Source organism: Allobosea sp., from assembly GCF_048595345.1.
Classification (GTDB): Bacteria; Pseudomonadota; Alphaproteobacteria; order Rhizobiales; family Beijerinckiaceae; genus Allobosea.
The window spans coordinates 1-56647 of sequence record NZ_JBMDWH010000137.1 but is presented as its reverse complement, the minus strand read 5'-3'; the positions used below and the strand labels follow the sequence as shown (position 1 = coordinate 56647).

The window sequence follows — 56647 nt, the reverse complement described above, 5'->3', positions numbered from 1 at the left end:
CGCCTGCGCGACAGGCGCCGCGCGCTCTTCGCCCAAGAGGAGGCCTCGACCGGGCTCGCGCTCTGGAGGATGGCCTGCGCCGGCGGCGCGCAGGCCTGTGGCCGCGCCATCGGGCAGATCGCGCCCGGCTGCCGCGCCGATCTGGTCACGCTCGATCTCGACCATCCGTCCCTGGTCGGCCGCGACGGCGCCGATGCGCTCGACAGCGCGATCTTCGCCGCCAATGCTCTTCCCCTGCGGGATGTGCTTGTCGGCGGGCGCATGCTCGTCGAAAACGGGCGCCACCACGCCCGCGAGGGGGTGCGAACCCGCTTCGCTGCGGTGATGCGCCGCCTGCTCGCGGCCTGAAGGGGAAGCCGATGGAGCCGGAGCTTGAGAGGGTGAAGCTCGACGGCACCGGGCCGGTCTACGACCAGATCCGCCGGGCGATCCGCGATCTGATCGTAGGCGGCGCCTGGCCGCCCGGCACGCCCGTGCCGCCCGAGCACGCCTTGATGGAGCAGCTCGGCGCCTCGCGGATGACCGTGCATCGCGCCTTGGTGCAACTGGCGCGCGAAGGGCTGATCACGCGCCGGCGCCGCTCGGGAACCGTCGTCGCGAGCCCGCCCGCCAGCCACGCCATGTTCGATATCCTCTCCATTCCCGAAGAGGTGGCGAAGCTCGGGCAGGCCTATGGCTACGAGGTACTGGAGCGGACGGACGGCCGGCCGAGCCCGGAGCTGACGGAGCGCTTCGGCCTGCGCCGTTCGGAAAAGGTGGTTCATCTCGTCACGCTCCACCGCGCCGACGGGCGCCCTCACGTGCTCGAGGAGCGCATCATCCACCTCGCCGCCGTGCCCGCCGCCGCGACCGAGCGCTTCGCACAGACGCCCCCCGGCGACTGGCTGCTGAAAAACAGCCTGTGGTCCCAAGCGGAACACGCGCTGAGCGCGGTCGGCGCGACGCCCGAACAGGCTGAGCTGCTGGAAATCGAGTCCGGCGCGCCCTGCCTCCTGGTGGAGAGGCGTACCTGGGCCCAGGACCGCGCCGTGACGGCGGTGCAACTGCTCTACCCCGGCCCCCGCCACCGCTTCGTCGGCCGCTTCGGACCTTATGGGCCGGCCTGACCGGCACGCGGGCGGCGCGGCACCTGGCGCATTATGGCATAGCTTCCGGCCGGTCGGCATAGAAAAAGGGCCCGCCGTCTCCGGCGAGCCCTCTGTCCGTCCAAACCGCGAGCGGATCAGCAGGAATAGGTGATGCGGCGACCGTATTCGTCGCGGCCATAGCAGTATTGCGGGGTGGCCGCGCCGCCGATGATGGCGCCGCTGGCGCCGCCGATGGCCGCACCGGCGAGAGCGCCGCCAGCCCGGCCCGTCGCCGCGCCGCCGATGACGGCACCGGCACCGGCGCCGATCAGGGCGCCCGTGCCGGCATTCTGTTCACGCGGGGTGCAGGCGCCGATGGCGGCACCGCAGGCGACGATGAGCATGAGCTTCTTCATGGAATTCTCCTCCGCGGATCGCGTTCTGTGTCGAGGCGAACAACAGGAGTGAGGGGCAAAGGTTCCGCGCGCGTCCGATCTCGCCGACCATCTGCTACGGAAGTCGGCTCGGCCGTGCGTTCAGACGGCCGGGCTAAGCAGTGCCGGCAAGAAGCGGGATGCGAAAGAGCGTCTCCCGAGCGCGGACAATCCGTCTCGACATGAGATCGGGTGGGAACCTTCCGTGAAGTGGCGGAGTTGGTGCCGTGAATTCGATCGGGCTTCGCCTTCCACCAACGGCTCCCCGGTCGCAGCCCACAAGCGAGAGGAGACGGCACATGTCGATGACCAGCGTTTCGACGAGTGGCAACCCGCTCATCGCCGGCGCCCGCGTCGCCGGGACCGATGTCTACAACACCGCCGGCGATCATCTCGGCGAGATCTATGACGTCATGCTCGACAAGCAGTCCGGCAAGGTCGCCTATGCGATCATGTCCTTCGGCGGCTTTCTCGGCCTCGGCGAGAAATATCATCCCATTCCGTGGAGCGTCCTGGATTACGACCCGCAGCGCGGCGGCTACGTCGTTCCGCTGACCAAGGAAAAGCTCGAGGCGGCCCCGATGTATGACAGCGAGGGCGAGCCCGACTGGGAAGACAAGGCTTACGGCAAGAGGGTTCACGACTATTACGGCACCATGCCGTACTGGATGATGTAACCAGCCGCCAGTTGCTTGTCGCGGCGGTTGCTATCCCCCCAGCCGAACCGTCGTGGCGGCGGGTTGCGGGCCGAAAGGCCCGCATCTTCCGTTTCAGGGTCGCGAAAACCCTCGCTGTCGCCGCTTTGGCGCGGCGATCAATGTGACTGCCTCCCGGCTCCCTAAAACGACTGCGCGACGTTGCGGAACCTTGTCGAGACTGCCGCGTCTATTCCGCAGATATCGAGCCGACGCAGCTTCGGCGCCGAACACTGTCTCGCAGCCATCGCCTTCTCGCTCAGGAGTACGGAATGCTCATCCGCTACGGATATCGGATCGAACTGGTTTGCGCTCAGGATCTGCCGCTGATCACATTGCTCGATGTCCATCCCTCTCGGCGTCACGATCTGACGTCGCCCGACGAGATGCGCGTGACGGGACTGATGGATCCTGGCCGGCAGATCGCCGTTAGCCAGCATCTCGACGGTTTCGGCAATATCTGCCGCCGCATCGTCGCGCCGGCGGGTGGCGTGCGCCTCGAATCGGAGGGCGTGATCCATGATTCCGGCGAGCCCGACCGTCAGAGCCCCGATGCCGCGGAAGTTCCGCCGTCGCGTCTGCCGGACGATGTCTTGCCCTTCCTGCTCGGCAGCCGCTATTGCGAGACCGACAAGCTGAGCGGGCAGGCGTGGAGCCTGTTCGGCGGCACCACCCCCGGCTGGTCGCGCGTTCAGGCGATCGTGGACTTCGTCCACAACCACCTGACGTTCGGGTATCACTTCGCCCGGTCGACCCGCACCGCCGCGGAGGCTTTCGAGGAGCGCGTCGGCGTCTGCCGCGACTTCGCTCACCTGGCGGTGGCGCTTTGTCGCTGCATGAATATTCCGGCGCGATACTGCAACGGCTATCTCGGCGATATCGGCGTCCCGCGCGATCCGGCGCCGATGGATTTCAACGCCTGGTTCGAGGTGTATCTCGGCGGGCGCTGGCATACTTTCGATGCCCGCCACAACGAGGCGCGGATCGGCCGGGTCGTCATCTGCCGTGGGCGAGATGCGACCGACGCGGCGATGATCAGCTCGTTCGGCACGCACACGCTGCAGCATTTCGAGGTCATGACCGAGGAAATCGAGGAAGAGCCCCTGCCGCTGATGCCGGTGACGCGGGCCTCGTTCCTGGCGCGTCCCTCCCTCTGATCTTGCGAGAACCGTGGCGCGCACCATCTCGTCCTTCACCATGCGTCACACCGTCATCGCCAATGCCCGCGCCGGCACCGTTCTCGAAGCGGGCGCCGACGCCTTCCGGAAAAGACTGGAAGCGGCGTTCGCGGCCTGCGGCTCCCAGGCCGAGATCCGGCTCGTGCCGCCGCGCGATCTCGACGATGCGCTGTCGCTCGCCATCGAGGCGGACGACGCCGTGCCGGTCATTGCGGGCGGGGACGGGACCATCAACCGCGTGCTGCCGGTGCTGATCCAGGCTGGCAAGCCGGTCGGCATCCTGCCCATGGGCACGGTCAACGTGCTGGGCCGCGATCTTGGCCTCTACGGCACGCTGGAAGAGCAGGTGAAGGCCCTGTGCGGCGGCGCGCCTGTCGAGATGGATGTCGGCCGGGTCAACGACCGGATGTTCCATTCCATTTCCGGCATGGGCTTCTTCAGCCTCATGGCTCGCGAGCGCGAACAGGCCCGCCGACGCTTTCCCTTCAGCCGGGCCGTGGCCTTCGCCTTCGCCGCCACCCGTTCGATCCTGTTCACTCGGCCGATCGCGGTCGATCTGCTGGTCGGCAACGAACACGTCATGGTCCAGGCCGACGCCGTGCTGGTCACGGTCAATCAGTTCGACGGCCCTGATTGGCGCCGGGGCGCGCTGGATGGCGGCTTGTTCGAAGTGCATGTCCTCAATGCCGGCGGTCTTTATTCGCGCGCGAAGGCGGCGCTCTCGATCGCCTCAGGCAGCTGGCGCACAGCCAAGAACCTCGTCTCCTTCACCGGCAGCGCCGTCACGTTGACCCGCCGCGACAAGCGCCGTGGCCATGTGACCTTCGACGGCGAGGTCGAGCGGCGCAGCGGCACCCAATCCTACAGCCTCCTGCCGCGCGCCCTGAAAGTGATCGCGGCGCGACCCGCGGGGGCAGAATGACCGAGCTCCGCTCCGAGCGCCCCGGCGCCGTCACTCCCGCGCGCCCGACGCTGGCGAGCCGCAGCCCTTCCATTCTGCAGCCCAGGCTGCTGCTGCCGGTCGCAGCCGGGCTCGCTTTCCTCGCCCTCGCCGCGTTGATCTCGACAGGCCATGATTTTGGGCTCGACCGCACTTTGATCCTGATGCTGCGCCAGCCGGGGGACCCTTCCACCCCGCTCGGGCCGGCCTGGTTCCAGGAAGCGGTGCGCGACATGACCTCCTTCGGCAGCTTCACCGGCCTGTTCTTCATGACGCTGGCGGCGGCGCTGGCGCTCTGGCTCGGCGGGCATCGCCCGCTTGCGCTTGGGCTGGTGGCCAGCGTGCTCGCCGCGCTGCTGGCCAGCACCATCCTCAAGATGGCGATCGGCCGCGACCGGCCCGATATCGTCGCGCATGAGGCGCTGACCTTCACGGCGAGCTTTCCGAGCGGGCACGCTTTCCTCTCGGCCGTGACGATGCTCTCCATCGCCGGCTTCGTCGGCCTCGCCTCGAAGCGCTCCGAGATGGCGCGGCTCTGTCTGGTGCTCGCCTGGGTGATGGTGGTGCTGATCGGGCTCAGCCGCATCTATCTCGGCGTCCACTGGCCGACCGACGTGCTCGGCGGATGGCTGCTGGGCCTCGCCTGGGCCAGCCTCGTCACCGCCTGGATCGGCCGCTGGGCGGCAGCAGCCGAACCGGCCTGAACCGAATCATCTGCCCCGAGGATGCCGTCGCATCCCGCCGGGCCTGCGATCAGCGCATCGGCACCGTCGCATTGACGCCCAGCGAGGGCGTGCGGCCGAGCAGGCGCGCCGCCGCCAGCTTGAAGGCGACGAGCACGCTGCTGGACGGTCCGTCCCAGATTTCCGCTTCCAGCGGCGTCAGGGCGAGGATGGTCGCATCGGGGTCCTCGTTGCCCCCGGTGAACCAGGCATCGGCCACCGGCGTCCAGATTCGCCGCAGCCATTCCCGGTCGTTCTCCTCGCTCGCCGCGCAGCTGAGCGCGGCATAGAAGTTGCGATCCTCCTGGCTGATCGCCACCGACACGCCAGGCGAGCGCAACGCCGCGCCGATGATGCCGGTGTGGCGATGCGAAATGTAGAGCAGCCGGTGATGCTCACGGTCGACATGGCCGGCCATCGGCCGCGTCTTCACGCCCTCGGGAGTCGCCAGCGACACCATCGCGACCGGGTGGTCCGCCAGCGCGGTCCAGATCCGCTCCTGAAGTTCGTTTTCGGGCATGGCGCGCTCCCTCGTGCCCGGCATCATGCCATGCCGTCTCGCTTGCACCAATGCTGCCCGCGCGCGCCCCTCGCGCATCGGCGGAACCTCTGCACCCCTTGCGCGTTTGTGCGGCGCCGCGGCGCATCCAGCCGCCTTTATCGAGGTTCGTCCATGCCCGCTTCCCGCAATCTCCTGGTTCTGCTCGTCGTCGTGCTGGTCGCGGCTCTGGCGGTGACCGGTTACTCCCTCTACCAGGAGCGCAAGAAGCCGGAAGGCGTCGAGATCTCCGTCGGCAACAAGGGCATCTCGATCGAGAAGAAGTGACCTCTCCGGCGTCCTGCGATCAGCGGGACGCCGCGTCCCTCCCGGATAATGGCCAGCGCGGTGCAAAACCGCTAACAACGGGCCGGCAGATTGCTTGGGAGAGAAACTGATGAACGCCCCCTTCAAGAACCTCATCGCCGGCGAATGGGCGGGCGGAGCCAATGCCTCCCGCAACATCAATCCCTCGAACACCAACGATGTCGTCGGCGAATATGCGCAGGGCAGCGTCGAGGATCTGAACGCCGCCGTCGCCGCCGCCAAGGCGGCCTTTCCGGCCTGGAGCCGCACGACGCCGCAGGAGCGCTACGACATCCTGAAAAAGGCCTCGGACGAGATCCTCGCCCGCAAGGAGGAACTCGGCCGCCTGCTCTCGCGCGAAGAGGGCAAGACGCTGGCCGAGGGCATCGGCGAAGCCGGCCGCGCCGGCCAGGTCTTCGCATTCTTCGCCGGTGAGTGCCTGCGCCTCGGCGGCGAGATGGTGCCCTCGGTGCGCCCGGGCGTCGGTGTCGAGATCACCCGCGATCCGATCGGCATCGTCGGCATGATCACGCCCTGGAACTTCCCGATCGCGATCCCGGCCTGGAAGATCGCTCCCGCGCTGGCCTGGGGCAATTGCGTCGTCATCAAACCGGCCGACCTCGTGCCCGGCTCGGCCTGGGCGCTGGTCGACATCATCCAGCGCGCCGGCCTGCCCAAGGGCGTGCTGAACCTCGTCATGGGCCGCGGCTCGGTCGTCGGCCAGGCGCTGCTGGAGCACAAGGACGTCACGGCGATCTCCTTCACCGGCTCGGTCGCGACCGGCCGCAAGGTCGCGGCGGCCTGCATCGCCTCAAACCCGATGAAGAAGGTCCAGCTCGAAATGGGCGGCAAGAACCCGCTCGTCGTGCTCGACGATGCGGACCTCAAGACGGCGGTCGAAGTCGCCGTGAACGGCGCTTTCTTCTCCACCGGCCAGCGCTGCACGGCCTCCTCGCGCCTGATCGTCCAGGCCGGCATCCACGACCGCTTCGTCGAGGCCTGCATCGAGCGCCTCAAGGGCGTGGTCGTCGATGACGCGCTGAAAGCCGGCACGCATATCGGCCCTGTCGTCGATCAGAACCAGCTCGACCAGGATCTGAAATACATCCAGATCGCCAAGGACGAGGGAGGCAAGCTCGTCTTCGGCGGCGAGCTCTTGAAGCGCGAGACCCCCGGCTTCTATCTCCAGCCGGCGCTCTTCACCGAGACGACCAACGCCATGCGCATCTCGCGCGAGGAGGTCTTCGGCCCGGTCGCCAACATCGTCCGCGTCAAGGACTATGACGAGGCGCTGGCCGTCGCGAACGACACCGAGTTCGGCCTGTCCTCCGGCATCTGCACCACCTCGCTGAAATACGCTACGCACTTCAAGCGCAACAGCGAGGCCGGCATGGTGATGGTGAACCTGCCGACCGCCGGCGTCGACTATCATGTCCCCTTCGGCGGCCGGAAGGGCTCCAGCTACGGCCCGCGCGAGCAGGGCGCCTACGCCAAGGAGTTCTACACCACGGTCAAGACGGCCTATACGCTGGCCTGAACACCCCTCTCCGGCACGACAATTGCCACGGCTCCGGATGTCATCCGGAGCCGTTTTCATGTCGCCTGCCCGCTATCGCCGCCGCACCATCCTCGCCGGTCTTGCCGGCACCCTGATCGCCGCGCCGGTGCTCGCCCAGTCGCGCCTCAAGGTCGCCGCCTTGTTCGCCGGCCGCATCGACGATCGCGGCTTCATGCAGGCAGGCTATGAGGGGCTGAAGCTTGCCGAGCAGCGGCTCGGCGCCCGGGCCATCGTGCAGCAGGGCGTCGCCCCCAAGCCCGAAGACCTCACCGCTGCCCTGCGGATGCTCGCCGCCGAGGGCCCCGATCTCGTCATCGCCCATGGCGGGCAGAACAACGCCGCCGCCAAGGCGGTGGCGGCGGAATTTCCCGCCATCCGCTTCGTCGTCACGCAAGGCAACGTCACTGGCCCGAACCTCGCCAGCTACGAGGTGCTGCAGGAGCATTCGGCCTTCCTCGCCGGCATGCTCGCGGCTTTGACGAGCCCCACCGGCGTCGTCGGCCACATGTCCGGCATCCGCGTCACGCCGGGGCTGAAGGGTCGCGCCGCCTATGCAGCCGGCGTCGCTCAGGCCGATCCCAAGGTGACGCTGCTGACGAATTTCTCGGGCAACCAGGACGACAACGCCCTCTCCGGCCGCATCGCCAGAGCGATGATCGCCAGGGATGCGCGGGTGATCTTTACCATGCTGAATGCCGGCCGCGCCGGAGCCATCGACGCCTGCCGCGAGCTGGGCGCCAGGCAGATCGGCAATGTCGGCGACTGGACGGCGATCGCGCCGGACGTCTTCATCGGCTCGGCCTTTGCCGATTCCGGCCGGGCTCTCTACGACGCGGTCGCCGATCACGCGGCCGGCCGCCTCGCGGTCGGGCAGGTCAAGCATCTCGGGCTGGAAACGCCGGAGGCGGTACGGCTCGTCATGGCACCCAGCGTGCCGCCGGAGATCCGCAGCCGGATCGAGGCCGCAGGGCAGGCGATCGTCGCCGGCTCGCTGAAGGTGCCGGTGGAGTGGAGCGGAGCGGAATTCGAGACGCCGGCCTGACAGCCGGGAGCCTCGCTCAGGCGAGGTGCCGCCTGAGCACAAGCCCAACGAGCCCCGTCGCCAGCGTGATCGCACCGAGCGTCGCGATCACGGGTGTGAGGCCGAACGCGGCGAAGAGCGTGGGCGCGGCGAGGTAGCCGGCGAGCGAGCCGCCGAAGACCGCGCACATCTGCAGCCGGTAGACCTGCGCGATCCGCTGCGGCGGGAAATCATGCTGGATGATGTGCAGCAAGGCGAGGTTCTCGAACGGCCCGTTGACGGCTGCGAGCGCTGCGCAGGCCATCAGCGCTGCGATATTGGGCGCGAAGGGCATCAGCAGGACGCCCAGCCCGAAGGTGAGCTTGGATATGACGAGCCAGAGCAGCGGCCGGCGCGGGGTGAAGCCCGCCAGCACGAGGTTGGCCGCGAGATTGCCGGCGCCATAGGCGCTCATCATCAGGCCGTAGGCGGTGAGTGGATTGGGGCTGTTCGCGCGCAGATACAGCGCCATGCCGAGCAGCACGCCCATCGACCACGTCACGTTGCCGATGAAATCCGCAGCGAGACCGAAATGCATCAGGCGGTGGTGCCGCACGGCCCGCCCCCCGCCGATCACAGCATCGATGGCCGAGGCCCAGCCCTTGCGCTGCTCGGGCGCGGGCCCCTCGATGTCTCGCAGAGCCGCCTTGACGCCAAAGGCCGAGAGCAGGAACGCGCCGGCCGTGATCGCGAAGAACTGGCCGATGGGCACGAGCCCGTTCACCAGCGCGATCAGGCTGGGTCCGAGAATGCGCGCCATCCGCCGCGTCGCGTCGAAGAGCCCGTTCACCGCATGACGGACCGCCGTGCCGGGGGCAAGCACCGGCAGCGTCGCTTGCAGCGCAGGGTCGTAGACCGAGGTGGCGAGCGCCACGAGGCCGGCGATGACCGCCAGCAACGGCAGCGACATGAAGCCGAAGCCGCTCGCTGCCGCCAGCAGAAGCAACAGCGAGGCCCTGAAAAGACTGGCCCCGACCATCGTGGTGCCGTGCCGCCAGCGATCGGTCAGCACGCCGGCGAACAGGCTCCCAGCCAGCAGCGCACCGGATTGCAGCGCCGAAACATAGCCCGCATCGCCACCGATCAGCCCCGAAGCGATCCAGATCACCGCCACCATGTAGAATTCGGCGCCGGTGGCAGAGAGCAGCTGGGCGCCCCAGAGAAGGCCGATGCGGGAATCGCGCAGAGGCGTCAGGATGAACATGCCCGCCGCTCCGGCTCTCTCACCCCACCGGGATCACATCGACCGCCACGGCGATCTTCTGCGAGCCGGGGCCGATCAGCACGCCGTCGAGCGGGGAGACGTCGGCATAGTCGCGGCCGATGGCGGTGACGATGTGGTCGTCGCCGACGATCAGGTCGTTGGTGGGGTCGAGCCCGATCCAGCCGATTTCCGGGCCGCACCAGATCATCGCCCAGGCATGGCTGGCATCGGCGCCCTCCAGGCGCTTCTGCCCCGGCGGCGGGATGGTGCGGATATAGCCGCTGACATAGGCCGCCGGCAGGCCCAGCCCCCGCAGCCCCGCGATCATGATATGCGCGAAGTCCTGGCAGACGCCGTGGCGCGCGGCGAAGGCCTCCGCCAGCGGCGTCGAAACCTCGGTGGCGTCGGGGTCGTAGGTGAACTCGCGGCGGATGCGGCTCATCAGCTCGCAGGCCGCTTCCAGCACCGGCCGGCCGGTCGGAAAGCTTTCGCGCGCATAGGCGAGGACGGGCGCGACGGCGGGCACCAGCCGGCTGGGATAGAGGTGATGCGCCGGCGAGGATGGCTCGAGGCTGGCCGAAGCCAGTGCCAGCGCCGCGACCTCCTCCCAGCTCCGGGTCAGGCCCGGATGAGGCGGCGGCGCCCGCTCGACGGTGATGCGGGCGCGCATCTCCACCCGCAATTCGCGATGCGGCCGGGTGACCGAGATCATCGTCATGCGGTTGCCGAAGAAGCACAGCCCGTCGCTGCGCTCGGCGGGGCGCGGCGTGATCAGGATCTCGCCATTCTCGACGCGCTGGCCGGGCTCGTCGCGCGGCAGCAGCCGCAGGATGCAGCGCGCGAAGGGCACCATCCGGCTGTAGCCGTAGGTGGTGACGTGGCGGACATCGTAGATCACGCGATCCCCGTCAGCCTGGAGCCTTCCGGCCCGCCATTCTGGAGGAAATAGCGGTCCGCGATGGCGGAGGAGAGCGCCATGAGCATCTGCTCGAAGAGCTGGATGCGGGCGCGGTCGAGTCGGCCAGCCTCGGCGGTGCGGCAGTCCGCCGCCAGCCGCAGCGCCAGCCGGCGCGGCTCCTCCAGCATGCCGTCCTCGTTGAGCGACGGCAGTTCGCGGATTTCGGCGTCCAGCCGCTCGATCTGGAAGGCGAAGGAGCGCGGATTATAGGGGTCGAGCATCACCAGATCGAGCACCGGCAGCAGGCTGGCGCCGAGCAGATAGCGCGAGCGATAGGTGATCTGCGAATCGGTCAGGTCGAGCAGGGCGTCGAGCGCCTCGCTCGGCGCATCGGCTTCGGCGAATTGCCGGGCGAAGCGGCAGGTAGCGATGCCGCGCTCGATGCGCCGGCCGATATCGAGGAAGCGCCAGCCCGGCCCGCGCACCATGTTCTCCTGGCTGAGGCCGGAAAAGGCGGCGAGGGTCTTCAGCGCCCGGTCGGCCAGCTCGAAGGATTCGCCTTCCGGCGGCCTGCGGCCATCCGCCGGAGCCAGCTGGCGCTGGAGATCGCCGAAGAGACGCCAGGCATCGATCGAGAGGCGCTCGCGAATGACCGATGCCGTGCGCCGCGCTTCCCGCAGCGAGGCGGCAGCCGAGCCTGGATCCTCGAGGCTGTGCAGCGCGCCATGGGCCTGCTCGGCCGGTGTCAGCCCCTTGCCGGCAGAGGTCGCGCCCCAGGAAACGAGCAGTTCGGCGAGCTGACGCTGCGCCCGCGCCCGGCCGGGGGCAGGCGCATCGGCATCGGTCACGCGGCCGAGCAGGGCCCGCACCAGGCGCAAGGTCGCCTCGCCGCGCTCCAGATAGCGCCCCAGCCAGAACAGATTATCCGCCGCCCGGCTCGGCAGCGTGCCGGTGATCCGACGGATGCCGATGCTGTCTGCCGCCGGCAGCAGCGTCACCGGCTCGACGGGCGTCTGCGAGGCCACCCAGACGTCGCTGGAGCGGACGCCGTTGCGCATGCTGACGGCGCGGGCGTCGGGTTCGTCGGAGATGCGGCAGAAGCCGCCGGGCATCACCTTCCAGCCCTCGGGGGTGGCGGCCGCAAAGACGCGCAGGGTCATCGGATGCGGCTTCAGCCGGCCCTCCTCGTAGACCGGCATGGTCGAGAGCCGCACCACCTCCTGCCCGACGAAGGTCGGGCCGGCCGCGGCGATGCGCCGGCACAGCGCCTCGCGCTCGGCTGGCGGCAATTCGCCGGCGACGATCGGCGCCGGGTCGACGCCCCGGTCGGAGCGGAAAGCGGGCAGGATGCTCATCTCGTCCAGCCGGTCGAGAACGGTGTCGCGCTCCGCCTTCTGGCCGCACCACCAGGTCGCGATATTGGGCAGGATCAGCTGCGCGCCGAGCAGCTTTTCCGCCAGGGCCGGCAGGAAGCCCATGAGGGCGCGGGTCTCGACGACGCCGGAGCCCAGCCCGTTGGCGATATGGACCTGGCCGGCGCGCACCGCCTGCACCAGCCCCGCGACGCCCAGCTGGGAGCGGGCGTTCAGCTCCAGAGGGTCGGCGAAATCGCCATCGATGCGCCGCCAGATCACATCCGCGCGCTTGAGGCCGGCGATGGTGCGCACATGCACCCGCTCCTCGCGCATCGTCAGATCCGCGCCCTCGACGAGCAGGAAGCCGAGATAGCGGGCGAGATAGGCCTGCTCGAAATAGCTCTCGTTGAGCGGCCCGGGCGTCAGCAGGCAGATTCGCGGATCGATCCGCTTGGAGCGCTCGACCAGCCCCGCCCTGAATCCCTGGAAGAAGGCGGCCAGCCGCTCGATGTTCATCGACCGGAACATGTCCGGGAAGGCGCGGGTCATCGCCAGCCGGTTTTCCAGCGCATAGCCGGTGCCGGAGGGCGCCTGGGCCCGGTCCTGCAGCACCCACCAGCGCCCGTCCGGCCCGCGCCCGAGATCGACGGCATAGAGCTGCAGCGCCGCAGCGCCCGGCGCCCCGTGCAAAGGCCGCAGATAGTCGGGGCTGCCGGTGATCGCGGCGGCCGGCAGCAGCCCGTTGGCGACGAGCTCGCCGGGGCCGTAGATGTCGTCGAGCAGGGTCTGGAGCAGGCCCGCCCGCTGAACCACGCCGGCGGCGATCGTCGCCCATTCCGCCCCCGAGATGACGAGGGGGACATGGCTCAGCGGCCAGGCGCGTTCGCCGGCGCTGGGGTCGCGCGCATCGACGTCGCCATGGACGCGATAGGACACGCCGGTGTCGTGGACATGCCTGTCGGCGACGCCGAAGCGCTGCGCCAACTGCGCCTGCGAGAGCCCGCACCATTCGTCGAGGAAGGGCTCCCAATGCGGGCGCACCGTTCCGTTCGCGTCGATGAACTCGTCATGGGCTCCGGGCAGCGGGCGATAGTCGGCCAGCAGCGCGGCGCGCCGCTCCGCCTTCGTGCGTCCAGAGCGGATACGCCCCTGCACCGCCATGTGATCGGTAGCCCCAGCCTTGCGCGCGGCCTCCACCCTGCTCGGACGGAAAGCGGTAAGCCGCGCCTCGTTTCAGCCCCCGCGCCTGAGATCCAGTGTGAACGGGAACTCGGCGCTGCGTTCCTCTGGCGGAATCGCCAGAGAGCCGGGACTATGACCGATCGCCTCGAAACGTGCGAGCCGTCTGGCCTCCGCTTCGTAAGAATTCACCGGCGGTGTTTCGTAATTGCGACCGCCTGGATGCGCGACATGGTAGACGCAGCCGCCCAGCGAGCGGCCGACCCAACTGTCGACGATGTCGAAGGTCAGCGGCGCGTGGACCGGGATGGTGGGATGCAGCCCCGCCGCCGGCTGCCACGCTTTGAAGCGCACCGCCGCCACGGCCTCGCCCTTCACCCCGACATCGGTCATCGGCAGGCGACGCCCGTTGCAGGTGATGATGTGGCGCCCGGGTACGAAGCCGGTCGCCTTGACCTGCAGACGCTCCACCGAGCTGTCGACATAGCGCACCGTGCCGCCGATCGCGCCTTCCTCGCCCAACACATGCCAGGGCTCCAGCGCCTGCCGGATCTCCAGCTCGACGCCGCCATGGGCGACCTTGCCGAAGAAGGGGAAGCGGAACTCGGCCTGCGCCTCGAACCAGACCGGATCGAAAGCGTAGCCGGCGCGCTGCAGATCGGCGAGCACATCGCGGAAATCCTGCCAGACCAGTTCGGGCAGCATGAAGCGGTCATGCAGCGCGGTGCCCCAGCGCACCAGCGCACCCTCCTGCGGCTGGCGCCAGAACCAGGCGATCAGCGCCCGCAGCAGGAGTTGCTGCGCCAGCGACATCCGCGAATCCGGCGGCATCTCGAAGCCGCGGAATTCCAGCAGGCCGAGCCGCCCCGTCGGCCCGTCCGGCGAATAGAGCTTGTCGATGCAGATCTCGGTGCGGTGGGTGTTGCCCGAGACGTCGACCAGCAGGTTTCGGAACAGCCGATCGACCAGCCAGAGCGGGATCGTGCCCTGGCCCGGCCCCGGCACCTGCGCCAGCGCGATCTCCAGCTCGTAAAGCGCATCCTGCCGCGCCTCGTCGATGCGCGGCGCCTGGCTGGTCGGCCCGATGAAGAGACCCGAGAACAGATAGGACAGCGAGGGATGCCGGTTCCAGTAGAGCACGATGCTCTTCAAGAGGTCGGGCCGGCGCAGGAAGGGCGAATCCGCCGGGGTGACGCCGCCCAGCACGACATGGTTGCCGCCGCCCGTGCCGGTATGGCGCCCGTCCACCATGAACTTCTCGGCGCAGAGCCGCGACAGCCGCGCCTCCTCATACACCCCCTGCGTGATCGCGACGGCCTGGCGCCAATCCGAGGCCGGATGGATGTTGACCTCGATGACGCCAGGGTCGGGCGTGACCTTGATCACGTCGATGCGCGGGTCGAAGGGCGGCGCATAACCTTCGATATGCACGGGCAGGCCGAGTTCCTCCGCCGCCGCCTCGATCGACGCCACCAGATCGAGATAATCCTCGACGCGCTCGACCGGCGGAATGAAGATGCACGGCACGTTGTCGCGGATTTCGAGGCTGACCGCGGTGCGAACGTGGTCGCCGCCGATCTCCTGCTCGACGCGCTCCTGCCGGCCGGACGCCCGTTCGTTCTCCTTCCCGAAGGTTCGCTGCGGCGCGGCGGGCCGGCCGTCCGCACTCGCTGCCGCCGCGGCCGGCGCCGGGCGGTCCTCCGCTCCGGCGCCACCAGAGCGGCTCCGGGGCGGGTTCGCCGTCGGCAGCGGATCGCGGGCCTCCAGCGGGTCCTGCGGATGGACATGCGGATAGAGCGCCGGCGCGATCACCGGCAGGGATCCGAGCGGCAGCCGGTAGCCCAGTGCCGAATCGCCCGGAACGAGGAAGAGCCGCCCGCGCCGCAGCCGCCATTTTTCCGAGCGCCAGCGCCGGTCGCTCGCCGCAGCCTGCCAGCGCTGAACCGGAATGACGTAGCCGCGCGGCGCGCCGAGACCGAGCTGGAACACCTGCGCCATGCGGGCCCTCTCTTCGGGATCCGCCAGGCGCGGATCGAGCGGGTCGACATTCTCCGGAAGCTGGGCCTCCTTCAGCAGCCAGTAGCCGCTGTCCTCATAGGCCGGCAGCACGTAATCGGGCTCGATGCCGAGCTGGCGCGCCAGCGCCTCCGCCAAGTCCTCGACATCGGCCATCGAGGCGCGGGCTTCCAGCTCGCGGTCGACGCCCGTCTGCGCCCCCGGCTCGCGCGCGATGAGATCCGGGTTGCGCCAGATCGGCTGGCCGTCGCGGCGCCAGTACAAAGCGAAGGCCCAGCGCGGCAGGCTTTCGCCCGGATACCACTTGCCCTGGCCGTAATGCAGCATGCCGCCGGGCGCGAAGCGCTCGCGCAGCCGGCGGATCAGCGTGTCGGCGCGCTGGCGCTTGGTCGGGCCGACGGCGGCGGTGTTCCATTCCTCGCCGATCTGGTCGTCGATCGAGACGAAGGTCGGCTCGCCGCCCATGGTCAGCCGCACGTCCTGCGCCTTCAGATCCGCCTCGACCTGCTCGCCCAGCGCGTCGAGCCCCTGCCAGGATTCGTCCGAGAACGGCAGGGTGATGCGCGGCACCTCATGCACGCGCTCGACGCTCATATGGAAATCGAAGGTCGTCTCCGCATAGCTCGCCACGCCCGAGACCGGCGCGGCGGAGCGATAATGCGCCGTCGCCGCCAGCGGCAGGTGCCCCTCGCCGGTGAGCAGGCCGGAGGTCGGGTCGAGCCCGATCCAGCCGGCGCCGGGGATATAGACCTCCGCCCAGGCGTGGAGGTCGGTAAAGTCCTTGTCGGTGCCGCGCGGCCCCTCGATCGGGTCGATATCGGCCTTCATCTGGATCAGGTAGCCGGAGACGAAACGGGCCGCGAGGCCGAGCCGGCGCAGGATCTGCACGAGGAGCCAGCTGGTGTCCCGGCAGGAGCCGGAGCGGATCTGGAGCGTGTGTTCCGGCTCCTGCACGCCCGGCTCCATGCGGATGCCATAGGCGATCATCTGCTGGAGCCGGGCGTTCAGGTCGACGACGAAATTGACCGTGTTGACCGGCTCGGTTGGCAGCCCGGCCATGAAATCGTCCAAGAGCGGCCCCGCCGGCTCGGTGACGAGATAGGGCGCAAGCTCTTCCTTCAGCTGCGGATCGTAGTCGAACGGGAAGGTCTCGGCCTCGGTCTCGACGAAGAAGTCGAAGGGGTTGATGATCGACAGCTCGGTGACGACGTCCACCTCGATCCGGAATTCGCTCACCGCCTCGGGAAAGACGAAGCGCGCCAGCCAGTTGCCCGCCGGGTCCTGCTGCCAGTTCACGAAATGCTGTGCCGGCGTCACCTTGAGCGAATAGGCGTTGATCGCCGCCCGGCAATGCGGCGCTGGCCGAAGCCGGATGATCTGCGGGCCGAGCGTGACCGGGCGGTCGTAACGGTAATGCGTGACGTGGTTCAGCGCTGCGATGATGGCCAAGGCGTCGGCACCTGTCTCTGCGGCAAGGCCGGAACGGCCCGGCGCCGCGAAGGTTAGCTGGCCGTGGACTCAGCGCAAGGGTGGTCATGACCGCTGGCGCGCCAGCCGGCTGGGTCGATGCCTATCTGGTGTGCACAATCCCCCGATCTGCTCTCACGCTGGGCTCCGTCCGACTGGACAGCCGACGCGAAGTCAGCGCAGATTTCGACGAAAGCCGTTCCGGATGGGACGGCCAGAAAACCTCAGACGGGGATGACAATGCGTCACTTTGCCAAGCTCATGGCCGTATCGGCCTTTACCGCCTTGATGGCGACCACCGCCACCTCGGTCATGGCCCAGACCCCGAAGGACACGGTGGTGATGGCCAAGCAGATCGACGACATCATCTCGCTCGATCCGGCCGAGGCCTTCGAGTTTTCGGGCGTCGAGGTCGGCGCCAATGTCTATGACAAGTTGATCGGCGTCGATCTGGCCAATGGCAACAAGCTCGTCGGCGAACTCGCCCAGAGCTGGACCGTCAGCCCCGACCAGCTGACCTACACCTTCAAGCTGCGCCCCGGCGTCAAGTTCCACTCCGGCAATGCGCTGACCGCGGCCGATGTGGTCTATTCGATCCAGCGCGCCGTCACCCTGAACAAGTCGCCCGGCTTCATCCTCACCCAGTTCGGCCTCAACAAGGATACCGTGCTGGACAAGGTGAAGGCGCCCGACGAGTCGACGGTCGTCATCACCGTCTCGCAGCCCTTCGCGCCGACCTTCTTCCTCAACTGCCTCACCTCGGGCGTCGCGGCCGTGGTCGACTCCAAGCTGGTCAAGGCCAATGAGAAGAACGGCGACTGGGGCAATGAGTGGCTGAAGCTCAACTCCGCCGGCTCGGGCGCCTACAAGGTCCGCGCCTACCGCCCGAACGAGCAATATGCGCTCGACGCCAATGAGAGCTGGTACAAGGGCGCGCCGAAGAACAAACGCGTCGTCGTGCGCCATGTCGCCGAGCCGGCCTCGCAGCGCCTGCTTCTCGAGAAGGGCGACATCGACATGGCCCGCAACCTCTCCAAGGACCAGCTCGACGGCGTAAAGGCCAACAAGGACATCGAGATCGTCCAGGGCGACAAGGGCTACATTCTCTATCTCGGCCTGAACCAGAAGAATCCGAACCTCGCCAAGCCCGAGGTGCGCGAGGCGCTGAAATATCTGGTCGATTACGCCGCGATCGAGAAGAACATCGTCGAGGGCACCTATAAGGGCCACCAGGCCTTCCTGCCGAAGGGCTTCCTCGGCGCGATCGACGACCAGCCCTACAAATTCGACCTCGCCAAGGCCAAGGACCTCCTGGCCAAGGCTGGCTTGCCGAACGGCTTCTCCGTCACCATGGACACCCGCTCGGTGAGCCCGATCACCGATATCGCTCAGGCGATCCAGGCCACCTGGGCCCAGGCCGGCGTCAAGCTGGAGATCATTCCCGGCGACGGCAAGCAGACCCTGACCAAGTACCGCGCCCGCACCCACGACATCTATATCGGCCAGTGGGGGCCGGACTATCTCGACCCGCACACCAATGCCGAGACCTTCGCGATCAACGAGAACAACGGCGAGGATGCCAAGTCCAAGACGCTGGCCTGGCGCAATGCCTGGGACATCCCGGAGATGACCAAGAAGACGCAGGCGAACGTGCTGGAGTCGGACGCCGCCAAGCGCGCCGCCGTCTATGGCGAGCTCCAGCGCGAGCATCAGAAGGTCTCGCCCGTCGTCATCATGTTCCAGCAGGTCGAAGTCACGGCCGAACGCAAGAACGTGAAGGGCTGGGTCATCGGGCCGAGCTCCGACACCAACCTCTACGCCCCGATCACCAAGGGCTGATCACGGGCCTCGCCTCCGCTGCCTCGGGGGGGGGAGGCGCCGCCGGCGCTCCACCCGTGCGGCCGCCCCCGGCCCCCGGCGAACGCCGGCGCGGCAGGAGCCGGCGGGCCACATGGCCCGGCAAGCCGCAAGGCCGCGCACCGCCGGCGGACGGCGTTTCTTCAATCGGTTGGTAGCATGGCAGCAGCGTCGACGAGTTGGGTGGGGCAGGGCGCCCGGTGGGGGCGGCTGGCCGGACGCGAGCTGACGACCGTCGCGATCACCATCTTCGGCCTGCTGCTGGTCACCTTTTTCATCGCCCGCGTCATGCCGATCGATCCCGTGCTCGCCGTGGTGGGCGATCGCGCTCCGGCCGATGTCTATGAGAAGGCGCGGCTCGACCTCGGCCTCGACAAGCCGCTCTGGATGCAGTTCGCGATCTATATCGGCAAGGTCTTCACCGGCGATCTCGGCCGCTCGGTGCTGACCTCCAACCTCGTCATCGACGATCTGCGCACCGTCTTCCCCGCCACGCTCGAGCTGGCGACGCTCGGCACGCTGATCGGCGTGATCATCGGTGTGCCCTTCGGCGTGTTTGCCGCGACGCATCAGGGCCGCTGGCCGGACCAGCTCGCCCGAATCGTCGGCCTGTTCGGCTATTCCATCCCTGTCTTCTGGCTCGGCCTGATGGGGCTGCTGCTGTTCTATGCCAAGCTCGGCTGGGTGGCTGGGCCGGGGCGCGTCGGCGTCGCCTATCAGGATCTGTTCGACCCGATCACCGGCATCGTGCTGATCGATGCGGCGCTGCAGGGCGAATGGGACGCCTTCCGCGATGCCTTCTCGCATCTCGTCCTGCCGGCCTCGGTGCTCGGCATCCTGTCGGTGGCCTATATCAGCCGCATGACCCGCAGCTTCATGATCAACGAGCTGCAGCAGCAATATGTCATCGCCGCGAGGGTGAAGGGCGTCTCCGAATTCCGCGTCGTCTGGGGCCACGCCTTGCGCAATGCGGTGGTTCCGCTGGTGACGGTGATCGCGCTGTCCTACATGCACCTGCTCGAAGGCTCGGTGCTGACCGAGACGATCTTCGCCTGGCCCGGCCTCGGTCGCTATCTGACGAATTCGCTGCTGAACGCCGACATGAACGCCGTTCTCGGCGGCACGCTTCTGGTCGGCGCCGTCTTCATCGGCATCAACCTGCTATCCGATATCATCGGCCGCCTGGCCGATCCGCGCGCGCGCTGAGGGAGGCGAGCATGACCGACACCTCCCTGAAGAGCGGCGGCTGGCATGACTGGCTGATCACCAGCGAGCCGCTCTCGCGCCGGCAGGCCCGGCTCGGCCAGCTCTACCGGCAATGGCTGGCCTTGCGGCGCAATCCGGCGGCGCTGGCGGGCCTCGCCATCGTGGTGGCGCTGCTGCTCATCGCCGCCTTCGCCCCGCTGATCGCGCCCTATGATCCGCTGGCGCAATCGCTCGGCGACCGGCTGAGGCCCCCCTCCGGCCTCAACTGGTTCGGCACCGATGCGCTCGGCCGCGACATCTTCAGCCGCGTCGTCTACGGCACCCGCGTCACGCTGGTCATCGTTCTCCTGGTCGTGATCACGGTCGGCCCCATCGGCCTGCTGATCGGCTGCGCCGCCGGCTATCTCGGCGGTTGGGTCGACACCGTGCTGATGCGCATCACCGACGTCTTCCTGGCCTTCCCGCGCCTCGTGCTGGCGCTGGCCTTCGTCGCCGCGCTCGGGCCGGGGCTGGAGAACGCCGTCATCGCGATCGCCTTCACCGCCTGGCCGCCCTATGCCCGCGTCGCCCGGGCCGAGACGCTGGTGATCCGCAATGCCGATTACATCTCGGCCGTGCGGCTGCAGGGCGCCTCGCAATGGCGCATCGTCTGGCGCCATGTCGTGCCGATGTGCATGCCCTCGCTGATCGTGCGGACCACCTTCGACATGGCCGGCATCATCCTCACCGCCGCGGGCCTCGGCTTCCTCGGCCTCGGCGCCCAGCCGCCGATCCCGGAATGGGGCGCGATGATTTCGGCCGGCCGCGAGCAGATCTTCGACCAGTGGTGGGTCGCGACCTTCCCCGGCCTCGCCATCTGCGTCGTTGCGCTCGGCTTCAACCTGCTGGGCGATGGCCTGCGCGACGTGATGGACGCAAGGTGATGCAGGCGGACAAGCCCATGACCGACCAGCCGCTTCTCGAGGTCGAGAACCTCACGGTCGATTTCCACACCCCGACCGGCATCGTCCATGCCGTGCGCGGGCTTTCCTTCACGCTGGGCCGCGAGCGGCTCGGCATCGTCGGCGAATCCGGCTCGGGCAAGTCGATGACCGGCCGCGCCATCCTCGACCTCATCCCGCATCCCGGTGTCGTCGGCGCGGACCGCATGACCTTCCGCGGCCGCGACCTTCTCGCCATGGACCGCACCGAGCGCCGCAAGCTTCGCGGCCGGCATATCTCCATGGTGATGCAGGACCCCAAATACTCGCTCAACCCGGTCAAGACCGTGGGCGACCAGATCGCGGAGGCCTATCGCATCCACGCCAAAGCCGGCGCCCGCGAGGCGCGCGAGCGCAGCCTCGCCATGCTGGAGGCGGTGCAAATCCGCGAGCCCGCCCGCGTCTACGGCCTCTACCCGCACGAGGTCTCGGGCGGAATGGGCCAGCGGGTGATGATCGCAATGATGCTGATCGCCGAGCCGGAGATCCTGATCGCCGATGAGCCGACCTCGGCGCTCGACGTCACCGTGCAGCTCCAGATCCTCAAGATCCTCGATGAGCTCGTCTCCGAACGCGGGATGGGGCTGATCTTCATCAGCCACGACCTGCATCTGGTGCAGTCCTTCTGCGACCGCGTCATCGTGATGTATGGCGGCAAGGTGATGGAGACGCTGCCCGCCGCGGAACTGGCCGACCCCTCCGCGCGCGAGCGCCGCCACCCCTACACCCGCGGCCTGCTCGGCTGCCTGCCGGATCTCGACCACCCGCAGGCCAAGCTTTCCACGCTCACCCGCGACCCGGCGTGGCTGGCATGACGGATCCGGCTGGCATGACGAACCCTGCGATTTCCGTCGATAAGCTCAACGTCTCCTTCGGCGATTCCCATGTCGTGAAAGATCTGTCCTTCGCGGTGAGGCCCGGCGAGAGCTATGGCCTCGTCGGCGAATCCGGCTCGGGCAAATCCACCGTGCTGCGCGTGCTGTCCGGGCTCAATCACGAGTGGAGCGGGCAGGTCGGAATCGAGGGCAAGGCCCAGCCGAAGCATCGCGACAAGGCCTTCCACCGCGCCGTGCAGATGGTCTTCCAGGATCCCTACGGTTCGCTCCACCCCAAGAAGACGGTGGACGACGCGCTGGCCGAGCCGCTCGCCATCCATGGCATCGGCGATGCGCAGGCGCGCATCGGCCGCACGCTGTCGGATGTCGGCCTGCCGGCCTCCTTCCGCTTCCGCTTCCCGCATCAGTTGTCGGGCGGCCAGCGCCAGCGCGTCGCCATCGCCCGCGCTTTGGTGCTGGAGCCCTCGATCCTGCTGCTGGACGAGCCGACATCCGCGCTCGACGTCTCGATCCAGGCGGAGGTGCTGAACCTGCTCTCGGCCATCCGCAAGGAGCGCAAGCTGACCTACATTCTCGTCAGCCACGACCTCGCTGTGGTCGGGCACATGTGCGAGCGGCTGATGGTCATGCAGTTCGGCCGCTGCGTCGAGGAGATGGACGTCGCCGCGCTCGCGGCCCGCCAGCCGCAGACGGCCTATGCCCAGCAATTGCTGACGGCGAGCGAGGGTTTCCGCCGCGCGGGCTGACGGGTGGGGCAGCAGTCTCGCTCATGGTCGTTGCGATCACCGCCAGCGCCCCCCTTTGCATTCCAGCCGAACAGTCCCAATGTCCAGGCAGCCTTTCGCTGATGCGAACAAGCTTGGCTGTCGGGAGTTTCAATCCTCATGAATGCCGCCGTCGATCGTGAGCTTCGCCCCGAAACCGTACCGGAGCGCACGCCTGTCCCGCCCTTCGATCTGGTGATCTTCGGCGCCGGCGGCGACCTTGCCATGCGCAAGCTCTTTCCCGCCCTCGGCCAGCGCAACCGCGAGGGCGTCCTGCCGGAAGAGAGCCGTATCCTCGCCGTCGTGCGCAAGCAGGAGGATGTCGAGGGGCTGCCGAAGCAAATCGCCAAGCGCCTGCAGGAGGAGGGCATTCCGAAGGAGGATGTGACCTCCTTCCTCAAGCGTCTCACCATGGTTCTCCTCGATGCGCTGAAGCCCGAGACCTATGGAGCGCTGAAGAGCGCGCTGGGCGAGTCCGAGCGGGTACGCTCCTTCTATCTCTCCACCCCTCCCGATCTCTTCATTCCGATCTGCGAGAACCTCGCCAAGGCCGAGATTCGCACCCCGACCTCGCGCGTGATCCTCGAAAAGCCGCTGGGGCGCGATCTCGCTTCCGCCCGCGAGATCAACGACGCGGTGGCGAACATCTTCCCAGAGAGCGCGACCTACCGCATCGACCATTACCTCGGGAAAGAGACGGTGCAGAACCTGCTGGTCCTGCGCTTCGCCAACACCCTGTTCGAGCGCTCCTGGTCGAGCCGCGACATCGACCATGTCCAGATCACGGTGGCCGAGACGGTGGGGCTGGAAAGCCGCGCCGGCTATTACGACAAGGCCGGGCATATGCGCGACATGGTGCAGAACCACATCATGCAGCTGCTCACCCTCTTCGCCATCGAGCCCCCGAACATGATCGAGGCCGGCGCCGTGCGCGACGAGAAGATCAAGGTGCTGAAGGCGCTGCGGCCGATCGTCGGCCCCGATGTCCAGCGCTACACCGTGCGCGGCCAGTATGGGCCGGGCCAGAGCGACGGCCAGCGCGTCAAGGGCTATGCCGAGGAGCTCGGCCGCGCCTCCAACACCGAGACGTTCGTCGCCATCCGCTGCGAGCTGGATAGCTGGCGCTGGGCCGGGGTGCCGATCTATATCCGCACCGGCAAGCGCATGGCGCAGCGCTATTCGGAGATCGTCGTCACCTTCAAGCCGGTGCCGCATTCGATCTTCGGCAATGGCGGCGGCGACAGGCTCGACGCCAACCGCCTTTTCATCCGCCTCCAGCCCAATGACGGCGTGCAACTGCAGCTGATGATGAAGGTGCCGGGCTCGGGCCGCCTCAAGATCGTGCCGCGCCAGCTCGATCTGCGCTACTCCACCGCCTTCGACGAGCGCACCCCGGACGCCTATGAGCGCCTGCTGACCGATGTCATTCGCGGCGACCAGACCCTGTTCATGCATCGCGACGAGGTCGAGCAGGCCTGGGCCTGGGTCGATCCGATCATCAAGGGCTGGGAGGATTACGCGCCCCATCCCCATCGTTACGCCGCCGGCTCCTGGGGGCCGTCTCAGGCGATCGGGCTGATCGAACGCGACGGCCGCTCCTGGGCCGATCCGGATCTCGTCTGATGCCATCGACCATCGCCCCCGGCCCGCTCGCCTGGCATCGCTTCGCCACCCTGTCCGATGCCTCCGAGGCGCTGGCGGAATCCGTGTCCGTGCGCCTCGGCGCCCTGCTCGCACAGAAGGGGCAGGCGAGCCTCGTCGTGCCCGGCGGCACGACCCCCGCCCGCTTCCTCGCCGATCTCGGCCGGCGCGATCTGCCCTGGGAGCAGGTGACGCTGCTGCCGACCGACGAGCGTTTCGTCGCGCCCGATGATCCGGCTTCGAACGAGCGGATGCTGCGGGAGCAATTCGCGCCGCTGGCGCGGGGCCAAGTGCGTTTCCTCTCCTTCCACGGCCATGGCAGCGATATCGAGGCGGCCGCCGCCGTGCTCTCGGCGCAACTGGCGGAACTGCCGCCGCTCGATCTCGTGGTGAGCGGTATGGGCGGCGACGGCCATGTCGCTTCGCTCTTCCCCGGGGCTGAAGCGAGCTTCACGGCCGTGCCGGACAGCGGCATCGTCGTTGCCCGCCCGCCGGGCCTGCCGCCGCGCCTGTCCCTCTCGCCTGCGCGCCTGACCGGGGCCGGCTGGGCGAGCCTGCTGATCTCAGGGGCGGTGAAGGAGGCGGTGATCGCGGAGGCGCCGCAACGTGCGAGGCCGCTGCCGGTCGATCTGCTGCTGGGCCGCGCGCAAGGGCTCGACGTCTATTGGGCGAAGGCGTAGACCGCTCGCCGGACCCGCTCAATCGATTGAAAGACCGTTCAGATGGATGAAGCCACCGCGATCGCCCGCCTCAAATCCTGCGGCGTCATCCCCGTGGTGGTCATCGAGGATGCCTCGCGGGCCGTCGATCTGGCCCATGCGCTGGTCGAAGGTGGCATCGACGTCGTCGAGGTGACCCTGCGCCGCCCCGCTGCCATGGAGGCGCTCGCCGCCATCGCGAAATCGGTGCCGAAGGCGCTGGCGGTCGCCGGCACGGTGGTGACGCCGGCGCAGGCGCAGCAGGTCAAGGATGCCGGTGCTCAGGCGGTGGTCTCTCCTGGCTTTTCGGAATCGGTCGACGAGGCGCTGCGCAAGGCGGGCCTGCTCTGGCTGCCGGGCGTCGCCACTGCGTCCGACTGCATGCGCGCGGTCGCGGCCGGCCGCACCATCGCGAAGTTCTTCCCCGCCGAGCAGGCCGGCGGTCCCCCCGCGCTGAAGGCGCTGTCGGGACCCTTCCCGCAGATGAGCTTCTGCCCCACTGGCGGCGTCGGGCTGAAGAACATCGGCGATTATCTGGCTCTGCCGCAGGTGATTTGCGTCGGCGGCTCCTGGTTCGTCCCCGCCGACGCCATCGCCGCCGGCGACTGGACCCGCATCACGGCGCTGGCCCGCGAGGCGAAGGAGGCTTTCGCCAAGGTGAGGGGCTGAAGTCTTTTACGTCATTCGCTGCGCTCGCAATGACGGGGGCGGTCAGGCCGCCAGCGTCTCCCGCACCAGCCCCGCAATCGCCAGCGAACTGGTCAGCCCTGGGCTTTCGATCCCCAGGAGATTGACCAGCCCCGGCACGCCATGCACGGCCGGCCCGTCGATGCGAAAATCCGGCATCGGCTCTGTCGGCCCATGGAGCTTCGGTCGGATGCCGGCATAGTCGGCGACGAGCGCGCCATCTGGCAGCGCCGGCCAGTATGTCCTGATGGCGGCGTAGAACTTGTCCGCGCGCGCGGGATCGACGATCAGGTCCTGGTCGTTCTCCACCCATTGGACATCGGGCCCGAACTTCACCCGACCGCCCATGTCGATGGTGGCATGGATGCCGAGTCCCGCGGCTTCCGGCACCGGGTAGACCAGATGGGAGAAGGGCTGGCGCCCGGTCAGGGCGAAGTAGTTGCCCTTGGCGTAATGCTGCACCGGCACATGCTCAACCGGAAAACCTTCGAGCAGGCCGAGCAGTTTCGGCGCGCCATGCCCCGCCGAATTGACCACCGTGCGCACCGTATAGGTCGCCGGATCCTCGCCGCCGAAATCGACCGCGAACCCGTCGCCGTCCCGCCGCCAGCCGGTGATCGGTGTGTTGAGCGCGAGCGAGCCGCCGGCCGCCTCGCATTCGCCGAGCAGGGAGAGCATCAGCGCATGGCTGTCCACCACCCCGGTCTCGGGCGAGAGCAGCGCGATCTCGCAGCGCACCTCCGGCTCCATCGCTTTCGCCTCGGTGCTGGAGAGCCAGCGCAGCGTATCGACGCCCGAAGCCTGCGCGCGGGCCATGATCGTCTCCAGCGCCGGCTTCTGGCTTTCGGAGGTGGCGACGATCAGCTTGCCGCAGGCCTTGTGCGGCAGGCCGCGCTCACGGAGATAGGCATAGAGGAGCTTGCGCCCCTCCACGCAGACCCGCGCCTTCAGCGAGCCGGGCGGATAGTAGATCCCGGCATGGATGACCTCGGAGTTGCGGGCCGAGGTCTGGGTGCCGATGCCGTCGGCCGCTTCCGCGATGACGACCTCGCGCCCGGCGAGAGCGAGTTCGCGCGCAACCGCGAGGCCGACGACGCCGGCCCCGATCACCAGGCAATCGATATCGCTCATCGCGGCAGGTTTCAGGCCGCGCGCTGCGGCATGGCGATCTCGATCAGGCTCGCCCAGTATTTCACGCCCACGGGGATCACCGCGTCGTTGAACTCATAGGCGGGGTGGTGAAGACCGGCGGAGTCGCCGTTGCCGATATTGATGAACGAGCCGGGCCGCTCCTCCAGCATGTAGGAGAAATCCTCCGAGCCCATCGTCGGCGGAATATCGGTCGTGATCGCGTCCGAGCCGAAGGTCTCCTTCGTCACGCTGGTCGCGAAGTCCGTCTGGCCATGGTGGTTGAAGGTCACCGGATAGCCGAGATGGTATTCGAGCTCGTACTTCATGTCGAAGGCCTTCATCACCCCCTCCACGATCGCGGTGATGCGCTTTTGCGCGATCGCGCGGGTCTCAGGCGTCAGCGTGCGCACGGTGCCCTTGATCTCGGCGGTCTGCGGAATGACGTTGAAGGCCTCGCCGGCATTGAGCGCGGTGACCGAGACGACCATCGAATCCAGCGGATTGACGTTGCGCGACGCCACCGTCTGCAAGGCGCTCACCAGCGCGCAGCAGGCGACGATCGGATCGTTGGAGTTGTGCGGCGCGGCGGCGTGGCCGCCCTTGCCCTCGATCTTGATATGGATGCGGTCGGCCGCGGCCATGGCCGGCCCCTTGGTGATTTCGAACTGGCCGACGGGCACGCCCGGCTTGTTGTGCATGCCATAGACCTCTTGGATGCCGAAGCGGGTGATCAGCCCGTCATCGATCATCGCCTTGGCGCCGGCGCCGCCCTCTTCTGCCGGCTGGAAGATCAGCACGGCGGTGCCGTCGAAATCGCGCGTCTCGGTGAGGTATTTGGCGGCGCCGAGCAGCATGGCGGTGTGGCCGTCATGGCCGCAGGCATGCATCTTGCCGGGAATGGTCGAGCGATGCTCGAGATTGGTCTCCTCGTGGATCGGCAAGGCGTCCATATCGGCGCGCAGGCCGATAACCTTGCCCGAGGCGGCATTCCTGCCCTTGATCACGCCGACCACACCGGTCTGGCCGATGCCGGTCACGACCTCGTCGACGCCCCATTCGCGCAGCTTGTCGGCGACGAGGCCGGCGGTGCGATGCACCTCGTACATCAGCTCGGGATGGCGGTGGATGTCGCGGCGGATCGCGGTGATTTCCGGGGTCAGCGCCGCGATGATGTCGGTCTTGGGCATTTGATCCTCTGAGATGATGTCGGTTCACGTCGGAAGGCGGGCACCGTCGCGGAAAGCTAGCGCAGGCGGAGCCCCGATGTCCAAGCCGGGAGCGCCGGGGCGATGGCCACGCATGGCATGGCGGGCCGATCGCGTCGCGTCAGAGATTTCCTGAACGAAATCTTAACACGCGGCAGAAGGGTTCCGCAGAAGCCAAATCCCGACACAGCCATGATTTGGTCACGACCAGCCAATAGCCAAGCCGCCTCTCCGATCAGGCAGGACGCTCGGCGCCGCCTGTGATCACTCACATCTCCCCTTCAAGTCTGGATTATGATGCATCGATCGTTGTTGCTTGCGTGTGCGTTGCTGTTCTTGCCTAGGCTGGCCCTTGCAGACGTTCCCCTCGACAAGATTTCCTTTCAGCCTCAGGTCAAGAATCTGAACTGCCTCAAGCCCGAGACGCTGGCGATGATCACGGCGCTCATCGCGAAGATCGGCCCGATCGAAATCACCTCCACCTGCGGCGGCCGCCATGCCCGTCATTCCCAGCATTACGCCGGCCGCGCCATCGACTTCCGCCCCCTCGAAACGACGCCCCGCAAGGCCGCGGCCGCCGCCCGCGCGATCGAGACGGTCGGCGGCGTGGGGACTTACTCCAATGGCCTCGTCCATGCCGATGTCGGCACCCGCGAGGCCTCCTGGCACGGCCACAAACGCGGCACGCGCTACGCCAAGGCCTATCAGCGCCGGCACTACACGCGGCTTGCACGCAACGGTCGCTGATCCGCGCAGCCTCGCTCAACCGTCATTGCGAGCGCCACCGAAGCAATCCAGGGGGGACGTCAAACTCCGCCGCTCCTGGTTCGCTTCGGGGAGCCTGTCCTTGGGCTTGCCAAGGCAAGACCCGATGGCTCGCCGCCGGCCGCCAGAGCGGGATGACGTCGGGTTAAACCCCGTATTCCGCGCGCCAGCGCGTGATGTCGTCGAGCGCGACATTCGAGCCGCACAGCACGAGGCAGATGCGTTCTCCGGGCCTGAACATCTCTTTGCGCCGCAGTGCCGCCGCGACCACGCAGGCGGCGGCGGGCTCCAGAAGGACGCGCCCGTTCTGCAGCGTCCAGACGATCTCGGCGACGGCCTCGGCATCCGGAACGACGACGATCTCTTCCAGGAACTGCCGCGCCGCCGCCATCGTCCGCTCGGTGGCGAAGGGCGCGCCGAGCGTGCGGGCGATCGAGGTCGGCCTGATCGAGACCGGCTTCCCGGCCTCCAGCGCCTGCGTCATCGTCGTCGCGCCTTCGGTTTCGACGCCATGGATGCGGATGGCGGGATCGAGGCCCTTCAGCGCCGCGCCCACACCGGCCGAAAAGCCGCCGCCGCCAATCGAGATGAAGACATGGTCGAGCCGGCCGCCGGCATCCGTCGCCAGCTCGAGGCCCAGCGTGCCGTGGCCGGCGATGATCGCCGGGTCGTCATAGGAATGGACATGGACCATGCCCTGCCGGGCATGGTCATCGGCCTTGGCGAAGGCCTCGACCGAATCCTCGCAGAGCTCGACCTCGCCGCCCATCTGCCGGGTCAGCGCGATATTGAGCTCCGGCGTCGCCTTGGGCATCAGCACCAGCGCCCGCGCCCCGAGGCTGCGCGCCACCAGTGACAGCGCGATCGCATGGTTGCCGCCCGAGACAGTGACCACGCCGCGCTTGAGCTCCGCCTCGCTCAGCCCCATCAGCCGGTTGAAGCAGCCGCGCACCTTGAACGAGCCGCCGAGCTGCAGCGCCTCGACCTTGACCCAGGTCTCGACCCCAAGCCGCGCGGAGAGGCCGGCGCTGTGGAAGGTCGGCGTGCGCCTGACCTTGCCGGCGATGCGGGTGGCGGCCGCCTGGACATCGGCGAGCGTGACGTCGAACGACATGGGCGAGATTTTCCTGAGAGGCACTTGCGGCCTGCACGAGAGCGCGGCGAAGACCCACGCGTCAAGCAGAAGACCCGCGCGTCAAGCATATGTGCCGGCGACGGCTTGTCGGGAATGACCGGGACGGCCTAGCCTGCGGCACGAAATTCGCCTGTGACCGGCATTTGGGAGAACACCTCGTGACCATGACGCCCCGGGAGATGCTGGCCAAGCTCGTCTCGTTCAACACCGAGTCGCAGCGCAGCAATCTCGACCTCATTCATTTCTGCCGGGACTATCTCGCCAGCCTCGGGGTGGAGAGCCGGCTGGCGCCGAGCCCGGATGGCGAGAAGGCCAATCTCTACGCCACGATCGGCCCGGCCGCGGCCGGCGGCGTCGTGCTCTCCGGCCACACCGATGTGGTACCGGTCGCCGGCCAGGCCTGGTCCTCCGATCCCTGGACGCTGACCGAGCGTGACGGCAAACTTTATGGACGCGGCACCTGCGACATGAAGGGTTTCGACGCGATCGCTCTGGCTTTGGTGCCGCAGATGCTCGCCGCACCGCTGAAGCGGCCTGTTCACATCGCGCTCTCCTATGACGAGGAGGTCGGCTGCCGCGGTGCGCGGGTGATGATCGAGGCGATGGCGAAGGACGGGCTCGCCCCTTCTGCCGTCATCGTCGGCGAGCCCTCGATGATGAAGGTCGTGACCGGCCACAAGGGAGGCTTGAGGATGCGCACCACCGTGCGCGGTCACGCCGTCCATTCCAGCCGCATCGATGTCGGAGTTTCGGCGGTGATGGTCGCCGCGGAGCTGATGCACTGGCACAACGAGACCATGGCGGCGAACAAGGCCTCCACCCCCGCGACGAATGGCTTCGAGCCGCCTTACTCGACCCTCCATGTCGGCGTGGTCGAGGGCGGCACGGCGGTGAACATCGCCGCCGAGCATTGCAGTTTCACCCATGAGGTCCGCTGCATTCCCGGCGAGCTGCAGGAGGACTATGTCGCCCGCTACCGGGCGAAGCTCGCCGAGGTCGAGACCTGGATGAGGGCGATCGCGCCTGAGACCGGAATCGATTTCGAGGTCACCTCCGACACGCCGGCGATGGGTCCGGAGGAGGACGGGCAGGCGGAAGCCCTGTGCCGGCGCCTTACCGGCGACAATGGCCGCCATGTCGTGGCCTATGGCACCGAGGGCGGGCTGTTCCAGCGCGCGGGCTGGTCGACCGTCGTCTGCGGCCCCGGCGATATTGCGCAGGCCCACCAGCCCGACGAGTTCATCGCCATCGCGCAGCTGGACGCCGGCACGGCCTTCATCCGCAACCTGATCGCCGACCTGTCACGCTGAGGCAGGACGGCGCCGCGCGCGAAACCTCGCTGTCATCCCGGGGCAAGCCCGGGATGACGGTCGATGATCCCTGACAATCAGGGCGCTCGCAGCGGCTCGAAAGCTCAGGCCGCGCTTGGCGGCCGGCCCGCCTTGGGACGGATCGGGCTCGCGGCACGCATGCGCAACGGCACCGCCGGCCGGTCGGTGCGGTATTGCCCGCGCGCGACCGCGCCGAACATCAGGATCACCGCGGTGAGCGTCATCAGCCACCAGGGCAGCAGCGGGCCGAAGCCGAGCGCGCCCAGCGCGAAGGCCGTGGTGAAGGCCGCGACGCCGCCCGCCGCGAGCGCGCCCGCCATGCGGCCGGCGGCGCGAATCGCGAAATAGAGTCCGGCGGCGGCGGCGCAGGCGCCCACAAGCCCGAGTTCGTACCAGGTCTCGAACAGCAGCGAACTCGGCGCCGCCGGCGGCAGCGCCCCGCTCATCCGCCCGCGCAGCACCGTGTCGAGGCCGTGGCCCGTGATCAGCTCGATCGGCGACTGGCGGATGACGTCGGCCCAGATCCACATGGCCTGGGCGAGATCGGAATCATTGTTTGGCAGGGCCGTGATCAGCGGCGCCAGCAGGAAGGGCAGCAGCGGCGCCAGCAGCATCAGCCCGGCCGCGATCGCCGCGATGACGCGCGTGGCATCGGCTCGGCTGGCCGTGACGGCGCCGAAGGCGACCGCGCCGAAGATCATCGGGATGGTCTCGCCGTCGTCGAAGCGGGTCAGAGCGAGCAGGGTGATGACGAAGGCCAGGCCCAGCGCGCTGAGGCCCCGCTCGCGCGAGAGCAGCCAGGCCAGCGCCGGCCAGGCCATGATCAGCACGATCGAGACGCCGCGTTCCACGGCTGCCGGGGGCGGCTCGGTGCTGCGGACCAGCGCGAAGATGATGAGCCCGAGCGCGACGAGCGCCGCCAGGCCGTTGCCGAGCGAGACGAGGTTGAGGTTGGAGGAGCGCATGCGCTCCGGCAGCGCCGACAAGCCGAGAAAGCCGAGCGCGACCGCGATTGTCATGTTCGTCGCCTTCTCGAAGCCGCCGGACGGATAGGGGCTCCACACCAGCGAGAGGAAGGCCCAGCCCACGAGGCCGATGAGGATCAGCCCCGGGCGGCTGAGCACCTCGTCGCGCAGGATGCGCAGAAAGCGGCCCGGCTCCTCGATCAGGGCGGCGATGACCAGCAGCACGATGGCGATCGGCACCAGCAGTACCGCCGCGCGGCGCGACAGCAGGGCGACCAGCGGCAGGGCGAGCGCCAGCGCGCCGAAGCCGATGCGCCGCAGCAGCATCGCGGCATCGAGGGCGGGGTCGAGCGGGGCGGGCGGGTGAGAGCGGTTCATGCGGTCCGGCTGCTGCGAGGCCGAAGGCACCGCGCCTGCGGGATCCAGCCTGCGCCAGATTAGCGGCGCTCCGGACGCGCGACTGTAGGGGGCGGGCAACACTGTGGGCATTTCGCCACGCCGGATGACGGGGCTTAGGGTCTGGCGCGCGTCGCCCGCGCGTGAGATGAGACGCCATGCACGCTCTCGCCATCATCCCCTATCGGGCCGGTTTCGGGATCGACGACTTCGTCCAGCGTCTGGTGCCGCGGCTGCGCCAAGCGGGTCTGCGCCTCGGCGGCGTCGTCCAGCACAATGATCCGGAAGCGGCTGATCGCTGCATGGCGATGTCGCTGGAGGATCTGGCGGATGGCCGCCGCTTTCCGATCAGCCAGGATCTCGGAGCGGCGGCGCGCGGCTGCCGGCTCGATGCCACCGGTCTGGCCGCCGCGACGGCGGCCTTCGCGGGTGCTCTTTCGGGCAGGGTCGATCTGGTGCTGGTCAACCGCTTCGGCAAGCAGGAGGCGATGGGCGAGGGGCTTCGCGACGAGATCGCGCGCACGGTTCTGGCCGGGGTGCCGCTGCTGGTCCCGGTCCGCCAGGAGTTCCTGCCGGCCTGGCGCGATTTCGCCGGCGACGACTGGGCGCAATTGTCGGCGCAGGAGGATGCGGTCGAGCATTGGGCCCTGGCGATGCTCGCCCGGGCGGCGTGACGCGGAGCCATGACTGCCCAGCCGCAGACGATCGGGCTCATTCTGGCAGGTGGCCTGTCCCGCCGCATGGGCGGCGGCGACAAGGCGCTGCTGCCTCTCGGCGGCCGGCCGCTTCTGGCGCATGTGGCCGCGCGCCTGGCGCCGCAATGCGCCGAACTCCTTCTCAACGCCAATGGCGACCCCGCCCGCATGGCGGATTTCGCTCTGCCGATCGTTCCCGACTCCATCCCCGACCATGCCGGCCCTCTCGCCGGCGTTCTGACAGGGCTGGACTGGCTCGCCGCGCACCGGCCGGCCACGGAATGGCTGGTGACCGCCGCCGCGGATACGCCCTTCCTGCCGCCGGATCTGGTCGCGAGGCTGCACGCAGCGCGGGGCGAGGCCGGCACGCCTCTGGCCTGCGCCGCCTCCGGCGATCAGCGGCATCATGCGATCGGACTCTGGCCGGTCTCCATCCGCCAGGCGCTGCGCGATCGGCTGGAGGCTGGCGAGCGGCGCCTGCGTGCGGTCACCGACCGCTTCGGCGTGGCGGAGGTGCCATGGCCGGCGCAGCCGCGCGACCCCTTCTTCAACATCAACACGCCAGAGGACCGCGCGAGGGCCGAGGCGATGCTGGTGGCCGCTGACCCTATTCGATGACGATGCGCGGCGCCGGCCGCGTCGCCCCGCCCCGCGCCGCCTGCACCTGCCGCGCCAGCGCGACATAGGCCTTGGCATGCGCGCTTCCCGGATCGCTGGCGACGATCGGCCGGCCGCCATCCGAGGTCTCGCGGATCGGCATGGCGAGCGGGATTTCACCGAGGAAGGGGATGCCGAGCCGCTCCGCCTCGTGCCTTGCGCCGCCATGGGCGACGATGTCGGAGCGGTGGCCGCATTCCGGACAGATGAAATAGCTCATATTTTCGACCAGCCCGAGGATCGGCACCGCGACCTTGCGGAACATGGCGACGCCCCGCCGCGCATCGAGCAGCGCGAGGTCCTGCGGCGTCGAAACGATGACGGCGCCCGCCAGCGGCACCTGCTGGGCCATGGTCAGCTGCGCGTCGCCGGTGCCCGGCGGCATGTCGACGACGAGCACGTCGAGCTCGCCCCAGGCGACTTCGCGCAGCATCTGGGTGATCGCTGAGATCACCATCGGCCCGCGCCAGATCATCGGCGTCTCTTCATCGACCAGAAAGCCGATCGACATGAGCTTCAGCCCATGGGCCTCCATCGGCGCCAGTGTCCGCCCGGAGACGACCTGCGGCCGGCCACCGACCCCGAAGATCTTCGGCATGGACGGGCCATAGATATCCGAATCGAGCACGCCGACCTTGAGGCCGAGCGTCGCCAGCCCCAGCGCGAGATTGGCGGCGGTCGTGGATTTGCCGACGCCGCCCTTGCCGCTCGCGACGGCGATGATCTGCTTCACCCCCGGCACGCCGGCCGGCTTGGGCGGGGCGCCGCCCGGTGCCGGTCGCTGCGCCTGCTGGCGCGCCTGCATCCCGGCCGAGGGCGCCGGCTTGTCGGCCGTGAGCCCGACAAGCACCTGCGAGACGCCCGGCAGGCCGCCGACCGCGCTCTCGGCCGCCTTGCGCACCGGCTCCATCGCCTGTGCCTCCGTGGCGTCGATGCCGATGGCGAAGATCACCTTGCCGCCGTCGATCAGGATGTTCGCCACCCGCCCCGAGGCGGCGAGCGACTGCCCGCTGGCGGGCAGCTTCACCAGTTCCAGCGCACGCAGGATATCGGCTTGGGACAGGCTCACCTCGGCAGCTCCTCTCGCGGCCCGGCCGCCTTGCGGATGTGGAAGACCAGCGTGCCGTCCTCCTCGCTCTGCCGCTCCAGCCCGTCGCCGGTTTCGCGCAGCAGATGGGGCAGGTCGATCGCGGCCATCGGGTCGGTGCAGCGGACGACGAACAGGCTACCGGCTGCAGCCGCCTGCAGCGCCTTGCGGACATGCAGCACCGGCAGCGGGCATTTCAGGCCACGCAGATCGAGCGGGATCGTCTCCATCCCCCGTTCATAGGCCGCTCCTCGCGCCACCGGCAACCCGCCGGCGATGCGGCGCTTGACCGCCCCGCCTCCCGCGCCGAAGAGGGAAGGGCGTGAGGACATCGGGTGAGGCGAAGGGCGATGGCGCCATGGCGCGGCTAAGGGGTGCGGGCGAGCCGCTGCTGACGATCGAGCAAGCGGGGGCACGCGCCGCGCGCCTGGTCTCGCCCGTGGCCGAGAGCCGCCTGATCGGCCTCGCCGAGGCCGATGGCCGGGTGCTGGCCCGGCCGCTGGGCGCCCCTGCCGCCCTGCCGCGCTTCGCCAACGCCGCCGTCGACGGCTACGCGCTTCGCCATGCCGATCTGCGCCGCGACGCGGTCACCGACCTTCCCGTTCTCGGCCGCGTCGCCGCAGGCCAGCCGGCTGCGCCCCTGAGGCAGGCGGGCGCCATCCGCATCTTCACCGGTGCGCCGGTCCCGGAGGGAGCCGACACGCTGGTGATGCAGGAGGAGGTGCGGCGCGAGGCCGAGCGCGTGCTCATCCCGCCCGGCCAGCGCCTCGGCGCGCATATCCGCCCGGCGGGGGAGGATATCGCGATCGGCGCCCGGGTGCTGGAGGCCGGCCACCGGCTGCGGCCGCAGGATATCGGCCTGCTGGCAGCGCTCGGCCTCACGGGGGTCGAGGTGCTGCGCCGCCCGCGCGTGGCCCTGTTCTCGACCGGGGACGAGCTGGCCGAGCCCGGCGGCACCTTGGGCCCCGCCGCGATCCATGACGCGAACCGGGCGATGCTCCGCGCGCTGCTGCTGCGGGCCGGTGCCGAGCCGGTCGATCTCGGCATTCTGCGTGACGACCGCGCCAGCCTGTCGGCCCGGCTCGCTCAGGCGGCGGGCGATTGCGACCTCGTTCTCACCTCGGGCGGTGTCTCCGTGGGCGAGGAGGATCATGTCAGGGCGGTGGTGGCGGCGCTCGGCGCGCTCGATCTCTGGCGCATCGCGATCAAACCGGGCAAGCCCGTCGCGGTCGGCCGGATCGGGCCGACGCCCTTTCTCGGCCTGCCGGGCAATCCGGTCGCGGTGTTCGTCACCTTCGCCTTTCTGGCGCGCCCGCTCCTCGCGCGGCTGGCGGGCGCAGAGTTCCATTCCCCGCAGCGCCTGCCGGTGAGGCTGGGCTTCGGCTACCGCAAGCAGCCGGGCCGGCGCGAGTTCCTGCGCGTTTCGCTCGAACCCGCCGCCGATGGCGGCCTGATCGCCCGCCGCCATCCCGGCTTCGGCGCCGGCTCGCTGGTCTCGCTCGCCCAGTCGGACGGGCTGGTGGAGCTCGTCGAGCAGTTGGGCGAGGTGGAGGAGGGCAGCTTCCAGCCCTTCCTGACCTATGCCGGCTTGTCCTGATCAATCCCGCCGGAAGATCACGCTCGCGCCCCATCCCAGGAACAGCGCCATCAGCACGGTCGCCAGCCCGTAGAACAGCGGCCAGTCATAGGCGGCGGAGGCGAGGCGCTGCTCCGCGCCGGTCTTGATCACCTCGAAATGCGTCTGCTGCCGCGCCAGCGGCACGCCTCCGGCATAGAGAACGACATCGACCGTATAGGTCCCTGTCGGGGCAGTGGCGGGCACGTCCACCGGCGCGCTGAAGAGGGCGCTGGAGAGAAAGGTGACGCCCCGCTCGCGATAATCGTAGAGCCCCTTGCCCTGCATGATCCGCACGAGACTGTCGCGGAAGCGCGCCGTCACCGCGTCGTCGAACCAGGCTTGCGGGGTGCGCTCGGCATTGGCGAGGCCGACGCGCTCGCGCTCGGCCATGGCCGGGCTCATCATCTCGGCGATCGGGCGGTTGCTGGCCACGAACAGGAAGACGGGACTCTCCGGGAAGCGCCGCTGCGTTCGATTGATCCAGACCGGGCCGATGCTCTCCTTCTCGCGCACCAGCAGCATGCGGCGCGGGCCGCGCACGGTGACGACGATGTCGTGCGGTTCGGCGCGCGAGCCGCTGCGCCCGTCCCGTTCCACCAGCCCGAAAACGGTCAACTGGCTCCCGGTATAGTTGGAGGTGATCTGGATCTGGTGGCTGGACATCGCCGCCACCAGCGTCTCCGCCCGGGCCGGAGCCGCGGCGGCGAGCGCGAGCAAGGCGAAGGCGAGAAGGCCCCTCATCGCGCGCTCTCCGGCACGACCACCGAGAAGGGCTCGGTCGGCGGGATCAGCAGCTCGATCGCGAAACGCAGGCCGACCGAGAGGATGAGCAGCGCCAGCAGCAGCCGGAAGGATTCGACATTGAGATTGCGCGCCGCCCGCCCGCCGAACTGCGCCCCGACGACCCCGCCGACCAGCAACAGCGTCGCCAGAATGATGTCGACCGATTGGTTGGTGACGGCGTGCAGAATCGTGGCGCCCGTCATCGTCACCAGGATCTGGAAGAGCGAGGTGCCGACCACCACGGCGGGCGGAATGCGGAAGAAATAGATCAGCGCCGGCACCAGGATGAAGCCGCCGCCGACGCCCAGCACCGCCCCGATGAAGCCGATCACGGTGGCGAGCAGCGCGATCGGCAGGACGCTGCAATACAGGCCCGAACGCTGGAAGCGCTGGCGCAAAGGCAGGCCCATCCACCAGGGATGCGTGCCGCCCTTGCGCTTCAGCCGCGCCGGCCGGCCGGCTCGGACCCGCATCATCGCGCGCAGCGCGTCATAGAGCATCAGCCCGCCGATCACCGAGAACAGCGTGACATAGGAGAGGGTGATCACCAGCTCCAGCTGGCCGAGCCTGCGCATGGCGTTGAAGAACAGCACGCCCAGCACGGTGCCGACGATGCCGCCCGCGACCAGAACCCCGCCGAGCTTGAGATCGAGCGCGCGGCGCCGGAAATAGGTGAGGACGCCCGTGGTCGAGGAGCCGGCGACCTGCGCCGCCACGGTCGCGACCGCGACCGCCGGGGGAATATCCAGGAAGATCAGGAAGGGCGTCAGCAGGAAGCCGCCGCCGACGCCGAACAGGCCGGAGATGAAGCCCACCGCGCCGCTCAGCCCCAGCACCATCAGCACGCTGATCGGCAGCTCGGCGATCGGCAGGTAGATCTGCACGGCGTCCCCTCTGGCTCGGTGATGCGGCCTCTGCCGCCACCGACGGTCCCGGATCAGGCGCCCGGGTTAAGGCAAAGTCTCATGACGGATATGTCGGTGGCGATCCGGCGCGCCGACGCTCCCCTCGGGAAGCGGCGCCGCCCCAGAAGGCCATCCTTTATCCACGGACGTCAACATGGCGCGGCTGAAACGAGGCTCAGCTGCGCGCCGGCTTGGCCGGCTTGGCGGTGGCGGCGGTCGGCGTCGCGTCCCAGCCCCGGGCCGGCGGCGCGACCTCGTTGGCGGCGGCGTCGATCGTCCGCGGTCGCCAGCTCGCGGTGCGGGCCTTGGCCGCGGCGAGTTCCTCGGGCTTCAGCCGCTGCGAGACCTCGTCGCGCTTCTTGGCCGCATCCTCGTCGCCCTGGCTCGCGGCCAGCGAGAACCAGAGATAGGACTGGCCCAGATCCAGCGGCGCGCCGAGACCGCGCCCGAGCAGCACCGCCAGATTGTACTGGCTGTCGCGCACGCCGAGCTCGGCCGCCTTCGCGAACCACTGGTTGGCGGTGGCGTAATCCGGCTTGCCGGCGGCCCCTTCCGCATAGAGCACGGCGAGGTTGTGCATCGCCTTAGCGTTGCCGCGCTCGGCCGCGCGCTCGTACCAGACGCGGGCGAGCGACAGGTCGCGCTGCGTGCCGATGCCCTTTTCGAACATGTTGCCGATGCGGAACTGGGCCGGGGCGAGGCCGGCGACGGCCGCCCGCTCGAACAGCCGCAGCGCCGCCTTGGGATCGCGCTGGCCGGCGGGGCCATCGGCGGCCCGGCTCGCCAGTTCGTAGACGGCGCGGGCATCGCCCTCCTGCGCGGCCTTGCGCAGGCCGGGGCTGCCGAGCCCGGCCGGAAGCTCGCCGAGGCCGCTGACCGGCTGAACCACATCGGCGGCCGGCGCCGAGGCGGGGGGCTCCAACTGTGCCGGGATCGGCTCCGCCGTGGCGATCGTCGCCGGCGGCGCGGCCAAGGCCGGGTCGGCCGGCAGGCTCGCGGCGGCCTGCGTCTCCGGCGCGGTCGGCGCGAGGGAGGACTGGTCCTTGCGCGGCGCGGCGGGCGCGGGCGCCGGAATGGCCTTCTCGCCCGTCTCTGCGTCGCTGGTCGCGGCCGGCGTGCCGTTATGGGCGGTCTTCGCCGCATCGCCACGCAGTGCGCCGGTGACGACATGGGCGGTGCCCATGGCCAGGATCACGGCCGCGAGCGCCAGCAGCAGCGGCCGCTTGCGCTTGGCCATGATCTCGCCGAGCTTGCCCGGCGTCTTGGCGGCCTGCTCGGGCGCGGCGGCCGGCGTCGCGGCCGCTTCGCTCGCCGCCTTGGCCGAGCGGCGCGCCGCCGCGATCAGGCTCTGGCGGATCGACTGCGCATCCTGCGCCGCTGCAACCGGGCTTTCGGGGCGCGGTCGGCCGGAGCCGGGTTCGAGCGGCAGGTCGAAGGCGTTGTCCTGCAGGTCGAGGCTGGGCTCGATGCGGCCCTGGGCGGCGGGCGGGACCGCGATCGGGGCGCGATCCTCGGCCGTGGCGACGAGCCCGGCCTGGACGCGCATCTGTGCCGCCATCGCCGGCTTGGCCGCAGGCTCCGGGGCCGGCGGGGCCATGATCGGGGCGGGAGACGGCGCCGGCTCGCGCGCGGCGCGCCTTTCGGCCACCAGCTCGTCCTCGAGGCTGGCCAGCCGGCCCATGATCGCCTCGAGCGTGTGGTGGACGGCTCCCAGCGTGTCCTGCGTCTGCCGCTCGGTGGAGACCTGCGTGTCGCGCAGCCCCGTGACGAGGGTCGACAATTCGGCGATGCCGCGATCGGGCGCCTTGGTGCTGGCCTGGACGAGCGCGGCCCGCTCCGCGGCGCTCTCCTCGCGCATGGAGCGCAGATGCACCACCAGGTCCTGAAGCGTCCGCTCGATGCCGCTTTCGCTCTGGCGGGTGGCCGCCGCCTCGTCGAGCCGGGCCGCGAGGCCCGAGATCTGCTGTTCCAGCGCCTCGAAGGAGTCGCTGCCTGCGCCGGGCGAGCCGGCTTCGTCGATCTTGTCGGCGAGCTTCTGGAGCATCGCTTCGATCGGGCCGAGATCGACCGCGCCGGCATCCTCCCCCACCATCCGGGTCAGGCGGTTCGATGCTGCGAGCCCGTCGATCCGTTCCGCCAGCTTGTCGATCTGCCGGGCGATGGCCGCCGGGCCTTCTTCCGCCATGCGGTCGAGGCGCGCCTGCAGCGCGTCGATGCGGCCGTCGATATACTCGTCGGGCCGGTGCTTGGCGATGGTGTCGAGCTTGCGGGCGAAACCGTCCAGCCGCATGCCCAGATCCGCCAGCGGCGCCGACAGCACGTCGCGCGACTGGCCGGCGAGCACCACGCTGCGCATGTCGTCGATCGCCGAGGAGAGGTTGCGCAGCTCGCGCGGATCTGGCTGCCCCTCGCGCAGCCGGGCGACCTCGAAATGCAGCGTGCCGATCTGGCCGGAGAGTTCCTCCAGTCGCCCGTCCTGCGCGCCTGCGGTGGCGATCTCGCGCAGCTCGGCCATGTCGCGCAGCAGCGGCGCCAGGGCCGCGCTGTCGCCGCGCTGGGCCAGAGCGTCGATCTTCGCCGCCAGATGCGCGATCTCCAGCTCGAAGCGCTGATAGGCCTCGCCGCCGCGATCCTGCGACAGCCTTGCGACCTCGGCCTCGATGCGGGCGAGCGGCTTCAGCACCGGCTCGAAATGGTCGCGCCGGTCCAGCCGCTCGAGCCTTTCGCCGAGGGCGTTGATCCGGCTCTCGATCGCCTTGAGCAAGCCGTCATTCGCGGGCGGCTGCGGCGCCGGCTGAACCGGGAGGGAAGCGGGGCGGGCGCTCTCGGTCCCGAGCCGGGCGCCCAGCTCGCGCAGATCGCTGCGCAGCGCCGCGATACGCTCCTGCGCATTCGAGGACGGGCGCGCGGCGCTTTCGGTCGCTCCGTCGAGAACCTGCTGGCGCGTGCGGATATCGGTGACGGCGGCCTTCAGCCCTTCGCGGCTGAAGGCGAGGCGCGGCGAGGCCTGGGCGCGAATCGCCGCTTCGAGCCGCGGCTCGGCGGAGCGGCGCTCCACATCGGCGATACGCTCGCCCATCGTCTTGATCGCCTCGGCGATGAGGCTGGTCGCGCGCTCCTGGCGTTCGGCGACCGCCCGCTCGCCGCTGGCGAGCCGCGTCTCGGTGCGCTCGATCCAGCGGGTGATGGAATCGAGCGCGTCGGCGGTACGCTGGCCCTGTCCGCGCGTGAGCTTCTCGGTGCGTTCGGCCTGCCGAAGCAGGCTTTCGATCTGGCGCGGATCGGCGCGCAGCGGCTCGGGGGCAGGGGCGGAGGCGGTGTCCATCGGGCTGCCCGAGAGCTTCGCCAGCCGCTGGGACAAAGCGGCGATGTCGAGCTGTTCCGGCGCGGGAGCAGCGGCGAGATCCTCGGCCGCCTCGTCGCGAATCTTGGTGTCGAGCCATTCGCCGAGCGTCATACCGGCGCGGCGCGCCGCAGCCTTGGCCGCGTCCCGCGTTCTCGGGTCCACACCCTTGACGCTCCAGGGCAAGCTGTTCGCCATTGTTCCTGCTCGCCTGAGGGGACCTCTTGCAAGCGGAGGCAGTCCCTCGTCTGCCGATCCGCGTGATCCGGCGACTCCTGAAGGAATCGTAACCGGCTGAGGACGGCCGGACCACAGGAGCGACATTTGGCCGGTATGGTAAACAGCAGGTTAAGAAATTGGCCGCTTCGTTAATTTGCCGCAAAGCAGATGGGGTCCAGACCGTGCCGGACTGGGGCAGATAACCGTAACTTACCCCCCATGCCGGGGCATTACCTGACGACGCCGGAAAGAGATGCCTAGCTTGCGGGCACCTCCGCCGTCTCGCCCGAAGCAGGGCGGGAGGCTGTGTTTTTCAGGGATTGACCGCCGCATGTCGCGCCACAGCTCCGCTCTGGCGGGTTCTTCGAGTATTGAAGCCCGTTCTCACGATCCGTCCGACGAGGAGGGTGGCTTCACGATCAGCGACCTCGCCCGCGATTTCGGCGTGACCCTGCGCACCCTGCGCTTCTACGAATCCCGGGGTCTGATCACCCCCGCCCGTTCGGGGATGACGCGGATCTACTCCGCCCGCGATCGGGCGCGCCTGGCGCTGATCCTCAAGGGCAAGCAGCTCGGCTTCACCCTCGTCGAGATCCGCGCGATGCTCGCAAGCGAAGAAAAGAAGAGCGGCACGGGCAAGCCTGCGGCCTCCGTCGGCGGGCTTCATCTCACGCGCGAGCAGATCATGGAGCAGCTCGAACTGCTCCGGAGCCAGCGTAGCGAGATCGACGATGCCATCGCCGAGCTGGAAGCCTCGCTGTCTCAGGTGCCTTCCGCCTGAGGCCGCCCGCGCACCGCTTATCCAGGAAGCCCCGGTCCGTGCCGGGGCTTTTTTCTTGGCGCCGGGGCCATCCTGTGGCGCGGCCGCCGCGGCAGGGTCCGGCGCTTTCCCAGGATGTGGCCTTGCGCAGTCGCAGCAGAATAGTTTATATGTGAACTATCAAGAGCCGGCATACCCCCGACCCGCCCGGTCGCGTGGGGCCGCGGGCCAACAGGGAGGTCGAGATGCCGGTCTACAAGGCGCCCGTCGAGGACACGCTGTTCCTGCTCAACGACGTCTTCAACATCGAGCGCTACAACAATCTGCCCGGTTTCGCCGATGCCAGCCCCGATGTCGTGGAGGCTGTGCTGGGCGAGGGGGCCAAGCTCTGCGAGGAGGTGCTCCAGCCCCTCAACCGCTCCGGCGATCTGGAAGGCTGCACCCGCAATGCCGACGGCACGGTGACGACCCCCAAGGGCTTCAAGCAGGCCTATGAAGCGTATGCCGGGGGCGGCTGGATCGGCCTCGCCATGGACCCCGAATATGGCGGCCAGGGCCTGCCCTACACGCTCGGCGCCGTCATCAACGAATACGCCTCGGCTGCGAACATGGCCTTCGCGATGTATCCGGGCCTGACCATGGGCGCGATCGCCGCGCTCTATGTCCATGGGTCCGAGGAGCAGAAGCGCACCTATCTGCCGAAGATGATCGACGGCACCTGGTCGGGCACCATGAACCTCACCGAGCCGCATTGCGGCACGGATCTCGGCCTGCTCAAGACCAAGGCCGTGCCCAATGGCGACGGCTCCTATGCCATCACCGGCACCAAGATCTTCATATCGGCCGGTGAGCAGGACATCACCGAGAACATTGTCCATCTCGTGCTCGCCCGCATCGAGGGCGCGCCCGCCGGCACCAAGGGCATCTCGCTCTTCGTCGTGCCGCGCAACCGGATCGGCACGGATGGTGCGGTGGGCGAGAACAACCACGTCAGCTGCGGCTCGCTCGAGCACAAGATGGGCATCCACGGCAACTCCACCTGCGTCATGAACTATGACGGGGCGCAGGGCTGGCTGGTCGGCGAGGCGAATCGCGGTCTGAACGCCATGTTCGTGATGATGAACGAGGCCCGTCTCGGCGTCGCGATCCAAGGCCTCGCCCAGTCCGAGGTCGCCTATCAGAACGCCGTCGCCTATGCGAAGGACAGGCTTCAGGGCCGCTCGCTGACCGGCGCCAAGGAGCCGGCCAAGGCCGCCGACCCGATCATCGTGCACCCGGACGTGCGCCGCACGCTGATGTCGGTGAAGGCCTTCAACGAGGGCGCCCGCGCCTTCATGCTCTGGAACGCGCTCGCCTCCGACATCGCCCACCGCTCCGGGGACGCGGCCGAGCGCCAGGCGGCGGACGACCAGCTCGGTCTGATGACACCGGTGCTCAAGGGCGTGCTGACCGATATCGGTTTCGACAACGCGGTGAAGGCGCAGCAGATGTTCGGCGGCCATGGCTACATCGCCGAATGGGGCATGGAGCAGTTCGTGCGCGATGCCCGCATCGCCATGATCTATGAGGGCGCCAACGGTGTGCAGGCGATGGACCTCGTCGGCCGCAAGCTCGGCCGCGATGGCGGGCGCGCCATCATGGGCTTCTTCAACGAGGTCGGCGGGTTCCTGAAGGACAATGCCGAGGACGAGGCGCTGAAGCCGCTCCTCGGGCCGCTTCAGATCTCGTTAGGGCATCTCCAGCAGGCCGCCATGTGGTTCATGAACAACGCCCTCGCCAAGCCCGACAATGCCGGCGCCGGCGCCACCGACTTCATGCACCTGCTCGGCCTGGTCTCGATCGGCTATATGTGGGCCAAGATGGCCAAGGCCGCGCAGGAGAAGCTCAAGGCCGGCGCGAACGGCGCGACCGAGCGGATGAACGCCAAGCTGGTGACCGCCCGCTTCTATATGGAGCGCACCCTGCCGGAGACGGCGGCTCATCTCGCCCGCATCACGGCCGGCGCCGATTCGACCATGGCGCTGAGCGCTGAGCAGTTCTGATCGGGGCAGTCGGCATGAGGCAGTCGTAACCTCCGTTAACCCGACTGCCGACTGCCCATTGCCGACTGCCTAAAAAGAAACCCGGGAGGCCCCCAATGGCAGACGCATTCATCTACGACCATGTCCGCACGCCGCGCGGCAAGGGCAAGGCCGACGGCTCGCTGCATGAGGTAACGGCGATCGAGCTCGGCACCCAGGCCCTGCGTGCGATCAAGGACCGCAACGATCTCGATCCGCTCCTCGTCGAGGATGTGGTGATGGGCTGCGTCGATCCGGTCGGCGAGGCCGCGGCGGACATCGCCCGCACCTGCGCCCTCAAGGCAGGCTACGGCAAGGAGGTGCCGGGCGTGCAGATCAACCGCTTCTGCGCCTCGGGGCTGGATGCGGTGAACCTCGCCGCAGCGCAGGTCATGTCCGGGCAGAAGGAGATGGCGATCGGCGGCGGCGTCGAATCCATGTCCCGCGTCGGCATGGGCGCCTCCGGCTTCGGCATCGCGGTCGACCCTAGCGTCGCCATCGACACCTATTTCATGCCGCAGGGCATCTCGGCCGACCTCATCGCGACGAAATACGGCTTCTCGCGCGACGATGTCGACGCCTTCGCCGTCCGCTCGCACCAGCGCGCCGCCAAGGCCTGGGCGGAGGGGCGCTTCAAGCGCTCGGTCATCCCCGTCACCGACGTCAACGGCCTGACCATCCTCGACCGCGACGAGACGATCCGGCCCGAGACCAACATGCAGGCGCTGGCGGCGCTGAAGCCCTCCTTCGTCCAGATGGGCGAGATGGGCGGCTTCGACGCGGTCGCCACCTCGGCCCATCCCGATGTCGAGTTCGTCAACCACGTCCACCATGCCGGCAACTCCTCGGGCCTCGTCGATGGCGCTGCGGCCGTCCTCGTCGGCTCCAAGAAGGCCGGCAAGGCGGCTGGGCTGAAGCCTCGCGCCCGGATCAGGGCTTTCGCCACCGTCGGCTCCGACCTCGCGCTGATGCTGACCGGCCCGGTCGACGTCACCGAACTGGTGCTGCGCAAGGCCGGGATGTCGAAGAAGGACATCGACCTGTTCGAGCTGAACGAAGCCTTCTCCTCGGTCGTGCTGCGCTACCAGCAGGCGCTCGACATCGACGACGAGATTCTCAACGTCAATGGCGGCGCCATCGCCATGGGCCATCCGCTCGGCGCCACCGGCGCCATGGTGCTCGGCACCGTCCTCGACGAGCTGGAGCGGCAGGACAAGCAGACCGCCCTGGTGACGCTCTGCGTCGCGGTCGGCATGGGCGTCGCCACCATCATCGAACGGGTCTGAGGAGAGCGACCATGAACCTCACCAATTTCCGCTTCGAGGCCGACTCCGACGGCATCGCCACCGCGACCTGGGACATGCCCGGCCGCTCGATGAACGTGATCACCCCCGAGGTGATGGGCGAGCTCGACCAGATCATCGATGCCGTCGTCGCTGACGAGGCGATCAAGGGCTGTGTGATCACCTCCGGCAAGGAGAGCTTTTCCGGCGGCGCCGATCTCACCATGCTCCAGGGCCTGCGCGACCTCTATGTGAAGCTCGCCAAGGAGAAGGGCGAACAGGTAGCGCTGCAGAGCTTCTTCGACGAGAGCCGCAAGCTCTCCTTGCTCTACCGCAAGCTCGAAACCTGCGGAAAACCCTTCGCGGCCGCGATCCATGGCGTCTGCCTCGGCGGCGCCTTCGAGCTCTCGCTGGCCTGCCAGTATCGCGTCGTCTCCGACGATGCCTCGACCCGCGTCGGCCTGCCCGAGATCAAGGTCGGGTTGTTCCCCGGCGCCGGCGGCACCCAGCGCGTGGCACGGCTGATGCAGACCGGCGATGCCCTCCAGATGATGTTCAAGGGCGAGCAGGTGAAGCCGCTGCCGGCGCGCAATTCCGGCCTCGTTCATGCCGTCGCGCCGCGCGCCGACATCGTCCAGAACGCCAGGGACTGGCTCAAGGCCAACCCGCAGGCCACGCAGCCCTGGGACCAGAAGGGCTTCAAGCTGCCCTCCGGCAAGGTGCATTCGCCGGCCGGCATGCAGATCTGGCCGCCGGCCAGCGCGATCTATCGTCGCGAAACCAACGACAACTACCCCGCCGCCCGCGCGATCCTCTCGGCGGTCTATGAGGGGCTCCAGCTGCCCATCGACCTCGCCCTGAAGGTCGAGAGCCGCTACTTCGCCAAGATCCTGCGGACGAAGGAGGCGGCCTCGATGATCCGCTCCCTCTTCGTCTCGATGCAGGAGCTGAATAAGGGCGCCCGCCGCCCGGCCGAGGTGCCCCCCTCGAAGCTGAAGAAGGTCGGAATCGTCGGCGCCGGCTTCATGGGCGCCGGCATCGCCTATGTCACCGCGCTCGCCGGGCTCGATGTCGTGCTGATCGACCGCGACATCGAGGCGGCCGAGAAGGGCAAGGCCTACTCCCACAAGCTGGTCTCCGACCAGATCATGAAGGGCCGCGCCAAGACCGCCGATCGCGACGCGCTGCTCGCGCGCATCACGCCGAGCGCCGACTATGCCGCGCTGAAGGGCTGCGACCTCGTGATCGAAGCGGTGTTCGAGGACCCGAAGGTCAAGGCCGAGGTCATCGCCGCGGTCGAGGCGGCCGTCGGCCCCAAGACGATCTTCGGTTCCAACACCTCGACGCTTCCGATCACGGGCCTCGCCCAGACCAGCCAGCGGCCGAAGAACTTCATCGGCATCCACTTCTTCTCGCCCGTCGAGAAGATGCTGCTGGTCGAGGTCATCATGGCGAAGAAGACCGGCGACAAGGCGCTCGCCATGGCGCTGGACTATGTCCGCGCCATCAAGAAGACGCCGATCGTCGTCAACGACGCGCGCGGCTTCTATGCCAATCGCTGCGTCGGCAATTATCTGCGCGAGGGCCATCTGATGCTGATGGAAGGCATCCCCCCGGCGATGATCGAGGCGGCCGGCAAGCAGGCCGGCATGCCGGTCGGCCCGCTCTCGCTCAATGACGAGGTGGCGATCGACCTCGCGCTGAAGATCGTCAAGGCGACGAAGGCGCAGCTCGGCCCCGAGGCCATCGACCCGGCGCAGGAGAAGCTGCTGACCGAGATGGTCGAGACCCATGGCCGCCTCGGCCGCAAGAACCGCAAGGGCTTCTACGACTATCCGGAAGGCGGCGGCCCCAAGCGGCTCTGGCCGGGCCTCGCCGACATCGTCGGCGGGCGCCTGGCGCCCGAACTCGTTGATATGGAGGAGCTGCAGCAGCGCCTTCTGGTCACCCAGGCGCTGGAAGCGGCCAAGACCTATGAGGAAGGCGTCGTCACCGATCCGCGCGAGGCCGATGTCGGTTCGATCATCGGCTTCGGATTCGCGCCCTATTCGGGCGGCACGCTCTCCTTCATCGACAATATGGGCGCTGCCGCCTTCGTGAAGCTCTGCGAGAAGCTCGCCAAGCGCCATGGCGAGCGCTTCAAGCCGAACCGCCTGCTCAAGCGCATGGCCAAGACCGGCGAGAGCTTCTACGGCGCGGCCGAGAAGAAGGCGGTGGCCTGAGCGCCACCGCTATGGCCATCCGCCCGATCATCCGCTTCCCGGATTCGCTTCTGCGCCGGGCAGCGGAGCCGGTGACGCGCTTCGACACCGATCTGAAGGCGCTCGCCGACGATCTGCTCGACACGATGCGGGCCGCCCCGGGCGTCGGCATCACCGCGCCGCATGTCGGCGTGGCCTTGCGGCTGGTGGTGCTGGAGCTGACGCCGGGCGAGGTCGGGGTCTACGTCAACCCTGAGCGGGTCGCGGCGTCGAAGGAGATGCTGCGCCATAGCGAGGGTAGCGTCTCCATGCCGGGCATCACCGAGGAGATCGAGCGCCCGGCGCGAGTCACGATCCGCTATCGCGACCTCGACGGCGCGGAGCGGAGCGAGGAGGCAGAAGGCTTCCGCGCCATCTGCCACCAGCACGAAATCGACCAGCTCGACGGCATCTTCTGGCTCGACCGCCTCTCGCGGCTGAAGCGGGAGCGGGTGGTGGCCCGGTACAGGAAGCTGGGGCGGGGCTGAGAGCCGTCATTGCGAGAAGCGAAGCGGCGCGAAGCAATCTAGGAGGACGGGGTAGACTGTCCCGTCTGTTGCCCTGGATTGCTTCGCTGCGCTTGCAATGACGGAAAGGGGCCTTACGCCACCGCCCTGATCACCCGCCGCAGCTTGCCGATCAGCTCGTCCACCTGGCTTTCCGTGATGATCAGTGGCGGGGAGAAGGCGAGCGTGTCGCCGGCGGTGCGGATCATCAGCCCTTCCTCGCGGAAGGCGCGGTCCATCGCCTCGTAGCCGCGCTTGCCCGCGCCCTCGGCACGCGGCGCGAGATCGACGGCGCCCACCAGCCCCAGCGTGCGGATGTCGACGACGTTGGGTTCGCCCTTGAGGCTCATCACCGCATCGGCAAAGGCGTCCTCCATCCCGCGCGCACGCTCGAACAACCCCTCCTCGCGATAGATGTCGAGCGCCGCCAGCGAGGCTGCCGCGGCCAGCGGGTGGCCCGAATAGGTATAGCCGTGGAACAGCTCGATCACATTGTCCGGGCCGCCCATGAAGGCGTCGTAGATGTGCTTGCGCACGATCACGCCGCCCATCGGCACGGTGCCTGAGGTCACGCCCTTGGCGAAGGTGATCATGTCCGGGATCACGCCGTAGCGCTCGGCCGCGAAGGCGAAGCCGAGCCGCCCGAAGCCCGTGATCACTTCGTCGAAAACGAGCAGGATGCCGTGCTTGTCGCAGATCTCGCGCAGGCGCTTGAGATAGCCCTGCGGCGGCGGCAGCGCGCCGGTCGAGCCGGCCATGGGCTCGACGATCACCGCGGCGATGGTCGAGGCGTCGTGCAGCGCGACGATCCGCTCCAGATCATCGGCGAAATGGGCACCGTATTCCGGCTCGCCCTTGCTGAAGGCCTGCTTCTCGCGGTCATAGGTGTGGGGCAGGTGGTCGACGCCGGTCAAAAGCGAGCCGAAGAACTTGCGGTTGTTGACCATGCCGCCGACCGAGATGCCGCCGAAGCCGACGCCGTGATAGCCGCGCTCGCGTCCGATCAGCCGGGTCTTGGACGCCTTCCCGGTGACGTTCCAGTAGGCGAGGGCGATCTTCAGCGCCGAATCGGCCGCCTCCGAGCCCGAGCCGGCGAAGAACACATGGTCGAGATCGCCGGGCGCAAGGGCGGCGATCCGCGCGGCCGCGGCGAAGACCTTCGGATGCCCGTACTGGAAGGAAGGAGCGTAATCGAGATCGCGCGCCTGCGCCTGGATCGCCTGGATGATCGGCTCGCGCGCATGCCCGGCATTGCAGCACCAGAGCCCGGCCGTGCCGTCCATCACGGGCTTGTTATCCGGCGTGTAATAGAACATGCCCTCGGCACGCGACACCATGCGAGGATTGGCCTTGAACGACCGGTTGGCCGTGAAGGGCATCCAGAAGGCCTGGAGATCGTTCGGCACGGCGTTGGAGGCGGAGGTCATCGCGGCGTCCTGATGAGTTAACGTTGCAGCAACCTAGCAGGCACAGTCCTGCTGTAAATCGGCCGCCGGACGCGGCATGCCTGCATTGCGAGTATGACGCTGGGTACGCTCTCAGACACAGGCGAGACGCGGTCCCGCGGCGTGGCGGATATACACCAGGCCCGGATCAGGGCAGTCAGCAGACGGGAAACGATGCCAGACAGCGCCGACGGCCATGCGCGTCTCGACGAGCAGACCGCATCCCAGGTCCGTGCGAGCCTGGAGCGCGTGCTCGCCTCGGAGGTGTTTCGCGCCGCGCCGCAGCTTTCGGCCTTCCTCAGCTTCATCGTCGAACGCGCCGTGGAAGGGCGCCGCGCCGAGCTCAAGGGCTACACCATCGCCGTCGAGGCGCTCGGCCGCCCTCCCGAATTCGATCCGCAGAGCGACCCGATCGTGCGGGTCGAGGCCGGGCGGCTGCGCCGGGCACTGACGCAGTATTATGCGGGCGAAGGCAGGGACGATCCGCTGCGCATCGCCATCCCGGTCGGGGCCTATGTGCCGGTTTTCCTCGGTGCCGAGGATGACGGCCTGCAGCCGGCCGAGGACGTCGCTCCGCTGCGACCCGCGCCTGTGCTTGAGGCGAGGGGCCCCTTCGGTCCGGAGCGCTGGCAGGTGCCGGTCCTGCTCGTCCTGTGCCTCACTCTGGCCGCGCTGCTGGTGTCGCATCTTTATTTCGAAAGCGGCCTGCGGGAAACGCCGTCGTCATCGGCACCGGCGGCGAACGAGCTGCCCAGCGTCGTGGTCGTCGCCCAGCCGCCGCCGCAGGCCGGCGCCGAACTCACCGACAGGTTGCGCCGGGCCAGCAGCGCCCTCGTCGACGCGATGAGCCGGTTCGACGATCTCGTCGTGGTGAAGACGCTGCCCGAGGGCGCGCCGCTGACACCCGAGACGGCCGACTACGTCCTCGAACTGAGCATGCGCCTGCTCGACGACACGCTCGAAGGCTTCGGCCTGCTTCGCGCGACGAAGGACGGGCGCGTGGTCTGGGTATCGTCGACGCGGCGGGCTGTCGGCGAGGGCCTGCAGGATCTCGATTTGTCGGCGCGGATGCAGCGCCTCGCGGCGCGGCTGGCCGAGCCTTTCGGAGCGATCCACTCCGATGGGCGGCAAAATCCGGCGACGCCGGCCGCCAACTGCCTCTACCGCGCGCTCGATCACCAGCTGGCGGCGGATTGGGAGCTGCGCGAGCCGGCCGAGCTGTGCCTGCGGCGCCTGATCGCGCGCGATCCGAAGTTCTATCCCGCCTATGCACATCTGACGACGCTGCTGGTCGCGGACCATACGTCCGGGCGCCATGCCGACAGCAAGGCCATTCTGGACGAGGCCCTTTCGGCCGCGCTCGCCGCCCAGCGCCTTTCCCCCTTTTCGGGCCGCGCTCAGGAAGCCGTGGCGAACGCGCTGTTCTTTCGCGGCGCACAGGCGGAGGCGCTCCGGCTCGGCCGCAGTGCCCTGGCGATGAATCCTGCCGATCCCCAGATCCTCGCGAGTCTCGGCTCGCTCTACATCCGCATGAACGAGCCGAAGGAGGGGGGTGCCCTCATCGAGCGGGCGATCGGCCTCAGCCCCGGCCGTCCTTCCTGGTACGTGTTCTATGGCTATCTGGCGGCGTATCTCACCGACGACGACAGCAAACGCAGCGCGCATTTTGCGATGCTGGCGACCGAAACCGGCTCCCATGGACTGCTGGTGCAGGCCCTGGAGGCCGCGCGCCACGGCGATCTGCCGCGCCGGGACGAGAAGGTGCGGCAGCTCGCTCAGAAGCTTCCGCTCTTCCGCCGCGATCCGAAATCGCTATTCGCCGCCAAGAGCTTCGCCCCTGAGCTGACGAAGCGGCTGCTCGACGATCTCGGCATCGTCGGGCCCTGAGGAGCGGCCTGGAGCGCGGGGTGCGCCGCGACGATGCCTGGTTCCGCTGCGTTGACGGAGCGCGCCCGGGACCCGGCTCTCGCTTGCAGCCGCCTGTGCGGTTATCCTTGGTTACTGCGTCCTGATTCGTCCATTTCCGCCACCCCGACGCGCGAGCGCTGCCTTGGCTCCTGTGCGCCTCAAAGCCCTGCACCCTCTTGCCGGCACGGTGACCGGCGTTGCGGTCGGCGCTGCTGTCGTCATTCTGATTCCGAGCGGGCTCGGGAGCGCTCTGGGGTTGGTTTGTGCCGGGGCCGGCGTCGCGCTGACGATGCGGATGTTCGAGGCGCGCATGGCGGCGCAGCGCGAGACGCTTCTGGCCGGGCTGGGCGAGGTCAAGGTGCGGCTCGCCACCAACGCGATCCGCATCGACGCGCTGTCGCAGCGGGTCGAGCAGATGCCGATGCGGGACGTCGATGCCGCCCCGGCCCGTGCCGCGATCAACGAATTGACGGCCGAGGTCGGGCTGCTCGGCGATCTCATCCATCAGGTTGCGACCACACTCGCCGATCACGACGACAAGCTCGCCCGCGCCGCATGGCCGGTCGCGCCGGAGCCGGTGGAGATTCCCGCCGTCGTCCTCGACCCTGAGTCGGTCCGCCGCGAGCGCGCCGATCGTCTCGCCGCCGAGCGGGAGGCCGCCGCCCGCGCGGCGGAGGAGGAGGCGAGGGCCGAGCGGGCCGCGGTCATCGGCGCCGCGCTGAGCGAGGGGCGCCTCGAAGTCCATCTCCAGCCGATGGTGTCTCTGCCGCATCGCCGCACCCAGGGGTACGAGGCGCTGCCGCGCCTGCGGCTGGATGCGAACACGCTGCTCATGCCGCATGAATTCATGCCTGTCGTCGAGGAGCGCGGCTTTGCCGCCACGCTCGACGCGCTGGTGCTGACGCGGGCGCTCGCCATCGCCCGCCATCTCGGCGCCAAGGACGGGAGCATCTTCGTCTCGTGCAATTTCAGTGACTCGACCTGGGGCTCGGCCCGGGCTCTGGCGGCGCTGGCGCGGATTCTCGACAAATATCGCGACCATGCGGGCCATCTCGTCGTCGAGGTTCCGCAGGCGATCTTCCGGCAGCTGCATCCGACCAGCCTCGGCCTGCTCGGCGCGATGTCGGCCAACCGGGTGCGCTTCGCCCTCGATCAGGTCGCGGATCTGCGCTTCGACCCGCAAGCCCTGTTCGACCGCGGCATCCGCTTCGTGAAAGTGCCGGCCGATCTGTTGCAGGACCATGTGGAAGGCCGCATCCGCAGCGATATCGAGGCGGGCGATCTCGCGGCTTTGCTCGGCCGCGCCTCGATCGCGCTGGTCGCCGAGGGGGTCGAGGACAATCCGGCCGCCGCCGACATGATCGAGCTCGGCATCACGCTGGGCCAGGGCAACGCCTTCTCGCCGCCGCGCCCGGTCAAGCCGGAGGTCTTCGCCGAGCCCGAGGCCGCGCGGCAGAGCCAGGGGGAAGCTGCGCACGCACCCGCGCCGCCGGCCGCCTCCGCCGAAGTGGTGGCCCATCCCGCTTCGGCCTCCCTGCGCCCGGTGCCGCAGGCGCCGCTCACCGGGGCCGCCATCGTCCAGGCCGGGACCCAGGCCGCCGGGGCCGATCCCGAGCGCCTGCCTTTCCGCGCCGTGCTGAGGCGCGCTACCGCGGGCGCCGCCTGAGGACGCAGGGACGGCGAATTCACCTTTTCGGTCCGATGCTCTAAACCGGGCTCGCCCCAACCCACGGCGACCTTCCGGAGAACAGCATCGTGTCGACGACCGCTTCAGCCCCCACTGCCGCTCTCAGGGGCTTCTCGGATCTCGCGGGCCGCTTCGACCTGTGCTTCTGCGATGTCTGGGGCGTCGTTCACAACGGCGTCGCGCCCTTTCCAGAGGCGGTGGATGCGCTGGTTCGGATGCGCGAGCAGGGCACCGGCGTCGTGCTGATGACCAATGCGCCGCGCCCGGCTGAGCTGATCGCCGGCCAGCTCGACGGCTTCGGCGTGCCGCGCACCGCCTGGGACGCGATCGTGACCTCCGGTGATGTCTGCCGTGCCCTGATCGGGGCGCGGGCCGGGCGTCCGATGTTCCGTATCGGCCCCGATCGCGACCTGCCGCTGACCGCCGGGCTCGATGCGCCGGAGGTGGCGGCGGCCGAGGCCGATTACGTGCTCTGCACCGGCCTCTACGACGACACCGCCGACACGCCGCAGACCTATGCCGCGCTGCTGCGGGATTTCGCCGCCCGCGGGCTGGAGCTGATCTGCGCCAATCCCGATCTCGTGGTCGAGCGCGGCGGTGAGATCGTGCCCTGCGCCGGTTCGGTCGCGCTCGCCTATGAGGAGATGGGCGGCACCGCCATCTATGCCGGCAAGCCGCACCGCCCGATCTACGAGATGGCCCTCGCCATCGCGCGGGAGAAGCGCGGCGCCGAGGTTCCCCGCGAGCGGATCTGCGCGATCGGCGACGCCATCCGCACCGACATCGCCGGCGCAGCGGCCTTCGGCGTCACCGGAATCATGGTGCTGGCGGGCATCCATGCGCAGGATCTCATGGAAGCGACATGGGAGGAGCGGCACGGCTGGTTCGGCCGGCAGACGCATCGGCCCGACTACGCGCTTCCGCATCTGGTCTGGTGAGGGCGATCCGGCTCGGCGTCGCGACGCGGCTCGGCCGATACGGTCGCTCACGCGCCGGCGAGCGAACCGGGATCCGCGCCTTCAGACCGAGCAGACAGACTCGATCTTGCTGCGCAGCGTCTGCGCGTTGAACGGCTTGACGATGTAATTGCTGACGCCGGCCTTCTTGGCCGCGACCACGTTCTCGGTCTTCGACTCGGCGGTGACCATGATGAAAGGCGTGCTCGCCAGCGCCTCTTCGTCGCGCACGCGCTGGAGAAGCTCGATGCCGCTCATCGGCTCCATGTTCCAGTCGGAGATCACGAGACCGTAGCGCTTGTCCCGCATTTTCTCGATGGCGGCCGAGCCGTCGGAAGCGTCGTCGACATTCTCGAAGCCGAGCTGGCGCAGCAGGTTGCGGATGATGCGGATCATCGTCTGGTAGTCGTCGACGACCAGGATCGGCATGGCGGGATCGAGACCCATTGCGATGCTCCGGGACACGGGCTGTGGCAGCGCCGGAAATGGCCGGCGCCGGCCGCCGGTGAGCCAGCGGCTGTTCATGACAGCGTTGTAGCCTCTGCGCCTTGCAAAGCCGTTAATCCGATCTTCGACTTCTGGTGCGGTGCCGAAGCGGCGCTGCACCAAAGTCCTATTGCCCCGCTTGTGCGGTCGCGAGACGATTGCTGCCCGACACCAGAGGCATGGCGCCGCCCCGCCATGCAGGGCCATGTCCGTTCAGCCTGACTCCGCCGGCCGCTACAGCGTCCACGCCTTCGAGGATCTCGCGATCGGCCGCAGCGAGAGCCTGATGCGCACGGTGATGGAGCGCGACATCGCGCTCTTCGCCGAGCTCTCGGGCGACGCCAACCCGATCCACCTCAGCGAAAGCTTCGCTGCCGGCACCAGGTTCGGCCAGCGCATCGCCCATGGCATGCTCACGGCCAGTCTGGTTTCGGCGGTGCTGGGCACCCGCCTGCCCGGGCCCGGAGCGGTCTATTTGTCGCAGACCCTCACCTTCCTCGCCCCCGTGCGCATCGGCGATGTCGTGACGGCGCGGGTCGAGGTGGTCGAGATGGTGGCGGAGCGCCGGCGCGTGCGCTTCTTCTGCGAATGCCTCGTCGACGGCAAGGCGGTGATGGAGGGCGAGGCCTGGGTCGCGATGCCGCCTCTCGCCCCGCCGCCCGGCAGCGCTTGACGCTCGCACGGCGAGACTCCAAACACGGGCTCGAACCGGGCCGATGCGCCCGGCCAGCTGCTGCAGGGTGATGGCGAGCGATGAGTGCCCAAGCCGAGGCGCGGTCCGTGGACGAGCCGGGTGCCTTCGTCCTCGATCTCGACAAGCCGGTGCCGGATGCGCTGCGCGGCGCAGTGCTGGCGCTCGGCAATTTCGACGGCGTCCATCGCGGCCATGCCGAGCTGGCGCGGGCGGCGGTCCACCTGGCCCGCGAGCGCGGCACGGTCGCGGCGGCCTTCACCTTCGAGCCGCATCCGCGCAGCCTGTTCCGCCCGCAGGAGCCGGTCTTCCGGCTGACGCCGCCGGCGCTCAAGGCCGAGCTGCTGGCGGGGATCGGCTTTGCCCGCAGCCTCGTGCTCCCCTTCGACCAGGACATCGCGGCGATCGAGGCGGCCGCCTTCGTCGACGAGCTGCTGATCGGGCGCCTCGGAGCGGCCGGCCTCGTCTGCGGCTATGATTTTCATTTCGGCAAGGGCCGCACCGGTTCGCCGGAGCTGCTGCAGGCGCATGGGCTGGCCGCCGGGATCCCGGTCATGGTGGTGCCGCCCTTGTCCTGGCAGGGCGAGCCGGTCTCCTCTACGCTGATCCGCCTCGCGCTGGAAGCCGGGGACGTCGCACGCGCCGCCGCCTTCCTCGGGCGCCCCTGGCTGGTGCGCGGGCTTGTGCTGCATGGCGACAAGCGGGGCCGCGATCTCGGCTACCCCACCGCAAACATGCATCTCGCCCGCGACTGCCGGCTGAAATACGGCATCTACGCGGTGCGCATGAAGATCGACGGCATCTGGCACGACGGCGTCGCAAGCTTCGGCAGCCGCCCGACCTTCGACGACGGCGCGCCGCGGCTGGAGACCTTCGTCTTCGACTTCAAGGGCGATCTCTATGGCCGCGTCGTCGACGTCGCCTTCGTCGACTGGCTGCGCGGCGAGGCGAAGTTCGACACGCTGGAGGCGCTGATCGCGCAGATGGACGCGGATTGCGCGCGGGCGCGGGACATCCTGACCGCGCTGTGAGGGGCCGGGACTGTCCGCACCGCCCGGCAAATTCATCGCAGCGATGCCAGTGCGTGACGGCACGGCGGCCATC

The 56647-nt window shown here is 68.9% G+C and carries 49 protein-coding genes; 32 read left to right on the top strand and 17 right to left on the bottom strand.

Going from position 1 to position 56647, the window contains the following annotated elements; translation table 11 throughout:
• Both ACOJTB_RS13345 and ACOJTB_RS13340 read left to right on the top strand, forming a co-directional pair.
• Positions 1–348 (top strand): amidohydrolase family protein (locus ACOJTB_RS13345; RefSeq protein WP_420103011.1); only part of this gene is annotated, 348 nt, incomplete at its 5' end.
• 11 nt (positions 349–359) lie between these two features.
• Positions 360–1106, top strand: a complete 747-nt coding sequence (locus ACOJTB_RS13340) for a UTRA domain-containing protein (protein WP_420103010.1) — start codon at positions 360–362, stop codon at positions 1104–1106.
• A gap of 116 nt (positions 1107–1222) precedes the next feature.
• On the opposite strand, the gene ACOJTB_RS13335 is transcribed toward ACOJTB_RS13340, so the two are convergent.
• Positions 1223–1483, bottom strand: coding sequence for a hypothetical protein (locus ACOJTB_RS13335; protein WP_420103009.1), 261 nt, complete (start codon positions 1481–1483; stop codon positions 1223–1225).
• Between the two features lie 317 nt (positions 1484–1800).
• Between ACOJTB_RS13335 and ACOJTB_RS13330 the strand changes: the two genes are divergently transcribed.
• From ACOJTB_RS13330 to ACOJTB_RS13315, 4 genes are all read left to right on the top strand, one after another.
• Positions 1801–2178: a PRC-barrel domain-containing protein gene (locus ACOJTB_RS13330; RefSeq protein ID WP_420103008.1), complete on the top strand. Its 378-nt coding sequence runs from the start codon at positions 1801–1803 to the stop codon at positions 2176–2178.
• Positions 2179–2468: 290 nt separating this feature from the next.
• Positions 2469–3353 (top strand): transglutaminase-like domain-containing protein, encoded by an 885-nt coding sequence (locus tag ACOJTB_RS13325; protein WP_420103007.1) that lies wholly within the window; start codon positions 2469–2471, stop codon positions 3351–3353.
• Between the two features lie 13 nt (positions 3354–3366).
• Entirely contained in the window at positions 3367–4296 is a 930-nt protein-coding gene (locus tag ACOJTB_RS13320) for a diacylglycerol/lipid kinase family protein (protein WP_420103006.1), read from the top strand.
• Positions 4293–5018 (top strand): phosphatase PAP2 family protein, encoded by a 726-nt coding sequence (locus ACOJTB_RS13315; RefSeq protein WP_420103005.1) that lies wholly within the window; start codon positions 4293–4295, stop codon positions 5016–5018. The genes ACOJTB_RS13320 and ACOJTB_RS13315 overlap by 4 nt, the downstream gene beginning before the upstream one ends.
• Before the next feature lie 49 nt (positions 5019–5067).
• Here the strand turns inward: ACOJTB_RS13315 and ACOJTB_RS13310 are convergent, their stop codons facing one another.
• Positions 5068–5556: a pyridoxamine 5'-phosphate oxidase family protein gene (locus ACOJTB_RS13310; RefSeq protein WP_420103004.1), complete on the bottom strand. Its 489-nt coding sequence runs from the start codon at positions 5554–5556 to the stop codon at positions 5068–5070.
• Positions 5557–5709: 153 nt separating this feature from the next.
• Between ACOJTB_RS13310 and ACOJTB_RS13305 the strand changes: the two genes are divergently transcribed.
• From ACOJTB_RS13305 to ACOJTB_RS13295, 3 genes are all read left to right on the top strand, one after another.
• The gene (locus tag ACOJTB_RS13305) at positions 5710–5862 is read left to right on the top strand and encodes a hypothetical protein (protein WP_420103003.1); all 153 of its coding nucleotides are present in this window, start codon (positions 5710–5712) and stop codon (positions 5860–5862) included.
• Positions 5863–5971: 109 nt separating this feature from the next.
• Positions 5972–7417: an aldehyde dehydrogenase family protein gene (locus tag ACOJTB_RS13300; protein ID WP_420103002.1), complete on the top strand. Its 1446-nt coding sequence runs from the start codon at positions 5972–5974 to the stop codon at positions 7415–7417.
• Positions 7418–7475: 58 nt separating this feature from the next.
• The gene (locus ACOJTB_RS13295; protein WP_420103001.1) at positions 7476–8480 is read left to right on the top strand and encodes a BMP family protein; all 1005 of its coding nucleotides are present in this window, start codon (positions 7476–7478) and stop codon (positions 8478–8480) included.
• Positions 8481–8496: 16 nt separating this feature from the next.
• On the opposite strand, the gene ACOJTB_RS13290 is transcribed toward ACOJTB_RS13295, so the two are convergent.
• From ACOJTB_RS13290 to ACOJTB_RS13275, 4 genes are all read right to left on the bottom strand, one after another.
• On the bottom strand, positions 8497–9702 hold the full coding sequence (locus ACOJTB_RS13290; protein WP_420103000.1) for an MFS transporter: 1206 nt from the start codon (positions 9700–9702) through the stop codon (positions 8497–8499).
• A 19-nt stretch (positions 9703–9721) separates the two neighbouring features.
• A complete protein-coding gene (locus ACOJTB_RS13285; protein ID WP_420102999.1) occupies positions 9722–10600 on the bottom strand; it encodes a transglutaminase family protein in 879 nt (292 codons plus the stop codon).
• Positions 10597–13116, bottom strand: a complete 2520-nt coding sequence (locus tag ACOJTB_RS13280; protein ID WP_420102998.1) for a circularly permuted type 2 ATP-grasp protein — start codon at positions 13114–13116, stop codon at positions 10597–10599. The genes ACOJTB_RS13285 and ACOJTB_RS13280 overlap by 4 nt, the downstream gene beginning before the upstream one ends.
• A 72-nt stretch (positions 13117–13188) precedes the next feature.
• Positions 13189–16599, bottom strand: coding sequence for a transglutaminase family protein (locus ACOJTB_RS13275; RefSeq protein ID WP_420102997.1), 3411 nt, complete (start codon positions 16597–16599; stop codon positions 13189–13191).
• A gap of 258 nt (positions 16600–16857) precedes the next feature.
• Here ACOJTB_RS13275 and ACOJTB_RS13270 point away from each other — a divergent pair, with 258 nt between their 5' ends.
• The 8 genes from ACOJTB_RS13270 (at position 16858) to eda (ending at position 25268) form a co-directional block, all read left to right on the top strand.
• Positions 16858–18456, top strand: a complete 1599-nt coding sequence (locus ACOJTB_RS13270) for an ABC transporter substrate-binding protein (RefSeq protein ID WP_420102996.1) — start codon at positions 16858–16860, stop codon at positions 18454–18456.
• Positions 18457–18633: 177 nt separating this feature from the next.
• Positions 18634–19680 (top strand): ABC transporter permease, encoded by a 1047-nt coding sequence (locus ACOJTB_RS13265; RefSeq protein ID WP_420102995.1) that lies wholly within the window; start codon positions 18634–18636, stop codon positions 19678–19680.
• An 11-nt stretch (positions 19681–19691) separates the two neighbouring features.
• On the top strand, positions 19692–20603 hold the full coding sequence (gene nikC, locus ACOJTB_RS13260; RefSeq protein WP_420102994.1) for a nickel transporter permease: 912 nt from the start codon (positions 19692–19694) through the stop codon (positions 20601–20603).
• Between the two features lie 17 nt (positions 20604–20620).
• Positions 20621–21475: an ABC transporter ATP-binding protein gene (locus ACOJTB_RS13255; RefSeq protein WP_420102993.1), complete on the top strand. Its 855-nt coding sequence runs from the start codon at positions 20621–20623 to the stop codon at positions 21473–21475.
• A gap of 14 nt (positions 21476–21489) precedes the next feature.
• Entirely contained in the window at positions 21490–22242 is a 753-nt protein-coding gene (locus tag ACOJTB_RS13250; protein ID WP_420102992.1) for an ABC transporter ATP-binding protein, read from the top strand.
• Between the two features lie 138 nt (positions 22243–22380).
• Positions 22381–23883 (top strand): glucose-6-phosphate dehydrogenase, encoded by a 1503-nt coding sequence (gene zwf, locus ACOJTB_RS13245; protein ID WP_420102991.1) that lies wholly within the window; start codon positions 22381–22383, stop codon positions 23881–23883.
• Positions 23883–24581: a 6-phosphogluconolactonase gene (locus ACOJTB_RS13240; RefSeq protein WP_420102990.1), complete on the top strand. Its 699-nt coding sequence runs from the start codon at positions 23883–23885 to the stop codon at positions 24579–24581. The genes zwf and ACOJTB_RS13240 overlap by 1 nt, the downstream gene beginning before the upstream one ends.
• Before the next feature lie 42 nt (positions 24582–24623).
• A complete protein-coding gene (gene eda / locus ACOJTB_RS13235) occupies positions 24624–25268 on the top strand; it encodes a bifunctional 4-hydroxy-2-oxoglutarate aldolase/2-dehydro-3-deoxy-phosphogluconate aldolase (protein ID WP_420102989.1) in 645 nt (214 codons plus the stop codon).
• Between the two features lie 42 nt (positions 25269–25310).
• Here eda and ACOJTB_RS13230 read toward each other — a convergent pair whose 3' ends face one another.
• Together ACOJTB_RS13230 and ACOJTB_RS13225 are read right to left on the bottom strand one after the other, a co-directional pair.
• Complete coding sequence (locus ACOJTB_RS13230) at positions 25311–26417, bottom strand: NAD(P)/FAD-dependent oxidoreductase (protein ID WP_420102988.1); 1107 nt, start codon at positions 26415–26417, stop codon at positions 25311–25313.
• Positions 26418–26428: 11 nt separating this feature from the next.
• Complete coding sequence (locus ACOJTB_RS13225; RefSeq protein WP_420102987.1) at positions 26429–27604, bottom strand: M20 aminoacylase family protein; 1176 nt, start codon at positions 27602–27604, stop codon at positions 26429–26431.
• A 450-nt stretch (positions 27605–28054) separates the two neighbouring features.
• Between ACOJTB_RS13225 and ACOJTB_RS13220 the strand changes: the two genes are divergently transcribed.
• Positions 28055–28369: a hypothetical protein gene (locus ACOJTB_RS13220; RefSeq protein ID WP_420102986.1), complete on the top strand. Its 315-nt coding sequence runs from the start codon at positions 28055–28057 to the stop codon at positions 28367–28369.
• Between the two features lie 163 nt (positions 28370–28532).
• Here the strand turns inward: ACOJTB_RS13220 and ACOJTB_RS13215 are convergent, their stop codons facing one another.
• The gene (locus ACOJTB_RS13215) at positions 28533–29501 is read right to left on the bottom strand and encodes a threonine ammonia-lyase (protein ID WP_420102985.1); all 969 of its coding nucleotides are present in this window, start codon (positions 29499–29501) and stop codon (positions 28533–28535) included.
• Positions 29502–29686: 185 nt separating this feature from the next.
• Here ACOJTB_RS13215 and argE point away from each other — a divergent pair, with 185 nt between their 5' ends.
• Positions 29687–30832, top strand: coding sequence for an acetylornithine deacetylase (argE, locus tag ACOJTB_RS13210; protein ID WP_420103014.1), 1146 nt, complete (start codon positions 29687–29689; stop codon positions 30830–30832).
• Positions 30833–30936: 104 nt separating this feature from the next.
• On the opposite strand, the gene ACOJTB_RS13205 is transcribed toward argE, so the two are convergent.
• On the bottom strand, positions 30937–32196 hold the full coding sequence (locus tag ACOJTB_RS13205; protein ID WP_420102984.1) for a peptide ABC transporter permease: 1260 nt from the start codon (positions 32194–32196) through the stop codon (positions 30937–30939).
• 176 nt (positions 32197–32372) lie between these two features.
• Here ACOJTB_RS13205 and ACOJTB_RS13200 point away from each other — a divergent pair, with 176 nt between their 5' ends.
• Together ACOJTB_RS13200 and mobA are read left to right on the top strand one after the other, a co-directional pair.
• Positions 32373–32888 carry a DUF2478 domain-containing protein gene (locus ACOJTB_RS13200; protein ID WP_420102983.1) on the top strand — a complete coding sequence of 172 codons (516 nt, stop codon included), beginning with the start codon at positions 32373–32375 and terminating at the stop codon, positions 32886–32888.
• 9 nt (positions 32889–32897) lie between these two features.
• Positions 32898–33527, top strand: coding sequence for a molybdenum cofactor guanylyltransferase MobA (gene mobA, locus ACOJTB_RS13195; protein ID WP_420102982.1), 630 nt, complete (start codon positions 32898–32900; stop codon positions 33525–33527).
• Here mobA and ACOJTB_RS13190 read toward each other — a convergent pair.
• Both ACOJTB_RS13190 and ACOJTB_RS13185 read right to left on the bottom strand, forming a co-directional pair.
• The gene (locus ACOJTB_RS13190) at positions 33517–34635 is read right to left on the bottom strand and encodes an Mrp/NBP35 family ATP-binding protein (protein ID WP_420102981.1); all 1119 of its coding nucleotides are present in this window, start codon (positions 34633–34635) and stop codon (positions 33517–33519) included. The genes mobA and ACOJTB_RS13190 overlap by 11 nt on opposite strands.
• A complete protein-coding gene (locus tag ACOJTB_RS13185) occupies positions 34632–34985 on the bottom strand; it encodes a sulfurtransferase TusA family protein (RefSeq protein WP_420102980.1) in 354 nt (117 codons plus the stop codon). The genes ACOJTB_RS13190 and ACOJTB_RS13185 overlap by 4 nt, the downstream gene beginning before the upstream one ends.
• A 26-nt stretch (positions 34986–35011) precedes the next feature.
• Between ACOJTB_RS13185 and ACOJTB_RS13180 the strand changes: the two genes are divergently transcribed.
• Positions 35012–36250 (top strand): molybdopterin molybdotransferase MoeA, encoded by a 1239-nt coding sequence (locus tag ACOJTB_RS13180; RefSeq protein WP_420103013.1) that lies wholly within the window; start codon positions 35012–35014, stop codon positions 36248–36250.
• On the opposite strand, the gene ACOJTB_RS13175 is transcribed toward ACOJTB_RS13180, so the two are convergent.
• The 3 genes from ACOJTB_RS13175 to ACOJTB_RS13165 all read right to left on the bottom strand — a co-directional run bounded on the left by ACOJTB_RS13175 (position 36251) and on the right by ACOJTB_RS13165 (position 41500).
• Entirely contained in the window at positions 36251–37012 is a 762-nt protein-coding gene (locus ACOJTB_RS13175) for a TIGR02186 family protein (RefSeq protein ID WP_420102979.1), read from the bottom strand.
• A complete protein-coding gene (locus ACOJTB_RS13170; RefSeq protein ID WP_420102978.1) occupies positions 37009–37938 on the bottom strand; it encodes a sulfite exporter TauE/SafE family protein in 930 nt (309 codons plus the stop codon). Before ACOJTB_RS13170 ends, ACOJTB_RS13175 begins: the two co-directional genes overlap by 4 nt.
• A gap of 196 nt (positions 37939–38134) precedes the next feature.
• Entirely contained in the window at positions 38135–41500 is a 3366-nt protein-coding gene (locus tag ACOJTB_RS13165) for an SEL1-like repeat protein (protein ID WP_420102977.1), read from the bottom strand.
• A gap of 352 nt (positions 41501–41852) precedes the next feature.
• Here ACOJTB_RS13165 and ACOJTB_RS13160 point away from each other — a divergent pair, with 352 nt between their 5' ends.
• From ACOJTB_RS13160 to ACOJTB_RS13140, 5 genes are all read left to right on the top strand, one after another.
• Positions 41853–42302: a MerR family transcriptional regulator gene (locus ACOJTB_RS13160; protein ID WP_420102976.1), complete on the top strand. Its 450-nt coding sequence runs from the start codon at positions 41853–41855 to the stop codon at positions 42300–42302.
• Positions 42303–42526: 224 nt separating this feature from the next.
• Positions 42527–44323, top strand: a complete 1797-nt coding sequence (locus ACOJTB_RS13155; RefSeq protein ID WP_420102975.1) for an acyl-CoA dehydrogenase C-terminal domain-containing protein — start codon at positions 42527–42529, stop codon at positions 44321–44323.
• Between the two features lie 95 nt (positions 44324–44418).
• Positions 44419–45627 (top strand): acetyl-CoA C-acetyltransferase, encoded by a 1209-nt coding sequence (locus tag ACOJTB_RS13150; protein WP_420102974.1) that lies wholly within the window; start codon positions 44419–44421, stop codon positions 45625–45627.
• A gap of 11 nt (positions 45628–45638) precedes the next feature.
• Positions 45639–47846 carry a 3-hydroxyacyl-CoA dehydrogenase NAD-binding domain-containing protein gene (locus tag ACOJTB_RS13145; protein WP_420102973.1) on the top strand — a complete coding sequence of 736 codons (2208 nt, stop codon included), beginning with the start codon at positions 45639–45641 and terminating at the stop codon, positions 47844–47846.
• 11 nt (positions 47847–47857) lie between these two features.
• The gene (locus ACOJTB_RS13140) at positions 47858–48352 is read left to right on the top strand and encodes a peptide deformylase (protein WP_420102972.1); all 495 of its coding nucleotides are present in this window, start codon (positions 47858–47860) and stop codon (positions 48350–48352) included.
• A gap of 113 nt (positions 48353–48465) precedes the next feature.
• Here the strand turns inward: ACOJTB_RS13140 and aptA are convergent, their stop codons facing one another.
• Positions 48466–49797 (bottom strand): omega-aminotransferase AptA, encoded by a 1332-nt coding sequence (gene aptA, locus ACOJTB_RS13135; RefSeq protein ID WP_420102971.1) that lies wholly within the window; start codon positions 49795–49797, stop codon positions 48466–48468.
• A 192-nt stretch (positions 49798–49989) separates the two neighbouring features.
• On the opposite strand from aptA, the gene ACOJTB_RS13130 reads away from it, so the two are divergent.
• The 3 genes from ACOJTB_RS13130 (at position 49990) to ACOJTB_RS13120 (ending at position 54348) form a co-directional block, all read left to right on the top strand.
• The gene (locus tag ACOJTB_RS13130) at positions 49990–51702 is read left to right on the top strand and encodes a tetratricopeptide repeat protein (RefSeq protein WP_420102970.1); all 1713 of its coding nucleotides are present in this window, start codon (positions 49990–49992) and stop codon (positions 51700–51702) included.
• A gap of 172 nt (positions 51703–51874) precedes the next feature.
• On the top strand, positions 51875–53389 hold the full coding sequence (locus ACOJTB_RS13125; protein ID WP_420103012.1) for an EAL domain-containing protein: 1515 nt from the start codon (positions 51875–51877) through the stop codon (positions 53387–53389).
• Positions 53390–53478: 89 nt separating this feature from the next.
• Entirely contained in the window at positions 53479–54348 is an 870-nt protein-coding gene (locus ACOJTB_RS13120) for a TIGR01459 family HAD-type hydrolase (protein ID WP_420102969.1), read from the top strand.
• Between the two features lie 81 nt (positions 54349–54429).
• On the opposite strand, the gene ACOJTB_RS13115 is transcribed toward ACOJTB_RS13120, so the two are convergent.
• Positions 54430–54813, bottom strand: a complete 384-nt coding sequence (locus ACOJTB_RS13115; RefSeq protein ID WP_420102968.1) for a response regulator — start codon at positions 54811–54813, stop codon at positions 54430–54432.
• 244 nt (positions 54814–55057) lie between these two features.
• Here ACOJTB_RS13115 and ACOJTB_RS13110 point away from each other — a divergent pair, with 244 nt between their 5' ends.
• The gene (locus tag ACOJTB_RS13110; RefSeq protein WP_420102967.1) at positions 55058–55525 is read left to right on the top strand and encodes a MaoC family dehydratase; all 468 of its coding nucleotides are present in this window, start codon (positions 55058–55060) and stop codon (positions 55523–55525) included.
• Between the two features lie 80 nt (positions 55526–55605).
• Positions 55606–56574, top strand: a complete 969-nt coding sequence (locus tag ACOJTB_RS13105) for a bifunctional riboflavin kinase/FAD synthetase (RefSeq protein WP_420102966.1) — start codon at positions 55606–55608, stop codon at positions 56572–56574.
• The last annotated feature ends 73 nt before the right edge of the window (positions 56575–56647 follow it).

Coding starts and splice junctions, on each gene's coding strand:
- ACOJTB_RS13250 (WP_420102992.1), top strand. CDS start 21,490: ATGACGAACCCTGCGATTTCCGTCGATAAGCTCAACGTCTCCTTCGGC.
- ACOJTB_RS13130 (WP_420102970.1), top strand. CDS start 49,990: ATGCCAGACAGCGCCGACGGCCATGCGCGTCTCGACGAGCAGACCGCA.
- ACOJTB_RS13300 (WP_420103002.1), top strand. CDS start 5,972: ATGAACGCCCCCTTCAAGAACCTCATCGCCGGCGAATGGGCGGGCGGA.
- ACOJTB_RS13160 (WP_420102976.1), top strand. CDS start 41,853: ATGTCGCGCCACAGCTCCGCTCTGGCGGGTTCTTCGAGTATTGAAGCC.
- ACOJTB_RS13305 (WP_420103003.1), top strand. CDS start 5,710: ATGCCCGCTTCCCGCAATCTCCTGGTTCTGCTCGTCGTCGTGCTGGTC.
- ACOJTB_RS13270 (WP_420102996.1), top strand. CDS start 16,858: ATGCGTCACTTTGCCAAGCTCATGGCCGTATCGGCCTTTACCGCCTTG.
- ACOJTB_RS13240 (WP_420102990.1), top strand. CDS start 23,883: ATGCCATCGACCATCGCCCCCGGCCCGCTCGCCTGGCATCGCTTCGCC.
- ACOJTB_RS13175 (WP_420102979.1), bottom strand. CDS start 37,012: ATGAGGGGCCTTCTCGCCTTCGCCTTGCTCGCGCTCGCCGCCGCGGCT.
- ACOJTB_RS13180 (WP_420103013.1), top strand. CDS start 35,012: ATGGCGCGGCTAAGGGGTGCGGGCGAGCCGCTGCTGACGATCGAGCAA.
- ACOJTB_RS13140 (WP_420102972.1), top strand. CDS start 47,858: ATGGCCATCCGCCCGATCATCCGCTTCCCGGATTCGCTTCTGCGCCGG.
- ACOJTB_RS13215 (WP_420102985.1), bottom strand. CDS start 29,501: ATGTCGTTCGACGTCACGCTCGCCGATGTCCAGGCGGCCGCCACCCGC.
- ACOJTB_RS13295 (WP_420103001.1), top strand. CDS start 7,476: ATGTCGCCTGCCCGCTATCGCCGCCGCACCATCCTCGCCGGTCTTGCC.
- ACOJTB_RS13165 (WP_420102977.1), bottom strand. CDS start 41,500: ATGGCGAACAGCTTGCCCTGGAGCGTCAAGGGTGTGGACCCGAGAACG.
- ACOJTB_RS13205 (WP_420102984.1), bottom strand. CDS start 32,196: ATGAACCGCTCTCACCCGCCCGCCCCGCTCGACCCCGCCCTCGATGCC.
- ACOJTB_RS13315 (WP_420103005.1), top strand. CDS start 4,293: ATGACCGAGCTCCGCTCCGAGCGCCCCGGCGCCGTCACTCCCGCGCGC.
- ACOJTB_RS13145 (WP_420102973.1), top strand. CDS start 45,639: ATGAACCTCACCAATTTCCGCTTCGAGGCCGACTCCGACGGCATCGCC.
- ACOJTB_RS13290 (WP_420103000.1), bottom strand. CDS start 9,702: ATGTTCATCCTGACGCCTCTGCGCGATTCCCGCATCGGCCTTCTCTGG.
- ACOJTB_RS13340 (WP_420103010.1), top strand. CDS start 360: ATGGAGCCGGAGCTTGAGAGGGTGAAGCTCGACGGCACCGGGCCGGTC.
- aptA (WP_420102971.1), bottom strand. CDS start 49,797: ATGACCTCCGCCTCCAACGCCGTGCCGAACGATCTCCAGGCCTTCTGG.
- ACOJTB_RS13310 (WP_420103004.1), bottom strand. CDS start 5,556: ATGCCCGAAAACGAACTTCAGGAGCGGATCTGGACCGCGCTGGCGGAC.
- ACOJTB_RS13230 (WP_420102988.1), bottom strand. CDS start 26,417: ATGAGCGATATCGATTGCCTGGTGATCGGGGCCGGCGTCGTCGGCCTC.
- ACOJTB_RS13280 (WP_420102998.1), bottom strand. CDS start 13,116: ATGGCGGTGCAGGGGCGTATCCGCTCTGGACGCACGAAGGCGGAGCGG.
- ACOJTB_RS13330 (WP_420103008.1), top strand. CDS start 1,801: ATGTCGATGACCAGCGTTTCGACGAGTGGCAACCCGCTCATCGCCGGC.
- ACOJTB_RS13105 (WP_420102966.1), top strand. CDS start 55,606: ATGAGTGCCCAAGCCGAGGCGCGGTCCGTGGACGAGCCGGGTGCCTTC.
- ACOJTB_RS13110 (WP_420102967.1), top strand. CDS start 55,058: ATGTCCGTTCAGCCTGACTCCGCCGGCCGCTACAGCGTCCACGCCTTC.
- ACOJTB_RS13150 (WP_420102974.1), top strand. CDS start 44,419: ATGGCAGACGCATTCATCTACGACCATGTCCGCACGCCGCGCGGCAAG.
- ACOJTB_RS13185 (WP_420102980.1), bottom strand. CDS start 34,985: ATGTCCTCACGCCCTTCCCTCTTCGGCGCGGGAGGCGGGGCGGTCAAG.
- mobA (WP_420102982.1), top strand. CDS start 32,898: ATGACTGCCCAGCCGCAGACGATCGGGCTCATTCTGGCAGGTGGCCTG.
- ACOJTB_RS13155 (WP_420102975.1), top strand. CDS start 42,527: ATGCCGGTCTACAAGGCGCCCGTCGAGGACACGCTGTTCCTGCTCAAC.
- zwf (WP_420102991.1), top strand. CDS start 22,381: ATGAATGCCGCCGTCGATCGTGAGCTTCGCCCCGAAACCGTACCGGAG.
- ACOJTB_RS13115 (WP_420102968.1), bottom strand. CDS start 54,813: ATGGGTCTCGATCCCGCCATGCCGATCCTGGTCGTCGACGACTACCAG.
- ACOJTB_RS13335 (WP_420103009.1), bottom strand. CDS start 1,483: ATGAAGAAGCTCATGCTCATCGTCGCCTGCGGTGCCGCCATCGGCGCC.
- ACOJTB_RS13255 (WP_420102993.1), top strand. CDS start 20,621: ATGACCGACCAGCCGCTTCTCGAGGTCGAGAACCTCACGGTCGATTTC.
- eda (WP_420102989.1), top strand. CDS start 24,624: ATGGATGAAGCCACCGCGATCGCCCGCCTCAAATCCTGCGGCGTCATC.
- ACOJTB_RS13325 (WP_420103007.1), top strand. CDS start 2,469: ATGCTCATCCGCTACGGATATCGGATCGAACTGGTTTGCGCTCAGGAT.
- ACOJTB_RS13200 (WP_420102983.1), top strand. CDS start 32,373: ATGCACGCTCTCGCCATCATCCCCTATCGGGCCGGTTTCGGGATCGAC.
- argE (WP_420103014.1), top strand. CDS start 29,687: ATGACGCCCCGGGAGATGCTGGCCAAGCTCGTCTCGTTCAACACCGAG.
- ACOJTB_RS13225 (WP_420102987.1), bottom strand. CDS start 27,604: ATGCCCAAGACCGACATCATCGCGGCGCTGACCCCGGAAATCACCGCG.
- ACOJTB_RS13220 (WP_420102986.1), top strand. CDS start 28,055: ATGATCACGGCGCTCATCGCGAAGATCGGCCCGATCGAAATCACCTCC.
- nikC (WP_420102994.1), top strand. CDS start 19,692: ATGACCGACACCTCCCTGAAGAGCGGCGGCTGGCATGACTGGCTGATC.
- ACOJTB_RS13265 (WP_420102995.1), top strand. CDS start 18,634: ATGGCAGCAGCGTCGACGAGTTGGGTGGGGCAGGGCGCCCGGTGGGGG.